Origin of the sequence: Chloroflexus sp., assembly GCF_034431535.1 — a bacterium.
Lineage (GTDB): Bacteria > Chloroflexota > Chloroflexia > Chloroflexales > Chloroflexaceae > Chloroflexus.
The window spans coordinates 1-53,844 of the sequence record NZ_DAOUDC010000025.1; the positions used below are offsets into that span (position 1 = coordinate 1).

Sequence of the window (53,844 nt, forward strand, 5' to 3'; positions counted from 1 at the left end):
GGATGCTCTGGTTTCGACAGGGAGTGAACGCCGTAGACTGCAGGTCGTGCCGCCCAGTCACGTAAAAGGGGCAAGGCAACAACTGCCAACAACAACGCTCGGGTTCAGCCTCGGCTGGCCCTCGCTGCTTAAGCAATTGGCAGCGCGCTCCCCGCAGCTCCCCCGATGGCTGCGGATCGAGCGTCGTGAGTCGGGTGCTCCGGTAGCGCTTGCCTAGGCGCGACCGGCTAAGACAATAGGCTGGCCCCCCTGGTCGCTCTGCCACTCGCGTGACCACGGGCGAGATGAAGCGAGGGGCTAAACCTGTAGATGTCTGCGGTCTAGCTTTCTGGACGGGGGTTCGACTCCCCCCATCTCCACCAAACAGGGGTTGTGAGGCTGAAATCCTTTCTCCCACTCCGTACCCCTCCCCCGCTGGGGGAGGGATTTTCATTCCTCTCCGCAACGGAGGGAGGCTAGGGGAGGCTCATCCCAAGCCGCAAAGCGAGCAAAGCCGCAGAGGGGGTAAAACGCAAAGCCGCCGTAGAGCCGGACGGCTGTCCGGCTCCGCAGAGGGCGCAAAGAGGTTTTGGATTGGGATCATCCTCCGCGCCCTCGGCGGTAAACAACTTGCCCCCATCCACATGGAGCGAGAAAGCGCAACAAAACTTACTTCTTTTCGTGCCTTTTGCGTCTCTTTGTGGCTATGCCTCTGCGACCTCCGCGGTGTCTAAATTTCTGGAAATTGAGGGCCAAAAACCCAATTTCCTCCATCCATGTGACTGTACATGTCACAACCCCCTGCTATCCTATTCGTAGCAGCATCGCACGACGGCATATCGTAATTTTAGAACTAGGCGGCAACCCTGCGGTCAGGTACGCTGACTACAACAGCGTTGCGCTGCCTGTGACCATAAGTATCTCGTAAAGGAGCTTGTATGGCCACCCAACCATTCGGCTCTCACCCTATCCCTCGCCATCGTTTCGCAGCGCACCGGCTCGGACGTGTCCTCTTGCAAACGCCGGAACTGGTCGCCTTGCTGGTCAGTATGGTGTGGATGGACCTCACCGGCTGGTCACCGCTCGCAGTGACACTAGGCGCAATGAGCGGCCTTTGGTTTCTGGCTCGCTATCTGCTGCTGTGGCACGCCCGGCGGTACTTTCAGCGCGGACGCTACCACAAGGCCACTGCATTGGCCGGCGCCGCGCGCCGTATGAACCCCTATTCCGCCGATGTGTATTGGCTGTTGGGCATCAGCGCGTTACAACGCAATCGTCCCACATTAGCTGTTGCGTATCTCCAGCAGGCTTGCCGGCTTGATCCGGATAACCCCAAGCTCTACGCTGCGCTCGCCGCTGCGCACGTTTTAGCCGAAGAACCGGACGCCGCCATCCGCTATGCCCAGTATGCCCGCTATTTGCAACCAAACACGTTTGAGGCAACTATGGTGATGAGTGATTGCGCTGCCGGGGATCAGCAGATCGAGCACTATTTGCGCGCTGCGCTCCCCTGTGCCCGCCGCCCATCTGATCGCGCCGTCATCTACTGCGCGTTAGCCGATCACTTGCTCAAGACCGGACGACGCACCGAAGCAGTCTCCTACCTTGCACAGGCAATACGGTTGGCCCCAGTATGCCCGCCTGCCACGCGCGGCTCGTTGCACTACCAGCTTGGTGAACTGCTCTGGCATTGCGGCGAACCCGAAATGGCCTACGAACAATTCTGCGCCAGCCTGAAGGTTGACCCGCACGGCCCGTATCCTGCCAAAGCATGGCGCGCAGCGGCGCTTGGCCTTGCCAATCAGTCAGAGACGCAGGCTGGCGAGCAACCAACAGCAGCCGGCGAAGTGATTGAGTTAGTACCGGAACAGGAGAAGGTTTCACACTCGGCGTAGCGCGGGCGATAGGCTCAGTCAACTGATAACGGTAAGGCAGCAGGGCCGATTGCTGTACCGGCAATCACGCGCTCATTCGCCGAATCGCAGGGGGCGATCGCACCCGTCCGCGAACCCTGATCCGTACCATCAATCACGCCCTCATACGCCGAATCGTAGAGCCAACGATGAGCGAATTGCATTCGCTTCCTCGTTGGCTCCTCACTCACTATTCGTTTATTCATTCCCTCATTCGTTCATTCGTTGCACGTAATCGAGCGGGTTTTGGTTCACCCACTGACCATCGCGCCACACCCATACCTGATAATCAAGGTGCGGCCCGCTTGACATGCCGGTTGAGCCGATATAGCCAATCAGATCGCCGGGGTTCACCCACTGCCCATCGCTGACGGCAAAGCCGGCAAGGTGGGCATAGCCAGTGCGATACTGATCATTTGTCACCCAAATGTGATTGCCTCCCGGCCAGCTATCGCGCGTCAACGTCACTCGCCCAGCATGAGTTGCATATACCGGCTGGTTCCACGTCCCTTCGGGATCAGCCTTACCATCACCATCACCATCGAGGGCGAGGTCAATCGCTCCCCACACGCTCGCCGGCGCGTGCGTTCCTACTCCATACCCTTGCGTGATCACCGTATTAGCCGCCCGCAACGGATTGCCACTTGGCACGAGCGCCGCATCAAGGCCACGTCCTTGCGGCTGGGCCACACCGACCAGCGCATTGGCCGGCGCCGCCGCCGCATTGGTCACCAACGCCTCGCCAGCACCTGCCGGGCCGCGCCAGCCACTCAGCACGCGCCGGTCGCTGTTGGCCATGCCGAATAAGACAAAAGCAGCCAGCGCAATGCCACCGATGATGACAATGGTTGAGGGTTGCCGCATAGAATTTCTGGGTGTAAGGTTGCGAATATTATTACGGAGTGCGGCAGTACAACTGCCGCATCAAACCGTTACAGCACCACCAGCGCACTGCACCACCGCAGCCGCGTAACCTCACGGCACTTGCCCGGCACGCCACCGGTCAACAAGGCTCGTGACGACATTGATATAGCCTTGCACATCATTCTCAAACGCCGGCGCGTAGATCGGGATCACCTCGGCCACCGTCTGTAACCCGCGCCCGCGGATGTATTCCACATCGATCAGGCGATACCAATCGGCAATGCCAGTCTCCCAATTAGGATAGTCGCGGAACCGGCCATAGCAGGTTGGATAGCCGGCGCAGATAATGTTGCCGACATTGTGGGTTGTGCTACCATCAGATTTGCGCCCGGCCCAATTGGGGTTGGTGCCGGCGCTGCTCTCGTGGATGAAGAATGCGACGGCGTAAGCCGGATCGATGTTATATTCAACGCCGAGCCGATACCAGATTTCGCCGGTGCCAGCCGCTGGCGAGCCGTAGCTGCGCAGGATTTGGTCGATCTGCGCCGGCGAGAGACTCGGCGCAACGCGCAACCGGTGATCACCCGGCACGGGAACGGCAGCCAGCGCTAGGGCGATATTAGCGGTTGTATCACGGCTGCCGGCGCCAGCGTTAGCGTATTGAAAACTCAAGATCGGCGATGAGGGCGACACCATCCACGCAAGGGCGATCACCACCACACTTATCACCCCGATCACGGCCACGACCAGCGGGTGGCTGAACCAACCGGCAACCGGTGGCGGATCAAAGCGCCGTTCCGGTGGCGGTAATTCCAACTCATAAACCAACACCTCATCTGGCAACGGTTCGGCGAACGTGACAGGAGCGGATCGCGCGGATCGCGCAGGCCGCTCGGCCACGGCTACCTCCGCTGTGATGCGGGTAGGGGATGGTGCAGGTTGGGCTGGCGTGAATGGCTCACGCGCCACGGGAGCCTGCGCTGCCCTGTATCCGCTAGCGCCACCCTTCATCGGCACGTGAGAGACGCTGGCCGTGTCCGCTGGGGATGCACGTCCGCCCAGCGTGGATGTTGGCCGGGTATTGCCAGTTGGCACACTTGACCCAACCGATCGCTCGGTGCCGCCACGTGCCGGTGCGCGCTCCGGTATGGTGGTGCGGCGCGGTTGGGATGGGCTAGCCACCCGCGCTAGCCGCTGGACCCGCTCGTAGACTGCCCGTACATCGTCTGGCACGCGCAGACCGGGCAGCGCCTCAGGTGCGCGCTCGTACTGAAGGCGATCAGCCAGCGTAGCATCGAGATCGGCAGTCAGATCGGCCAGCGGTTGCGACGGCACGCGCTCAGGGGCTGGGTCTTCGATTGGGAAGAGCGGTTGACCCAATTGCCGGGGCCGCTTACGGTGAGGAAAGGCGCTCACTTGCTCCGCTCCTGCGCCAGTCGGTGCCACTCTTCCGGGGTGGGCAACCGAAACGTGCCATCACGGTTGAGATAGACCAATTGCTCGTGGTGAATGGTGACCAACAGATCTGCGAGACCGTCACCATCAGTATCCTCTAATGATAATACCACAGGCGTCAGATCTTCGTGTAACCCAAACAGATAGGGGCCTTGCCACGTCTGCGCTTGGGCCGGATCACCGCCGGGTAAGACAACGATCACCACCTGCCGGTCGAGATTCATCGCAATAAAACGCGATGGCTGGCCAGCCCGCTCTGCCGGTAAACCCGCGTAGCCGGTGAGATACGTGGTGCGCGGACGCCCATAGCGCCAATCGTCAATCATGATACGGCTAAACTCGGCGACAGTTCCCACAATGACAACGAGCGCTGCCACCACCAACACCGTCACTATCCCCCTGACGATACGACCAGCCGCGTACACACGCCGCGCCGGTTGCAATTCCCGACTAGTGGTCGCCATGCCAGCCCTCCTTTCGTGATAGTCACGTTGCGGCCTGTCCTGCCGCGCTGCTCTTCCCGTGGCACCGATCGGTGAGAAACGGTCTTATAAACTCTTTTTTCTCGAACATGTCGAACAATTGTTCTAATTGTAGCAAGAAACATGCCGTTCGTCAAGCGTTTTTTTTGCGTTGTGATCGAGCAAATCCGCTATAGAGCCTGATCGCTGGTAGTACGATGGTTCGCTGAGCACGTACAATATGAACAATTAGTAATACGTGCTCACGCCGGCGTTGGCGCTCGTTCCCACGTGCGCAACGGATGTTTCCCTTGTCTTAATCTATCACTCGGTAAGGAGATCTATGCGGTATCTGCTTGATCAACGCTCATACGAGGAAATGTTGGCTCGCAAGAGCCATCCCCGTGATTGTTACGTGCGCAATCAAGAGTATTGCCACCATCTGTACATCGATGGCGTCAAATACACCGTCGCCCGCGCGGTCTATGCCTGCCTGAAAGAGGCGCAGGCCAAAAATGACGTTGATGCGCTGCTGCATCTGCAGATGCACGTGACCGATCTCGAGCGCTTGATTAGCGAGGCGCGCGCCCGCGGTGAGAATGTGGCTACGCTGCGTATGCTCGGCGACCCGCCGCCTTCCGATGATGAAGCGCGCCCCCAATTGAGCAATTCGTTTCTGCCGCCGCAGCCGGCCACGATTGATGAGACCGGTCTGAACCGCACCTTTCTGACCGAGCAGTTTTTGCGCATTCTCTACAACAAAGGCCGCGCTACCGGCATGGAAATGGCCGAGTCAATGGGGCTGTTTTACCGCGCGATCGAGCAGATTATCATCGACCTGCGCAATGTCGAACAGATTGATATTGTCGGCCAGCGCGGCTTCGGCGACATTAACTACGAGTATATCTTGACGCCGCGCGGCCAAACCGCAGCTCAAGCGGCAATGGAAAAAGTGCAATATGTCGGCGTTTGCCCGGTACCGCTCGACAAATGGATTGAATCCGTCAAGGCGCAGACGGTAAAGAATGTCAAAGTCACCCGCCGCAATATCCGTGACGCCTTCGAGGGTTTGGTCATCGATGAGTCGATCTTGAACATGGTCGGCCCTGCCGTCAATTCCGGTTCGTCGGTGATGCTCTTTGGCTATCCCGGCAACGGCAAGACCACCATCGCCGAGCGGATCACCTATCTGATGGGTGATGATATCTTCATTCCCTACGCCGTCTACGCCGATGGCGCGGTAATCAAGATGTATGACTCCGTTATCCACGAACCACCCCGCCGCCCGCTACCCGAAGAGACCGAGTACGACCGGCGCTGGATCCGGATTAGCCGGCCGGTAGTTATCGTCGGCGGCGAGTTGACGCTCGAACAGCTCAATCTGGTCTACAACTCGACCTCAAAGGTCTATGAAGCGCCGTTCCAGATGAAGGCCAATTGCGGCATCTTCTTGATCGACGACTTTGGCCGCCAGCAGGTGCGCGTGTTCGACCTGCTCAACCGCTGGATCGTACCGCTCGAAAAGCGGTATGACTTCCTCAATACGGTCTCTGGGCAAAAGATCCAGATCCCGTTTGACCAGTTAATTATGTTCAGCACCAACCTTGACCCCAAGGATTTGGGTGATGATGCCCTCTTGCGCCGGATTAAGTTTAAGATTGAGGTGATTGACCCCACCGAAGAGCAGTGGCGTGAGATTTGGAAGATTATGTGCAAGGTGCGGAAGGTGCCGTATGATGATCGCAGTATCGATTATCTGATCGCGAAGTGGTTTAAGCCCGATCAACGGCCATTCCGGATGTGCCAGCCGCGCGATATTCTCGATCAGCTCATTGCGATCGCCCGCTACAATATGGAAACGCCGACCCTCAGCCCCGATCTGCTCGATGCGGCGTGCCTGTCGTATTTCCCCAGCAAGGAAAAGAAGAACTTCGGTGCCAAGGTGCGGCTGGATTTATAATCCTCCCGCACCAACCCAATGCTATGGCAGCGGCGCACTGTAGTGTGCCGCTCTTGGTTTCTCGGTACCGCCAATCACCTCGCCCTCTGCCCAACACCTCTAGCCACCCGCTAGCCATTGCGCCATAATACGCTGCCAGGAACAGACCTTTTTGCTATTGATTCAAGATCAATAGGTTCTCTTCACGCATGATCACCCATGCCCTAATCAGGGCGGATGGCTTTCTAATGCCTCGCGTCTTTATTCACAAAGAATAAGCGCACAGTTGCAATCGGTAGACAATTGATCGTAATTCCGTTATAATTCTGAAGCGGTACAATACTTTGTGGGGCAAGTCACGGATAACTCACTGCTGCCGGCGCAGGCTGGCAGTTGGTTGTCATCTCTTGTGTTGCGCAGAGGTAGGTTTGGGGAAGGATGGAACGATGACAGGAGTGCTCACCCTCACCCGTACGTCGGTCGGCAAGAAGGTGATTATGGCGCTGACCGGCTTTGTTTTGGTCGGCTTCGTCGTATTTCACATGTACGGCAATCTCAAGATGTATCAAGGACCTGAGGTCTACAATGCGTATGCTGCTGGGTTGCGCTCACTCGGCTACCCAGTCTTCGGCCACGAACACCTGCTCTGGATCGCGCGCTTTGTCTTGATCGCGTCGGTCTTTCTGCACATCTGGGCGGCAACCAGCCTGACCTTGCAAAGCCAGCGCAGCCTGCGCGCCAGCAGTATTTCCACCGTGCGCCGCTATGGCCAGCACAAGCGCCAATCTGGCTATGCCGATTATACGATGCGGTTTGGCGGCGTGTTGATCTTCCTCTTCATCGTGTACCATATTTTGCACCTGACCTTCGGCGTCGTCGGCTACGAGCCGGGTCAATTTATCCATCCCCACGGCGACACCTACGAGACCTACAGCAATGTTGTGTACGGGTTCCAGAACCCCTTTGTCATCGGGTTCTACCTGCTGACGATGGTCTTCCTTGGCTTGCACCTCTACCACGGCGTCTGGAGCATGTTCCAAACGCTGGGTTGGAACAACCGTACCTATGATCGGCTGTTGCGCGGCTTGGCCATCCTAGTGGCAGCAGCCGTCTTTATCGGTAACGTCTCCTTCCCGTTGGCGGTCTATTTCGGCTTCGTCGCCTAACGGGCCGCCCCAACGCTAGAAGAGCGAGGAACTTCGCATGAGCGAGATCAAGAATGAGACGACGGTTCGCACCGGGACGCGGCAGGTCGAGTTCGTGAGCGCGCTCGATGCCAAAGCGCCAAGCGGGCCGATCGAGCAGCGCTGGGATAAGCATCGCTTCGAGATGAAGCTGGTCAATCCAGCCAATCGCCGCAAGTACACAATTATTGTCGTCGGTTCCGGCCTTGCCGGTGCGTCAGCCGCCGCAACCCTCGGCGAAGCTGGCTATAATGTGCTCTGCTTCTGCTACCAAGATAGCCCGCGCCGCGCCCACAGCATCGCCGCACAAGGCGGCATCAACGCGGCCAAGAATTATCGCAACGACGGTGATAGCATCTATCGCCTCTTCTACGATACCGTCAAGGGTGGCGACTTCCGCGCCCGCGAGAGCAATGTCTATCGCCTCGCGCAGGTCTCGGTCAATATTATCGACCAGTGTGTCGCTCAAGGCGTGCCGTTCGCCCGCGAGTACGGCGGCCTGCTTGATAACCGTTCGTTCGGCGGCGCGCAAGTGGCCCGCACCTTCTACGCCCGCGGCCAGACCGGGCAACAATTGCTACTCGGCGCCTATCAGGCCCTCAGCCGCCAGATTGCCGCCGGCACGGTCAAGATGTTCCCGCGCACCGAGATGCTCGATCTCGTCGTGGTTGATGGCCGCGCCCGCGGGATTATCACCCGCGATATGGTGACCGGCAAGGTGTCGCGCTATGTCGCTGATGCGGTGGTGCTGGCCACCGGCGGTTACGGCAACGTTTTCTACCTCAGCACTAATGCCAAGGGCTGCAACACGACCGCGATCTGGCGCGCCCATCGCCGCGGCGCGTTCTTCGGCAACCCCTGTTTTACCCAGATCCACCCGACCTGCATTCCGGTCAGCGGCGATTATCAGAGCAAGCTGACCCTAATGTCTGAGTCGTTGCGCAATGATGGCCGGATTTGGGTGCCCAAGAAGAAGGGTGATCCGCGCCGCCCGCAAGATATTCCCGAATCTGAGCGCGATTATTACCTCGAAGAGCGCTACCCCAGCTTCGGCAATCTGGTGCCGCGCGACATTGCCTCGCGCGCAGCCAAGCAGGTCTGCGACGAGGGCCGCGGCGTCGGCACCAGCGGGTTGGGGGTCTACCTCGACTTTTCCGACGCGATTAAGCGCCTTGGCCGCCAGAAGATCGCCGAACGCTACGGCAATCTGTTTGATATGTACAAGCAGATTACCGGCGAAGATCCGTATGAAACGCCGATGCGCATCTATCCCGCCGTTCACTATACGATGGGTGGCTTGTGGGTTGACTACAACTTGCAGAGCACCATCCCCGGCTTGTTTGTGATCGGCGAGGCCAATTTCTCGGATCACGGCGCGAACCGCCTCGGCGCGTCGGCTTTGATGCAGGGGCTGGCCGATGGCTACTTCATCTTGCCCTACACCATCGCCAACTTCCTCGCCCAAGTCAAACCCGGCGGTCTGAGCATTGACCGGCCTGAGTTTACCGAAGCCGAAGCCGAGATTAACCAGCGTATCAACCGCCTGCTCAGCATTCGCGGCAAGCGTACGGTCGATTCGTTCCACCGCGAATTGGGCAAGCTGATGTGGGATAAGTGCGGCATGGCCCGCAACGCTGCCGGTCTGCGCGAAGCTTTGGTCCGCATCCCTGAGATCCGCGCCGAGTTCTGGGAAGATGTCAATGTGCCCGGCGAGGCCGGCGATCTCAATCAGGCGCTCGAGAAGGCTGGCCGCGTGGCCGATTTCCTCGAGTTGGCCGAGCTGATGTGCCTCGATGCCCTCCACCGCGAGGAGTCGTGCGGCGGCCACTTCCGCGAGGAGTACCAGACGCCCGATGGCGAGGCGCTGCGCAACGACGAGCAGTTCTCGTATGTGGCGGCTTGGGAGTTCACCGGCGATTTGGCCAAGCCGCGCTTGCACAAAGAGCCGTTGGTCTTTGAGTACGTCAAGCCGACCCAGCGCAGCTATAAGTAAGCCTAACTGCCGCCGGTTGGGAAGTCGGCCGGCGGCTGGAGATACGCTATGAAGACGATGAAGATCACGCTCAAGATCTGGCGGCAGAAGAACCGCTCGACCCCCGGCGAGTTTAAGACGTATGTGATGGATAATGTCAACCCCGATATGTCGTTCCTCGAGATGCTTGACGTGCTCAACGAGGAGCTGATGTCGCGGGGGGAAGAGCCGGTGGCGTTTGATCACGATTGCCGCGAAGGCATCTGCGGTATGTGTTCGCTGATGATTAATGGCATTGCCCACGGCCCCAAGAATGCCATTACTACCTGCCAGTTGCACATGCGCAGTTTCAACGACGGCGATACGATTACGGTTGAACCGTGGCGCGCAGCGGCGTTCCCGATCCTCAAGGATTTGGTGGTCGACCGCAGCGCCTTCGATCGCATTATTCAAGCCGGTGGTTATATCAGCGTCAGCACCGGCTCGGCGCCGGATGCCAATACCATTCCGGTGCCCAAGACCGCTGCCGATCGGGCGATGGACGCAGCGGCCTGCATTGGGTGCGGCGCATGCGTGGCCGCCTGCCCCAACGGCTCGGCGATGCTCTTCACCGCCGCTAAGGTGGCGCACCTTGCCCTCTTGCCACAAGGCCAACCCGAACGCTACCAGCGCGTGGTGAATATGGTGGCGCAAGCCGATTTCGAGGGTTTCGGCAACTGCACTAATATCGGTGAATGCGCCGCTGTCTGCCCCAAGGAGATCAGCCTCGAAACGATTGCCCAGCTCAACCGTGATTTGGTCGGGGCGGCGTTGCGCGGGATCGAACCGAATACGCCGATCGCGCCGGCCACCGCGCGGTGAAATTCATTATCGTTAATTATTGTAGAGACGCACGGTCGTGCATCTCTACATGATGAATTACCCCAACTGTTCGGCCCGATACCGTTCCCGCAATTCGTCGATGCTGGCCAACCGGCCAGCATCGTCTTCAACATACCAATATTCCCACCCGTTATATACCGGTTTCCCCTGCGCTCTGGCCGCGATGGCATGGATCGACCCACTGACCCCGTTCCATACCACATGGCCATCGGCTTTGACCACCGCTATCACTGCCCGATCCCGCGAATAGAGCCGCTCGCCAACCTGCACATAACCGGCGGCCACCAGCTCGCCAAACGCTACCCGCGGCGCCTCCCGGCGCGAGGGTGTCATCAGCAGCACCGGGTTCTCTGGGGCGGGAATGGCATTGATCCGCTCGCGCGCAATCGCAACATACGCCGGGTCTTGCTCAATGCCGATAAAGTGCCGGCCCAGCTTTTTCGCCACTGCCCCGGTCGTGCCAGAGCCGAAAAATGGATCGAGCACCACGTCACCCGGCTGCGATGAAGCCAAGATCACCCGGTAGAGCAACGCTTCCGGTTTTTGGGTTGAATGCGCTTTCTGGCCGTTGACCTTGATCCGATCGGCGCCAGTGCAGATCGGAATGCGCCAGACGTTTTGCATCTGTTTGTCGTCGTTCAGATGCTTCATGGCGTGATAATTGAAGGTGTAGGTCTTCTGATCGGCTGAGGTTTTGGCCCAGATTAACGTCTCGGTGGCGTTCTGAAAGCGGGCGCCGCGAAAGTTGGGCATCGGGTTGGTCTTGTGCCAAATCACGTCATTCAAGATCCAAAAGCCGAGATCCATCATCATTGCCCCAACCCGAAAGATGTTGTGGTACGAGCCGATGACCCAGATCGTACCGCTCGCTTTTAAGACCCGCCGGCATTCACTAAGCCATGCCCGCGTAAAAGCGTCGTATGCCTGAACATCGCTAAACTTATCCCATGCATCATTCACCCCATCAACCAGCGTTTGATCAGGCCGGCGCAATTCGTTGCGTAATTGCAGATTGTAGGGTGGATCGGCAAAAATAAGATCGACGGATTGCGTCGGAAGTTGCGCCAAAATAGTCAGGCAACTACCCAAGAGGATTTGATCAATTGGCAATGATGATGAAACCATAGAAATAGCCTGCTTTATTACAGAGACGGCCCGGCGGGCCGTCTCTACCCAAACCGCGCGAGGGCTGGCGTGCTGCTTATCGCACCGCCTTCCGTGAATGCGCACGCTCGCCTGCCACTTGCTCAAGCACAGCCAATGTTGTCTCCGCCGTGCGTTGGTATGAAAAACTGGCCGCCCGCGCCAACCCGCGTGCACTAAGATCGTCTCGTAACGCTTCATCTTCCAACAACCGGTTGATCGCCGTCGCCCAACCGGCGATATCGTCTGGCGCGATCCGGATCGCCGCTGCCCCGGTGACTTCCGGCAGCGAACTCGCATCGCTGACGATCACCGGCGCACCGCACGCCATCGCTTCCAGTGGCGGCAAGCCAAACCCTTCGTAGCGCGACGGATAGACAAAGATAGTGCATGCCTGATACAACAATGGCCCATCTGCCACCGGCACATCAATCCGGCGCACTGCTGCGCTCAGATCAAGATCGGCAATCAGAGCGTCAATGTCGGGGAAGAGGCGCGAATCGCGCCCTAGCGCCTGCCCCGCGATCGCCAACGTAACCCGCTGATGGCGATTCCGCACCAGCGCGAATGCCCGCAGCAGCGTGGGCACATTTTTACGCTCATCAAGCCCGCCGACGTAATAGACAAAGGGCGGTTGGACGCCGTACCGGGCGGCAACTAAGGCCTGCGCCGCCGCCCGATCCGCCGCTTGACGGTACTGCTCGCCGGCAGCGAGATACGCAACGGTGACTCGTTCCGACGGCAGGCCAAGGTAGTTGAGAATGGCGCTGCGGCTAAAGTTCGAGAAGGTCAGGACATGCGTACTGCGCAGAGCCGCGCGGCGGGCCAGCGCCATATAGGCGCGCACCAGCCAATTGCCGCGATAGGACGGTAACAGGAGCGGGATCAGATCGCCAATCGTTGTCACCACCGGCAACCGCGATCGCAACGGCGGCGCAAAGTACGGCACAAAGATCACGGTTGGCTGGCCGTTGCGCGCGAGCCGCGCGGCAATGGCCGGCACGGCAATCTGCTCGAAGATCACTTTCGCGATTTGGCGGGGGCCGCTAATCTTGACCGTGATGGCCTCAATCCCAATCGGCGTCGCCGGCACCGCCGCACCAGCCGGCAGCAGCATGGCGTAGCGGTGCTGCGGGGCAAGGCGGTGCAACCATGGCAACAAATTATGCAGGTATTGGCCAATACCTACTGACGGCTGGGGCCAAAAGCTACCATTAATGACGATCTGCACACCGGACTCCTCAACCATACGCGAGGACGGGGTGATGGTAATGGCGGTGTCTTCCTGTAATAATAGCCGATTTTGCCGGAGTTGCAGCAACTGCTCCGCGCACAACATTTGACACAGCCGATCACCGGTGTGATAATCGCCGGCACGCCAAAGCACTTGCTGGCAGAAAGGCAGATATCCCATGCAGAAACATCCTTCCGGCCTCAAACTCGAATCGTGGCTCGTCGCTGCCGGACGTTCCGCCGAACCCGGCGCACCGCTCAATGTACCACCGATCCCGACCTCCAACTTCATTCTTGGGCAAGGACGTTCGTATTCGCGCACCGACTCGACGCCAACGTGGGAAGCGCTTGAAGAGATCGTGGGTGGGCTTGAAGAGGGGCGAGCAGTCGCCTTCGCTTCCGGGATGGCCGCCGTAGCTGCGATCTTCGACCAGCTTGCCGCCGGCGCGCTAGTTGCCATCCCCGACGATTGTTACCAAGGCGTGGCCGGTTTAGCCATGGCCGGCGCCGCCCGCGGACGCTGGTCAGTGCGGCGGATCGCGCTGACCGACACCGCCGGTTGGCAGCAGGCGTGCGCCGAAGCCGATCTGATCTGGCTGGAGTCGCCGTCGAATCCGCTGCTGACGGTCGCCGATCTGGCGGCGATCTGCGCTGCGCCGCGCACACCCGGCGCGATCGTGGCGGTTGACAACACGTTTGCGACCCCGCTCAATCAGCAACCGCTCGCCTTCGGAGCCACTGTGTCGGTGCATTCGGCCACCAAGTTTATTGGCGGCCACTCCGATCTACTGGCGGGAATCGTCACCACCCGCGACGAGACGCTCTGGCGGCAACTGCACCACACCCGCGCCTTGGCTGGCGCTACTCCCGGTACGCTAGAGGCTTTTTTGGCAGTGCGCGGCGCGCGCACGCTGGCCCTCCGGCTCGAACGAGCGCAGCGCAATGCGATGGAATTGGCCCAACGGCTCACACAGCACCCGCTCGTGACCCGCGTGCGCTATCCCGGCCTGCCCTCACACCCAACCCACGAGGTTGCCAAGCGCGTGCTCAAAGGGTTCGGCACGATCATCTCGTTCGATGTGCGTGGCGACGCCGCTGTCGCTGATGCGGTCTGCTGCAACGTTCGCCTCATCCGGCACGCCACCAGCCTCGGTGCAGTCGAGTCAACGATGGAGCGCAGGGCAGCCATTGCCGGCCAAGAACACCTGCCGCCGACCTTATTGCGTTTGAGCGTGGGAATTGAGGATGTTGATGATTTGTGGGCAGACCTAGACAGTGCCATTCGAGCGGCGAATTAACTCAACCGCGCTCGTTCGGCTCGCAGATGGGCAGCGAGCGCTTCAACCGGCGGAAACTCGGCTGCCCAATCGTCGTTGGCCGGCCAGAACGAATCGAGCCCCCGCGCGCCGGCCCGCTCGTAGGCGAGCGCCTGCGCCATCAGCTCAAGACGATCAAGCGCTTTGACCAGCCGCGCCTCGCGCGAGGCGCCATCAGCGTATTCATCCCACAGAGCGAGATATTCGGCAGCGCGGGGCAAATGCCCGATCAGGCTCTCTAGCCCATCCCGCTCGGCCCGGCGCTTGGCTTCTTTCCCCAACAATCGGGTCGCCGAAGCGGGCAGATCGCCGAGCAGCGATTCGGCCAGATCATGCAACAGCGCGATGGCTAAGACCTTCCCCCGCTCAATACCCTCTATCTGATCGCCGATCAGCAGGCAGAGCACCGCCACGCCATACGAATGCTCGGCAATGCTCTCAACATCGCGCACGCCTCGTTGCAACCAACCGGTGCGCGGCAAGAGCTTCAACGATAGCAGACGCGGAATCAAGGCGCTCAGATCGGGCTGATCCATGCTTCTCCCTTCGGGTATCAGACCACAAACCGCTTGCGCAGCGCCGCAACCGCGCGTTACTTACGCCGTCTCTGCCGGCGGCTCGACGCCGCTCTCACGCGGCGCAAAGAGACGCACGGCGCGCAAGGTGGCAATCATCTGCGCCGCCTCTTCCGTCGTCCGTACAATCCGATCCAGACTGGCACGCAACGACATGTCATTCACTTCTTCACGCACGAGTTGCGCCTCGCCCATCATAACGGTCAACGCCTGACTGATATGATGAGCCACCGCGCGCACCGCCATCCGTGCCTCGTCTACTTCGGTTTTGAGCCGTTCATATTCACGCACCTACAGCCGGAGCTGGTCATAGCTCACGGCCCGCCGTAAGGTGTGGCGCAAGGCATCGTGATTGATTGGTTTCGTGAGATAATCAAATGCTCCCAGCGATAACGCCTCAAGGGCAGCCTTGGGCGAATCATTGGCGGTAGTGACAATAATCAATGGTCGATCTGGCTCTATCGCCATCCAATTCAAAATATCGAAGCCGCTGCCGTCAGGCAAACCGAGATCGAGCAAAATAATCCGCGGGCGGCGGACCAAAATCGCCAGTCGCGCCTCGGTCACATTGCGCGCAGTATCAACTGCATAGCCATCACGCCGCAACATCGTGGTGAGCGATAGTTGCAGAATGTGGTCGTCTTCGACAAGCAGAATGGGTTCTTGCACCGGAGGTTCCTCTTTAACAATGCGTTGAATAGCAAGATAACCGAGCCAATTCTAAAGAAAGAGCATTAATTTCCTACTCTCACTTGGCATTGCGGACAAACATAGGTGCTGCGCTGCGCTACAACCATCCGCTCAACCGGCGTTTGGCAACGCGGGCACGGTTCGCCTTCGCGATCGTAGACGTTAAAGTGTTCTTGCTGGCTGCCGCGACGACCGTAACCATCCCGATAGTTGCGCAATGAGCTGCCTTGATTGGCAATCGCTTCGGCCAATACCGTCCGAATTGCGTGGTGCAAGGCCGCGATCTGTTCCGCCGCCAACGACCCTCCCGGCGTGAGTGGATGGATACGGGCCAGCCAGAGTGCTTCGTTAGCATAGATGTTGCCAATGCCGGCAATCAAGCGCTGATCGAGCAAAAGCGCCTTGATCGGCGCGCGCCGGTCGCGGAGCCGCTCGGCCAACACCTCAGGCGTAAACCGATCTGCCAGCGGTTCGGGGCCATGGGCCGCGTCAAGCATCGCCACCCCCTGCCGATCGAGCAGATGCACCCGTCCAAACTTGCGCTGGTCGTCAAAGATCAAGCGCCGGCCATTGTCGAGGTCGAGGGCAAAATGGACATGCGGCGCATCGGCGGCGGTTGGTTCGGCTACTAGCAGATGGCCCGACATGCGCAGATGGATTGCCAGCGTCCACCCGCCATCGAGCATCAACAACAGCCACTTGGCCCGCCTCCCGATCGCTTCGATCCTGCGTCCGGCCACCAAGGCGGCAAAATCCGGCGCCGGCGGGGTCAGCATACGCGGCCAATCCAGCTTCGCCAACCCGATAATGGTGCGGCCCAGCAACTGAGCTTCCAACGAACGGGCCACCGTCTCAACTTCAGGTAACTCTGGCATCGCCGTCTCGCCTATTCGCGCCATTCAGCCACGCCGTCGGCCCAATGTTCCTGCTTCCAAATCGGCGCAATCTCTTTGATCCGATCCATGATGTAGGCGGCGGCAGCAAAGGCCGCATCACGGTGCGGAGCCGCTACCACCACCAGCACCGCCGTCTCGCCAATTTCCAGCCGGCCCACCCGGTGATGGACGCACACCTTCCCGATCGGCCAGCGCGCCCGCGCCTCATCGGCGATCTGGCGCAACACCGGTGCCGCCATCTCGGTATAGGCTTCGTAGACCAAAAACGCCGTCGGACGTCCGCCAAAGTGATTGCGCACGACGCCGCTAAACGTCACCACTGCGCCATCGTCCGGCGTTTGCACCGCCGCAACCAGCGGCGTCGGATCGAGCGGTTCAGTGGTGATTACAAATGGTTCGACCATCCTTAGACCTCCTCGTGTTACCGCAGAGGTGCAGCGAACACAGATTGATGCGCACGTCGTTGCTTCCGCGGTAAACCTCACCCGCCGCTGACCGGCGGGATGAAGGCGACTTCATCACCATCGGCCAGCACCGTGGTTGGCTGACCAAACTGCTGATTAACGGCAAACAGCAACCGTCCAGTATACCCGGCCAGCCGCGGATACTCGGCCATCAACTGCTCCCACAACTGGCCGAGAGTAGCGCCCTCAGCCAGCGTGTATTGCGCGGTCGCCTTCCCGACAATATCGCGATGCCCGGCAAAAAACCGTACGGTGACGGTGATCATTGGCTACCTCCTCGCTACAACCGCGCTTCCATGCCGCCATCGGCAGTAATCACCGCCCCGGTCAGATAGCCAGCGGTCGGGCTGAGCAGGCATAAAATAACCCCGGCCACCTCTTCGGGAGTACCGAGCCGGCCTAGCGGCGCGCGGCGGGCAAAGGCCCGCAAGGCCTCGTCAGGCCGTTGGGCATTGACTAGTGCTGCGTTGGCTCGCAACAGGGAGGTATCGATCAAACCGGGGCAGACACAGTTGACTCGAATCCCGTCGGGCGCGCCATCGAGCGCCATCGCCCGCGTCAGCGCAATTACGCCGCCTTTGGAAGCCGCATACGCGGCCCAACCCGCTTCGGCGCGCAGGCCGTACACCGACGCCACATTGACAATCGCACCGCCACCGCGCCGGCGCAGTTCCGGCATGACAAAGCGCGACACTAAAAAGACGCCGGTCAGATTGACGTTGATAAGCTCTTGCCACAGTTGCAGGGTAGTGCTTTCGATCGTGCCCGGCTGCTGAATACCGGCATTATTCACGAGCAGGTCAATTCCGCCAAACGTCAGTACCGTCTCATTGGCAATACGCGCCGCATCGGCCTCATCGCTGACATCGGCGATCACGGCGAGTGCGCGGCCTCCCCACGCATTGATCCCCGCGACCAGCGCGGTCGTCGCCGCTTCGTCGCGGTCGGCGATGGCAACCGCTGCACCTTCGCGGGCCAACGCCAACGCCGTTGACCGCCCGATCCCCTGCGCACCGCCGGTAACAATAGCGACTTTGCCTTGAAATTCCATACGACCTACTCCACCTCGTGCTCGGCAGGCAAGACCGGCCCAGTGCCGGTTGGACGCAGCGCCTCGGCGGCGACTCGTCGCCAAAAGGCGCTAAACCGGCGCGGCGGCTCGCCACGCCACGTCACAAACGCCGGTGGTTCATGCACCACCACCTGCAACCCGGCGGAGCGCAACTCGGCCACATACTGCCGGAAACGCGGCGCCACGCTCGCTGTCACATGCACCGTCATCGCCTGCTGTTCAGCGGCAAACGCCCGTACTTCCTCTACCACCACCCCGCGCCGGATACTGCCAGTTCGCCCGGCGATCGCCTCTAGCGCGCATTCGTACAAAAAGAAGAGCCGCTTAAAGCTGAGCTGGGCCGCCGCCAAGAACGGCTCGTCAAACACGAAGATCGCCGGCGCAGCCGGGTTGGCCAGCAGCGCCGGATCGATCGGGCTAAGAGTATCGCCGTGGAGCCACACAATCGCGCCGCTCATTGCCGCCCCTCAAGTTCTGCCAGTGACACGCCAAATAGGCGTTGCGCCAGACTCTCGTAGCTATCGTCGAATGGGCAACCGTCGGCGGCGAGAGGACAACGCGCGCAAAACCCGCCGTCACTGAACCGTTCGACATTTTGGCGGTTGAAGATATACGGTTTGTGACTGAACGTGCTGCCGACCCACTGCCACGACAAGCTGTTCGAGGCCGGATCGCCATCGAGCAGGTGGCGGTAGAAGAGGTCAGCCCCCTCGCGCCAATCTACGCCGAGCCAGTGTTGCAGGTAGGCGGCCACCCACATACGGGCATGGTTGTGCATATAGCCGGTCGTGTACAGCTCGCGCAATGACTCGTCGATACACACGAGACCGGTGCTGGCCGCTGCCACCTCTGGCGGCAACTGGCGGCGCGGTACGTGGGAACGATGCTTGGCCGACTCAAGATCGTGCTGGATCCGGTCGCCGAGCTGGGCATAGACCAATTGCCAGAATGCGCGCCATGCCAGTTCATTGACGAATTTTTCGGTATCGGGCGTATGGCCAAACCGGCTCAGGATCGAATCGCGCACCTCGGCTAGCGTGAGCACCCCGTGGCGGATGTATGGCGAGAGAGCGGAAACGCCGCGTTTCGCGACATCGTTCCGGGTTCGGGCATAGCCGCGCGCATCGAACGCGCGCAGCCGGCGCAACGCTGCCTGCCTCCCGCCCCGAATCGGCGACGGAGTCGCCGGGCCAGGGTACAAGCCGTCTAGCGCGCTAGCGAGATACGCCACCTGCTCAGCGCGAGTTGTCATATCGGTACGAAGCTGCATTGTAGGTTCGTCGTTAAGCATCTCTTTCGAGTATACCACGAGTTAGGGGAGAACCGGCCAAGCGGCTGTCGCAACCCTACCTTCTCGTCATGAAGAACGTCTCCTGCGCACGCACATCAATGCTGTTGAGCGGGCGCAACGACTCTATGATCGCGCGCACCTCATCGAGGGTGAAACCGGTGGCTTCGAGTGAAAGCCGCACGTTACTCCCCCGCCGGTTGGTATTCATCTCGATCGCAACCCGATACCGCTGCCCGCGCACTGGCTCGATCCGTACCCGCCATGGCCCGATCACTTCGGTTGGAATGGCGCTATCAATACCCGGCAGCCGGTCAAAGGTGAGCATCAATTGCTTGCCGGCACCAGTATAGATTGCGCCATTGATACGTGGGCCACGCCATCTCAGCAAGACCGCCCGTTCGATTCCATCAGGAATAGTCGCCGGCAATATGAGCGAGTCAGCGACTCGCCCGATCGCGCTTGGTTCGATCACGTTGCCCAACCGCACCAACGGCCATTCCGGATTAACCAGCGGCTGCCCCACCACTCCTGACGCTTCCGCCCGCCCGTTCCATGCTCGCTCGAAGATGAAGGCATCGCGGATCTGCTCGCCGGTAACGAGCCAAGTAAATTCGACCAGCCGCCACACCACCCGGCTGGTTTGGGTACCGCCGGGAGGCCCGATTAACTCGGTGATATTCAGCACGTGACCATCGGTCTCGCCAATCGCCATGAGCACGGTCACTGGCTCCGCCGCATCTGCGGGAACATCAAGCGGGCTGATCCCGCGAAAGCTGACAATATACGCCAACCGATCGCCAATCCGTTGCCGGCCTAGCAAGCGCAGATCGGTCGCTTCAGCAGCTTGGTGCAAGTAGTTTGGCGGGATATGCCACGGCCCGCTAGCGCGGCGGGCCGTAAATGCGGCTTGCTGTTGGCTAGGATCAGCCGCACTCGCCACCAGCGCCGGTTCGTTTGGCAACGCCGGCACCGGCAAATCACCGTACAGCACTGGTGCATACGCACCGTCAAGCGCATAGTACAAGCGGCGCTCACCATCGCCGAGCTGAAACTCGTACGGCGCGCCGCCGTCAACGTGACGCAATTGCAAGCGGTGGCGGGCCGGATTGTCGCGGTCGTGCCAGATTTCGGCATACAATGGGGCAACAGTGCGGTTGTTGAAATACCAGAGGGTCTGGTAGCGCGCCTGCCACACCGGCGGGCCTTCCGGTTCGGGGATGCCGCCATGGGCCAAGGCCCGCGCCACTAAGTCGTCAGCCTGTACGACCGGTTCGTTGGCGCCAGTTGCCACGACTGTAACCGGATTTCTGAACATACCGGGCAATATGAGAATCGCCACCAGCACCACCAGCGCCGCCGCCGGCGCCGCCAACGCGAACGTAGCGAGGCGCTGGCGCGGCGTCGCCGCTGCGCGCAGCAATCGATCGGCCAGCTTCGCAGGCATGGGAAAGGTCTGCGCATAGCGACGCAATATCAGCGCCAGCTCGCGCGTCGCCGCTTGCCATTCGCGCTCGAACATCCGGCAATGCGCGCACCCGGCCAAATGCCGCCGCACCTGTTCAAATGCGCGGAGATGCTGAGCCGGATCAATCAACGCTTGCCGCACCGGCACGCACTCATCGCTGCTTACCTGCGCCGGCAATGAATGGCGCGACGCGGGAGCTAACGCTTGCACAGCTTGCTCGAGCGTACGAATCGCATCCGCCGGCTCTTGGCCGATCATCTTAGCCAAGCGGACGCTATCCATTCCCAATACGCTATACGCTAACACGGCCATCCGCTGCGGCAACGGCATGGCCCGCAACGGCCCCAGCACCGGCGCGGCTGCCGGCGCCGGTCGCCGTTCTAGCGGACGATGGGGATCGTTGGCGACCGCCACTCGATAGAGACGGGCCACCAGTTCATCAGATTGCCAGCTCGCAGGCGGATGCTGGCTGAGATCGGCCACCCATTGCCGCAACAACCGCTGCGCTACCCGTTCGTCCGGCGCAAACGCCAAGGCGATGCTGTACAGCGTATCACCGGTTTGCGCCAACCAATGCGCCAGATTAGCTTCGATCATGGGTTTGCTCAGAGTGCTTCGACGCAGCGGCATCATCGGCCAGTTGTTGCTGCAACCGCCACATCGTTTTTACCCGCGCGCGATGCCACGCCGCGCTCTTGGGGCCAGTCTCGCGCAACAGGACGATCCGTTGCAAGGCGGTACGTAACAGAACGCGTCGTTGCGCTATCATTTCATCAGTATCATCGGTCGCCATAGCGATACCATTACATCAATTGGCTACCATCCGCTCAAACCGCCGTCCGGCCCGCGCCCCCGGCACTGGCGTCGATGCCAGCACTTCATCAATTACCGCGTTCGCGGTCACATTGCGCACCCGCGCCGCCGGGTTAACGATCAGGCGATGGCCGAGCACCGGCTGTGCCAGCGCCTTCACATCATCAGGCGTCACATAATCGCGCCCGTTTAACGCCGCCCACGCTTGCGCCGACCGGTATAGCGCCAACGCGCCACGGGTGCTCGCGCCAAGGTAGATATCGGCATGGGTGCGGGTAGCCGTCGTCAACGCCACAATATACTCGACGATCAGATCATCGACGTGAACCTGCTTAATCTCTGCTTGGAGGGCCAGCAACTCGTCGATGTCAACCACCTTGGGCAGCGTTTCCAGCGGATGACCTTCGCGCTGCCGTTTGAGGATTGCAATCTCGTCGAGCCGATCGGCGTAGCCGAGATGCACCCGCAACAAAAAGCGATCGAGTTGCGCTTCCGGCAACGGAAAGGTGCCTTCGTATTCGATCGGGTTTTGCGTCGCCAGCACCACAAACGGTTGCGGCAACGGATGGGTGATGCCATCAACCGTGATTTGCCGCTCCTCCATCGCCTCCAACAACGCCGACTGCGTTTTGGGAGTCGCGCGGTTGATCTCGTCGGCCAGCACAATTTGGGCCATAATCGGGCCGGGCCGGAATTCAAACTCGCGAGTTTGTTGGTTGAAGATCGAAACACCAGTGACATCGCCGGGCAACAGATCGGGCGTACACTGAATCCGTTTGAAACTCGAACCGATCGAACGCGCAATACTCTTGGCCAACATCGTCTTACCAGTGCCGGGCACGTCTTCGATCAAGACATGGCCGCGGCACAAGAGCGCCACCAGCACGAGCTCGACGATCCGGCGCTTGCCGATAATCACTTGTTCGACATTCGCCACAATGCGCGTAGCTACTTGCTGAACATGTTCCACATGCACCTCAGTTCGAATTATTGTCATCTTGATGCAAAAGCAGTATACCACGATCACTGAGCGCAAGCCGGGCGCACTCGGTGAACCTGCTCACCCGCCTGCCTGATCTCCACCGGTAAACAAGTCACCGTGCAGCGCGATGCTAAAGGAACTCGGTGAACCTGCTCACCCGCCTGCCTGATCTCCACTCCCTACTCTCCATTCCTATGGTATTCTGATGCAAACAGCATGACACGGAGGTCTGGCAATGCTTGAGCGGGTGGCGGTTCTCTACAATCCATTAAGTGATGCCTCGATCCAGTTATCGCGCGAAGTGGTGGACTGGTTTCACGCTCGCGGCATCAACGCAACGCGAGGTGTCTCGCAAGAGTTTCGCGATCAGCCGCAACTGGTCGCCGATTGCGACTTGATGATCGCCCTCGGTGGCGACGGCACCGTCTTGCGCGCCGCCCGGCTCTGCTTTCCGCATAACATTCCCGTCTTGCCGGTTGCGCTCGGCCATCTCAGTTTTATGGCCGAAATCGGCCCCGACGAGATTTATAGCGGCTGCGAACAGATCATGAATGGCGGCGGCTGGTTCGACGAGCGGGCGCTGGTGCGCGCGCAACATTGGCGAAACGGGCAAAAACTCGGCCAGCATACCGCGCTAAACGAGGTGGTCATCTCACGCAGCGATCTGAGCCGGATCGTCAATGTGCATGTGACGATCGATGATAGCCCGCTGACCACTTACCATGCCGATGGGGTGATTGTCGCGACAGCCACCGGCTCGACGGCGTATGCGCTCGCTGCCGGCGGCCCGATTGTTGACCCGCGTTCGCAGACGCTGGTACTGGTGCCGATCGCAGCCCACCTCACAAATATCCCTTCGATGGTGTTGCACGAAGACGCCGTGGTGACGATGCAGCTCCGTTCGCGCCATCATGCGTTGCTGGCGGTCGATGGCCGCGAGAATATCGATCTGATCGAAGGAGACGAAGTCGTAGTGCGCCGTAGTCCGCAGGTCTGCACCTTTGTCCGCCTGCGCCCGAGCAATCAGTTTTACACTCAATTAGTCGCCCGCTTGCGCCGCTCATAAGGTGCGCCGATTGCGCTCAACGGCACGAGATGCGTTACACTACAAGCATAGTGGAGAGGGCACAAGGAGAAGACGAGGTATGATTCGTTACACAGGCGCTTCGGTAAGTGGGCGGATTAACGCTCCGGTCGAGGCCATTTGGGAACTGGTCAGCGATGTCGAGCGCCATCCGCAGATCGCCGGCAGCGGCGAAGTGCAGGCCGTGACCATCCGCGACGGGCGACCGCTCGATGTTGGCGCAGTGTTTGAGTCACAACAGTTGATGCGTGGCATCCATTATGTCACCGCGAACCGGATCGTGATCTGGGATCCGCCGTATCGCTTTGCGTGGCGTGTTGGCCTGCCGAGCGCGCCCGGCATTGCCCAAATCTGGATGTTTGCGCTCCAACCGGAAGCCAACGGCACCCGCGTCACCAATGGCGTTGCCCTGATTTACGCGCTGCCGACCTTCTTCCCATTCTCGTTGCTGCGCAAGAAGCTGGCTAAAGGCTACGCCAATTCGATGCTCCCGACGCTCGATAATCTGTCCCGTATGGTCAACGCGCCGCCGCCTGACGATGTGCGCGTGATCACCGAGCCGCCAGCCGAGCTGACCGCGATGTTGCCGCCGCTCATCGTTCCCGGTATGACGATGGTGGCGACAGTGGTCGCCGCCGTCGCCGGGATCCTCGCCCTCCGCCGCTGCAACCCGCGCTAACGTCGAGGCGCAGAGATTTGTACATGGGAACAGATGCAACCCCTCAACCCCAGCGGGGGAGTGGCAAGGGGTAGGGACCAACCCAAAGGCGCGAAGGGCGCAAAGCCCGCAAAGGCTTTGGAGATGGTCTCCCGAGTGTGCTGGGAGACTATCTCATGGTGTATAACATGACCGCAAAGACGCCGAAAAGATATGCCACGCGCACACTTGTGAAATAACCAAAAAAAACTTCGCGCTCTTGGCGTGCTTTGCGTCTTTGCGTTTTCCATCTTTGCGACTCTGCCCCCTTTGCGCCGTTTCGATCACGGCAACGGTATGCCAAGGGTTGTGCTACCGCCGCGCGCCCCCCCGCCGGGGAAGATCGACCGCTCGGCCACAATCGGTTGGTTGCTGCGCACAATCGCCGCTACCGCGGTTTCGTTCGGGAAGGCTTCGTGCATCGCTAGCGTGTACCGCGCCCCTGCCGGAATCCGCACGCTTAGCTCGGTCTTGGTGCCGTCACCGAATATCGCTTCAACCGTCACAATTGCCGACAGCGGACTCACATTGCTGAGGCAGAGGTAATACGCGGCATCGCTGGTGCGGCCATCGATAAAGGCCCAGCGATAGACCGGCACATGCGCTCCGACGCCAATCGTTCCCACCGCGCCGCCGGCAAACCGCATCGCTCGTTCAACCGCGACCGGACGGTCGGCAACCACTTCCGTAGCGAAGCCGAGATCAGGCACGACTTCGTTAGCGTCAATCGCCAGTTGCGCCCGCGGCGGGATGGCGTAGCGCCGCGTCGCCGCCACCCCTTGCGGGCCGCGGAAGATGGCCTCGACATTGGCCGGTTGGTTATTGGGATTCAACACCAATAACTGGGTGCGAAACCCGCCTTCAGTCGTTCCCTCGGCGAACAACCAGCGCCGCGAGAGCGTATCAATGCCTCGCCCCGTATGCAACCCACTCCCGCCGGGGCCAAACCGCATCGTGCGCTCGACCGCCACCGGTTGGCTGGCGATCACCCGGATGCCAAAGCTGGCATCGGCCAACGGGCGTATACCGTCGGGCAGGGTAATATCATGCACCGCAACCACCAAGCGGTTGCGCGCCCCAATCTGCACCTCTTGCTCAAAGACCGTCCCGTCGCGCTGCATGTAGGTGATTTGGGCGCGGGTGTCGCTCGGCTGGGGGTTAAAGATGATCACGTAGGTCTGCGTCTGCTCGGTGGTACTACCCTCGGCAAAATACCACACCCGCGAGAGCCGGTCGATGCCCGGCCCGCTGTCAATATCGCTGACCAGCGCCATCGAGCGCTCGGCCAAGATTGGCTCGTTCGCTTCAACAATGGCTGGCAACGCATTCGCGCCCGGCACAACCTCGTTAGCATTCAGATCGGCTCTGCCGCCGCCGGGAACTTGCACGTCACGCACTACCGGCTGGCCGGCAGGCGGGAAGAAGGTGATGCGAGCGGTAGCTGGCCGTGACGCGGGATTGTTCAGACTGAGGCGTTGGCTATAACCGGCAGTATTACCCTCGGCGAAATACCAGCGCGCGCGTACTGTGGAGCTATCGGCTTGCGCGCGCAGCGCCGGCAAAAGCGCGCGGAAAGCGGGATAGGGATCAGGCGCAGCGGCATACACCTCATAGTGGCCGGCAATCGTTGGGCGCAACCCGCCGCTCGCCGCCGGTTGCTGCCCGTTTGGCGCAAGGTTGTAGGTCTGGGTGAGCCAAGCCAGTAACGCCACAAGACGCGCTTGGGCCGCTGGCGTTGGCGGTTGATCAGCCGGGGAGAGCAAGGCAATCTGCACATCCGCCGCGCTGCCGGCTACCCGCCGCACCAGCGAGGTCGGCCCGCCCAAGCGGCCCTCAAACAGATTGCCTTCGCTATCAATAATGTAATGGTAAATCAGATCGCCCCAATCGAGCACCTTGGTTTGGTAGACTAGCAAGGCGCGCAGATAGGCGAGCGTCGCCGCCGGCGACGCATCAACTGGCAATTGGTGAATCACAACCCCCTGCGGATCGCGCCGGTCAGGCCGGGCCGCCGCCGGTTCCGCCCAATCGGCGCGCGCAATCTGCAACGGGCGCGGCGTCAGTACCGGCTGGCCAAACATGATCGGGCGTTGCGGTAGGCCGGCGGCAAAGATTGGTGGTGTGATCTGCGTGGCAAGGTACGAGACGGTCACATCATTCAGTACTGCCGAAGCGCGCGGGATTTGGCTGGTAAACGTTGCCCGCAGTTGCAAATAGCGGGTATCTTCCGGCAAAGCCAGCGGCACGGCTGTGGTGAGAGCATCGGGATCGGCGGCAGGCGGTTCATCGGCCACCACCAGCGGCTGCCACGGCCCCCACCCCTCGTCACCGCTGGCTGGCGGCGTTGCCCGCGCCCGTAGCTCTAACCGGAGATCGGTGCCTTCAATCAGTTCGCCGCGCCAGACAGCGCCGGCAGCATTTGTGGCAAAGACCGTTTCAAACGGCGCCGAGATGAAACTGCCTTCAACCGCTTCGGCATCAAGTCGCAATTCACCGCCGGCATTATTCGTCACCAGCAAACCAGTGATAGCGCCGGCTTGCCAATCGCGCACACTGCTCAGCCGCCAACTCGATACTTGCGCCGCCAGATTGCTTGGTCGCGCCGCCACCGGATACGTCGCCGCTACCATCGCTGCCAGCGCGATCAGCAGACCAATCCTCAGCGCTACTTGTCGGATCATAACCTTGTGCCCCGCTGCCAGAGCGACCACTGCCACTCGGCCCAGATCAGGCTGTTGTCACCCATACGTATCATTTGTGCAAATAATTATACTGGCAGCGACGCGATTTCGTCCACTTTTTTTCGCTAAAATGAATGACAATCACACTAAAGAGACGGCCCGCGAGACCGTCTCTTCATAGCGGAACCGTCGGAGCGGCTGGTTTACGGCGCAGGCCGCGCCGCGCCATTAAACGCACCTTTGTAGATATTGGCCGAATCGTACAACAACCATCCTGCTGCCGCTTCCGGCTGCTCTTCGGTGGCATCAATCTGCGCCCGCACCTCAGCCGGGCCATACTCAACCACCACCAGCGCCCACGGGTCGGTATGGTCTTGCAGCCATGGCCGTTGCTTGGCATAGCTGGCGATCATCTGGCGGCCACCGTTACGCACCGCGATCTGTAGCGTCTCGTAGGGAAATTTCACCGGCACTGCGATATTTTCCAACCCGCCCCACCACAACGACGGGTAAGGCATTGGGCACACATAGTCGGTAAACTCACCCATACGAGTCATGTCTTGGGCGATCGTCAGCGAGGGGCCATTGACCACGCGCCCAAAGACATCGACCGACATGAACGCGCCGGCAGCATTGACCGCATAGTGCGCACGCTGCATAAATTCGAGGATGACCTCGAACATGCGGCCCGGATTATCGACCGGATCGATTGGCTCGCTGAACAGCAGCTTATCGCGGAATTCGGCCCGGGTGCCAAACCAATCCGGGAAGCGAATGTAGTCGAAGTTGATTTCGTCAAATCCCATCTGGGCCGCTTCCACCGCCAACGCAATGTTATAATCCCAGACATTCTGGTTGGTCGGGTCGAGGTAGGCGTAGCGAATGCCCGGCCCCGGATAGTCGGCATAAACTTCGCCGGTCGAACGCAGCCGGATCGACCATTCGGGCCGCGCATCCGACAACGCATTGTCGTGCGAGAAGAGCTGTACGCGGGCGATTGTGTAGATGCCACGCTCTTTAGCTTTCGCCAAAATCGAGGCCAAATCAACCTTCGGCGTGCTCAGGCCCAACTCGCGCGCGAGCGGCACCTGCGAGTCGTAGTAGACCATGCCGAGATCGTCGCGTAGGTCACTCTTGATATCAATCACGATCGCGTTCAGCTCGGTGCGATCGATCAGATCGAGGAATCGATCAACCAAGCGCGGCACCGACGCTACCGCCGCCGTGATATAGATGCCACGCACATAGAAGGGTTCTAGCGCAATTTGTTCCGGCATGTTGCCCGGCTCAATCGGAATGACCTTCTTGGCATAACCCGGCGCCAGCACCTGCACAAAGCCGCGTTCGGGCAGATTGGGCAGGCGGAAGCGCCCTTCGACGCTGTCGTTGATCCGCACAAAGCCAACCGCCGTCGAGGTCAGCGTTTCCGTCGCGATGATCGCCGCGTTCAACACCGGCTGGCCGGTCGTGGCGTCAATCAACTGGCCAAAGAGGGTATCAGGTCGGATCGCCACATCCAGCACGGTGGTGCGGGTAAACGGCCGCGTGACTGCGGCAAAGCCTTCCGCCTCAACAGTAAGTTCACCCCGTTCAGGTATCTCACGCAACCGATACGTTCCATCAACGCCGGTCGTTGCGCTCAGTTCACCCACCGTCACCTTTGCCCCGGCCACCGGCTGGCCAGTGTAAACGTTCGTCACTACCCCGCTCAGCGTATTCGGGCGCAAGCTGACATCCAGCGCCGTGGCCCGCGCTATGGTCTCCGTCGCCGGCGCATAATCGGGCGCGCTCACCGTGACCGTAAACGACTCTGGCACACCGGTGAGGGTATAGGCGCCGGAATTGTTAGTCACCGCTTGCGCCGTCTCGTTGCCCTCCGACCGCACTTGCGCGCCGCTGATCGGTTGGCCGGTATAGAGATCGGTCACCACGCCGCTGAGCACATTCGGGCGCAGCGCGGTAGTAATGGTCACGGTAAAGACCCCGCTCTGGCCCACGCCGGGTTGATCAGCGAGCGACAGGTTGAGCGGCTCGTAAGCGGGGGCCTGCAACGCCAAGGTATCTTCAGACCGCCAGCGTTCAGTCTGAAAGCGGCCTTGCTCATCGGTGGTCAGCGTCTGGTCACCAATCGCCACCGTTACGCCAGACAGGGGCGCGCCGGTGTACGCATCGGTTACAACGCCGATCAAGATAACAGGCTGGGAAGCACATCCAGCCAACACTGCAACAATCAGCGCGCAGAGAATCCAGAAGCGCACAATGCGCCGGGTAAACAACGCCATGGTTGCCAGACTCCTCTAGGTGGAATGGGCCGGGTGCCGGTTTTCACCAGTTGGGGGTATCTTAAAAGGTTGATGAGCGAATGTCAAGCATTGGAACATTTGAACTATGCAGCGCATTGCGACGCTACACCTGTTGCGCGACCGGCGCCGGCTGCTCGATCACCACCTCATAAATGAGGTGTTCTTCCTGTTTGCCTTTGAGGCGGGTCGCCCCCAGCTCACGCAGTGGGTACGGCGACTGGCCGCCGAGTGCGTTGACCAAATGCGACGAGACGATAATCTGGCCGGCTTGTGCAATCCCGCACAAGCGCGAGGCGGTGTTGACCACATCACCGATCAACGTATAGTCTTGGCGTTGTTCAGAACCGATATTGCCAACCACTGCCGAACCATAGCTAATCCCGATCCCCATCCCGATCCGCAGATTCAGCTCCTCTTGCCAGATCTTGGCGAGCCGGGCAAAGGCTTGTTGCATTGCCACGGCAGCCAGCACCACCCGCTGCGGATCGTCAGGATGAGTAATTGGCGAGCCAAAGACCCCGATCAGGCCATCGCCGAGAAACTTATCAATCGTGCCGTCATAGGCATAGAGTGCATCGGTCATCGCGGTGAAATAACGGTTGAGAATACGCTCGACCAGCACCCGCGCATCGATCTGCTCGGTCAAGGTGGTAAAGCCGCGCATATCGGCAAAGAGCACCGCCACCGTGCGCTCGGTCGGTGCGCCAAAATCACTGCCGGCACTGAGCAGCCGTTCAGCCACTTGCGGCGAAACGTAGCGGCGAAAGACGCTGCGCACCCGCTCGCGCTCTTGCCGTTCGAGCTGTTTGATCGCGCTGATGTCACGGAACACGACCACCCGCCCAAGCTCTTTCGCGTCACTGCTGCACACCGGCGCAATGCTGACGCTATAGTGCAGATTGGGTTGCGGTTCGATCTCTACTGTCGTCGGCGCATTGCGATCGAGGAGCGGCACAATCGAGCGCAACGCTGGACAGACATTGACCCCTTGCCCATGGTGCAATACTGGATCGATCTGCAAGCGCTCGCGCGCCGCCGGGTTCGCCAGCAGCAAGCGCTCATTAGGGTCGATCAGCACGATTGGATCGGTCGCGCTGCGCAACACGGCATCGAGGGTTGAGCGCTCGTCATTCACCACCCGATACAAACGGGCATTCTCAAGAATCTGCACGATCAGGCTCGCGACAGTCGAGGCCATCTCCAATTCGGTCTTTTCAAACGGCCCACGCTTGGTCGTGTCAAGGCAGAGCACACCCTGCGTTTGGCCATTGACCACGAGCGGCACCAGCAACACATCGCGCACACCGCGCCCCGCCAAAAATGCCTGTAATGGCGCTACATCGGCTCGTTCGGGCAGATTCTCAACGTGCTGAGGCTGCTGTAACGTGGCTACTTGCGCTGCCAGAAATGGATGTTGTTGGACAAACTTGGTCAAATCAGCATCGTACAGCGCTGTCATCCCGCTCAACGCAACCACCGTATCACCCGGTTGCAAGCCAAAGAGCAGGATGGCAGCCTGCTCGACCCGAAAGATGTGCGCCACCGTCTCGATCGTATGGTGCAGATTCTCTGGCGCGGCAAATTGGGCCGTCAAGGCCAATGAGAGGCGATTGATCTCGCTCAATTGATCAATCCGGCGCTGTTCACTCTCGAACAGGCGAGCATTGCCGATCGCAATCGCAAGTTGGTTGGCAATCGCCAGCAAGATCGCTTCATCGTTGGCGCTAAAGGCGGCTGGATGCGGACTGCGCACCTCAATCGCGCCTAACACTTCACGCGGCAACAGCACCGGCACACTGAGCGCCGAGCGCATGCGATCTTCGTCGGGCAGTACCGGTACAAACCGCACGTCTTGGGCCACATCATCAATGCGCAACGGCTCGCGGTGGCGGCATACCCAGCCGCTCACCCCTTGATCGATCCCCAACGAGATGTGGTTTGGCTCTGACCGGTACGCGCCGGCAACCGCTTGCACAACCAGTCGATCGTGTTGTCGAATCACCAATGCGACCAGCGGGTAGCCAAACTGGTAGTGGATCATTTGCACCAACAGCCGGCCCAGTTGATCCATCTGCATCAATTCTGACAGCAGCCGGTTAATATCGTTGATCCGGCGTAATTCCTCTGCGCGCCGCGCCAGCAACTCTTTCCGTTGTTCGCTGAGCCGGTAGAGACGGGCGCTTTCCAGCGCCACCGCGCTTTGGGCTGCGACTGAGGCCAGCAATTCGAGGTGCTCAGCCGTGAAATACCCCGGCGTGTGATGCACCAGCGTGATCACACCCCACGCGCGGTTATCGCGGATGATCGGCATCGCCGCTACCGAGCGCACGTCGTTGTGGATGTCAGAGGTCACCAACCAGCGTGAATCGAGCCGGGTATCGGTGATCAAGACCGGTCCGCGCTCGCGCAGCGCCAACCCGGCCACCCCGTACCGCAAGATATCGTTCAATTCGGCAGTAGCAGGATGGCGGCTGCTGGAATAGAGCAACAACTTCTCTTCGTCAAAGCCGGTCAAAATGATGCTGGCCCGAATCGCACCCACCGCATCGGCGAGATGGTTGAGAAAGCCGGTCAACAGCACATCGAGATCAATGCTCGAGCCAAGATCACGCGAGAGGTGCAACAGCAGCTCGGTTTTGCGCTGCTCTTGTTGTAGGCTGCGCTGCGCCCGTTGCAATCGCAAGAGCGCCCGCACCCGCGCTAACAAGAGATTGAAATCGACCGGCTTGACCAGCACATCATCAGCGCCAGCGTCGAGGTTGCTGACGCTCGTGTTGAGATCCGCATGGGCCGAAACGATGATGATTGGGATGAAGGGTTTAGAACGATCCGCTTTGATCCGCCGGGTCACTTCGGCGCCATCAACACCCGGCAGCGCTAGATCGAGCAGAATGAGATCGGGAGTAATTAATTGCAGAAAGCTTAATGCCTCTTCACCCGAAACCGTCGCCGAAACGCGAAAACCATCACGGCTCAGCACCGCCTGAAAGATGCGACGGATATCAGGATCGTCTTCCACTACTAAGATGTGAGCTGGCTCGGGCATACCTACTCCCGGACACGCACCCATTGCGTATAGTATAGCATGCTGCTGCGCTGAACTACCACATCTAAGAGGGTTGATGGCCTGCTCACCCCAGTTCCACCGCCAATGCGACCGTTTGCGCGTGAATATCAACGGTATCGCTCATCTGGCGCGCATAGCCGCCGGCCATCGTCACCACCACTGGCACACCCGCCGATCGGCAAGCGGCAAAGATCATCCGGTCGCGCTCGGCTAGCCCGGCCTTGGTCAAACTAAGCCGGCCCAACCGGTCATCGTAGTAGGGATCAGCGCCGGCTAGATAAATCACTAGATCGGGCTTAGCAGCGGCGAAGGTTTGCCTCAATCCCCATTCCAGCGCATCGAGATAGGCAGCATCGCCGGTAGCGTCGGGCAAAGCGATGTCGAGATCACTCTGCTGTTTACGGAAGGGGAAATTATGCGCACCGTGGATCGAAAAGGTAAAGATGGTTGGATCACCGGCCAGAATCGCGGCAGTGCCATCACCCTGATGGACATCGCAATCGACAATTGCGATCCGGTGGGCGCGGCCTTCAGCCTGCATCGCGCGCGCCGCTACCGCCGCATCGTTAAACACGCAGTATCCAGCGCCGGTATCAGCAAAAGCGTGATGGGTGCCACCAGCTAAATTGACGCCAACCCCCTCGCTGAGCGCCACCCGGCAGGCCGCGATCGTCGCTCCCGACGACCGGCGCGAACGCTCGACCATCTGCGGCGACCACGGAAAGCCGATCCGGCGCTGCTCGGCGCTGCTCAGTTCTCCCTGCAAGACCCGCTCGATGTAGGCTGGCGTATGGGCCCGCGCCAGCTCGGCGACACTCGCCGGTTCAGGCACGTGCAACCGTTCAGGCGATACGATCCCCTCTGCCAACACCCGCTCGCGCAACAGCGCGTACTTCTCCATCGGAAAGCGGTGGCCTGGCGGCAACGGCAAGACGAAAGTGTCCGAATAAAAGACGCGCATCTATTCACCCGCACGTACAATCGTTTGTTGCCGACGCTCTTCACCCAACCAGCGCAATGCCCGCACTACCAGCAACACGACCGTCAATGGCACCAACAACAACCCGACCACCGTGGTGTAGACGGGTAATTCATCACTGCCGTTCGCGCTCAAGATCAGGTAGAGCGTATAGCTGAGGTAATAGACCAGCAACAAGCTACCCTCGCGCTGCGAGACGATCCGCCGGCTAATAAAAATGGGCACGCAGATGAGAGCCGCCCCAACCATCACCGGCAGATCGAGCCGGATCGTCTCGGCGGGCACTTCGATCGGCTGGGGCGAGAGCACCATGGTCAGCGCCAGCACAAACAGCAGGTTGAGCACATTGCTGCCAATCACATTCCCCACCGCAATATCGCGCTCGCCGCGCAAGCCGGCAATCACCGAGGTGGCAATTTCGGGCAACGAGGTGCCGACAGCCACGATCGTCAGGCCGATGATCAGCTCACTGACACCAAACCACGTCGCAAAGGTCACTGCGCCATCTACCAGCCAATTCGCCCCTAGCACCAGTAAGGCCAAACCACCCACCATCATCGCCGCCTGCAACACCCGCACCCGCCAGTGATGGTGATGGGAGCGTTGGGGATGGGGCTGCTCAGGATGGACGCCACGCGGCCAGATCACCCACAGATACGCGATTAAGCCGAGCAGCATAATCGCGCCGTCAACCCGCGACAGCGAACGATCAAGCGCCAACAGCAAGGTCAAGATCGACGCACCAATCATGACCGGCAAATCGCGGCGAAAGATCTGGCGATCGACCGGCAGCGGGCCAAACATCGCCGCTACACCTAAAATCAACATGATATTGGCGATATTGCTGCCAACAATATTGCCTAATGTAATCGCGCCTTGCCCATTAAATGCCGCTTGCAGACTCACGGCAATTTCGGGCGAACTCGTACCAACTGCCACCACCGTCAAGCCAATAATCAAGGGCGAGACACCAAGGCCGGCGGCAAAGCTAGCGGCGCCGCGCACGAGCAGATCGGCGCCAAACACCAACAACACAATCCCGACTACAAACAGGGCGATGACCATGCGTCCTTCCTGACACAACGCGCCCCCTGTCAATGACAGGGGGCGGAGGAATCCCGCGCACGAGCCAGTTGAGGCGCGACCGGCTCGAAGGGAAGCGTTAATAACGCCGACCGCCGAAGCCGCCGCGATCACCGCTGGAACGAGGGCCGCGCGAACCCTTATCCTCGGCTTCATTGACCCGAATCTCACGACCGTTGATCGGCTGGCCATTGGTTTGGCTAATCACCTTCGCCACATCGGCGACTTCCATCTCGACAAAGCCAAAACCACGCGACCGGCCCGTCTCACGATCATTGATCACCCGCGCGCTGCGCACATCGCCATAAGCCTGAAAGAAGGACTCGAGCGTTGCATCATCAACGCTCCACGCCAAATTGCCAACAAAGAGCTTCACGTACATCCAGTCCCACTCCCTCCGCGTTGCTTGCCCAACGCAGTCACTCACGGGGCTTGCGCCCACAAACCACGCCTCCGAAACTGCACGCTACTCACTTCGCCTCACAGCGGGTAGCGGTCCACAGCGCCGCGTGCTGATCCTCGGGCGTGGAGGTCATGCGGACAAGGGAGTCGATCGGGCCCCAGACGGACGAACAGACTCTCGCGGCGACGTGACGCTGTGTAACGGCTATAGTGTAGCACATCCGCCGTGAGATGAAAAGACCTTTGAAGTTTCAGTTAATAGATAGTTACGGAAATTCTTGTCTGTCTCTTATTGGCATTGCACGGGCGCAACGCGCTCAACGCCAGCTCCCGCTTTCGCGCCCACCATCCCTGAACCGCTATACTGTCATTGCGAGGGGGCGCAACCCCCGCAGCAATCTCCCGCTCGAGGGGAAGAGCTGCCTGAGGGGTGCAATCCGCTGGCGCGAGGGATTACTTCGCCGTGCGAGGCATCGCGGCACGATGCCCTAGAAACACGCCAAGCACTCGGCGAGCACACCCGTTGATCGCTGTGCGATGCCGTAAAGCCCGGCGCTGCGCTCCCCGCTTCCGCTGGCATGGGTTGAGGGACGGACAGAACATTCGGTCGATCACAACCGTATGATCGCAGTGAGAGGCCTCAACGCTCGGTTCTACGCTCCCCTCTCCCACGTCAGTGAGAGAGGGGCTGGGGGTGAGGGTACACCAGCGCATCTCAAAGCCATCAACTCTATCTCGCACAGGGCTTCAGTCCGCCCTTGAACTGGAGTAGGAGAGGGGCTGGAGGTGAGGGCCAGCAGCCCGCGCAGCGGGCTTCGTACCCCTTTCAGGGCCGGGTGCCAGATCGGCGGTTCTGTCCGCCCTTGAACATTGCGAGGGGCGGTAGGGCATCGCGCCGCTACGCCCTAGTGACATGCCACGCCTCCGACGAGCCACCCTCGCGCCAGCCCTTTAATACTGCCGCCCGATCAAGCTTTGGGTGAGCGCGTGCAAGCGGTCACGCGCGGCAGCCGCGGTTGCTGTCGGCGGTTGCATGGCTGCGAGGGCAGCGAACGCAGCCTGATGGTGATCGTTCGCAATCGCCGCGCAATAGGCGCGTGAACCAGCAGCGTCGAGGATCGCCAACACCTCGGTAACGGCGGCGTCATCGAGCGCCGGTTGGCGATAGAGTTCGGCCAGCCGCGCTCGATCCGGGCTATGGGTGAGGGCATGCACCACCGGCAAGCTCACCTTACGCCGGTAGAGATCGGCGGCAAACGGCTTGCCTGTCTGTTCCGGCGCGCCCCAAATCCCCAGAATATCATCTTCGATTTGGAACCCTAACCCCAACGCACGGCCAAAATCGGCCAGCGCCGCCACTGTCGCGTCAGGCGCGCCCGCAGCCCGCGCCCCCAATTCGGCGGCCCCGGCAATTAGCGCCGCCGTCTTCCCGCCGATCATGGCGAGGTAATCCTCTGGCGTGATGCTCAGATCACCCTCAAAGCTCAGATCGAGGTACTGACCTTCGCAGATGCGCAGAATAACCTCATCAAACCGGCGCAAAATGGCCAACACGCGCTCAGCCGGCATGCCGGCCTCGGCTAGACGGTGAATGGCAAGGTGCGCCAGCACAAACATTGCATCACCGGCATTGATGCCATGGGCCAGCCCCCAGATATTCCAGAGCGTGCGCCGGCCCCGTCGCACCGCGCTGTCGTCTTCGATGTCGTCGTGGATCAGCGAGAAGTCATGCAGGAGCTGGATGCCGGCGGCCAAGGGCAAGGCTTGCTGTGGATCGCCGCCGGCAGCCACGCACGCCAATAACACCAACTGCGGCCGGATCAGCTTGCCCGGATCGGCCTCCGCCGGGGTCAGATCCTCGTTCCGCCAGCCGAGGTGGTACTCCTGCATCGCGTAAAACCGCTGCAACCGCCCTTCGACCACCGGAAACACTGCCCGCATTTCCGCTTGAATGTGCGATCGAACGTCGTGTTCTAGCGTCATAAGCATTACAATTCTATTAAAATTTGCGATAACCTCGCCAATTAGGTATTCCAAAAACAACAAAAATGATATTATTCAGAATTTTTTACTCTTTTACGACAGGGTATCGTACAGATGCTCGGACAATAGTACTACATGTCATCATCGTGTAATGTTAATCTCTTCTCTAATCATGCTACGCATCGTACACTCGCTATGTAAGAACTAAACGATTACCACGTTTCATCGACGCAAACGAACGAGGTGTTGTTATGGCATTCAACCTGCGCTTTCGCTTCAGCCCTACGAAAGATGGTCTCGTCAAGGTATTGGGCCCACTCGAGACGGAGATCATGCAGATCCTCTGGCAAGAAGGGTCAAGCACTGTCAAGAAAGTACATCGCAAATTGGCTCAGCAGCGCGATATTGCCTACACCACCGTCATGACAACGATGAGCCGGCTGGCCGATAAAGGTGTGCTTAACCGCGAGCGTGATGGGCTAGCCTACGTCTATACCCCAGTCATCAGTGAAGACGAGTTTGTCAATCTAGTGGTGCGGCAAGTGCTCGACGGGTTACTCGATGATTATAGCGACACCGCCATCTCGTACATGGTCGATTATCTCGCGCACAACAATCCCTCGGAACTGCGCCGTCTGCAACGCGAAATTGCCCAGCGCCTGAATGCCTAAACCGCCTCGCTTGGCCAACCTGCGGGCAACCAGTAATCCGCAGGTTGGCGCTTCTCTACCCGGCTGCCTCTCCCCACAGATCATAGGCGGTCGCCTGCGTCACCCGCACCGGTACCATGCTTCCGACCGGATACGATCCCCACACAAAGACTTGACCATCAATTTCGGGTGCGTCGCGGAACGAACGGCCCACGCTGAGCGGGCTGCCATCATCGGTCGCCCCATTGCCCTCGATCAAAACCGTTAACGTGCGTCCGATCCAGCGCTGGTTCCGCGCATGCGAAATCGTTTGCTGCAAGCGCATCACTTCATGCCAGCGCCGCTCGATTATCTGAGGGCGGACTTGATCGGGCAATTCGGCAGCCGGCGTGCCCGGCTCACGTGAGTAGCGGAAGACTCCTACCCGATCGAGCTGTGCAGTCTGCAAAAACTCGAGCAGCGCGTTGAACTCGGCAGTGGTTTCACCGGGATAGCCAACAATGAACGTCGAGCGGATGGCAATATCAGGCATTGCAGCGCGCAATTCGGCGATGAGGCGCAACGTGCGATCGGTGTCCGGCGGGCGTCGCATACGGCGGAGCGTGGCCGGATGGGCGTGTTGCAAGGGCATATCAAGATAATGGCAGATCTGCGGATGCGCGGCCATCGTTGCGATCAGGCGCTCACTGATGCCGTGCGGATAAGCGTACATTAGCCGGATCCAGATATCCGGCGGCGTGACTTGGCATAGCTCTTCGAGCAGAATCGCCAACCCGTCTTGCAAGCCAAGATCACGACCGTAGTCAGTCAGATGCTGCGCGACCAGCACTATTTCGCGCGCGCCTTGAGCCACTAACTCTTGCGCCTCAGCCAGCACCGCCCCAACCGGCTTCGAGCGCATATCACCCTTGAAGCTGGGAATAGTGCAGAAGGCGCAGCGCAAGTTGCAGCCATCCGAAATCTTGAGATAGGCGGAAGGGGTATGGCGCGTGCGCCGGATTTGGGTCGTGCGCCAATCGGCATACGAGACCGGCTGCTCAGCCGCAGAGGTCGGGATCAGGGGAATCGTGGTCGCTGCCGGCGCAGACGCCAACGGGATCACCGGCTGCGCCAGTTGGTCAACCACTGCGCCAATCTGCGTCCACTGCTGGGTGCCGAGCGTCGTATCAACACCTTGCACCGTCGCCACTTCACCCGGATGGCTCTGGGCCATGCAGCCGGCGGCGATCAGGCGCTGGTCGGGCCGTTTGCGCTCACCCAATTCCTTCAGCACGCCGAGCGTCTCGGCCCGCGCTGCGGCAATAAAACTGCACGTATTGACGATAATCACATCAGCATCCTCAGCGGCAGCCACGGCTTGGTGCCCCTGCGCGCTGAGCAGACCGTCCATTCCTTCGCTGTCAACCGCATTTTTCGGACAGCCTAGCGTTACAATATGGTATTTCATTGGCGATGTACTCGTGATTCCTTTGTTTTGCCTATCGCGCCGATCCGCGATCTCTCTGCATTATAGATCGAGTTGGGCGTCACCACAGCGAAGCGGGTTGGTTTGCGCGTCTCGTTGCGGTGATGCCAACAAGAAAGGACAGCGCTCATCGCGAGCGCCGTCCTCACCTGAACCCAAACAATATTACTCAGCGATAATTGGTCATTTGCAACGGCACCGGAATCTCACCCTCGCGTTCGCGCAGAAACGCGATCACCGCCTGCAACTCATCGCGGCTCTTGCCCACCACGCGCAGCGTATCACCTTGAATCCGCGGCTGCACTTTGAGAAAGCGATCGCGGATCATCTTGCTCAGCTTCTTCGCCAGTTCGCTATCGATCCCGCGGCGCAACGTCACCACCTGCCGCGCCCGTCCGCCACTCGCATCCGCCGGTTTGCCGTAATCAAAAATCTTCAACGACAGTTTACGGCGCAAAGCTTTCGTTTCCAGCACATCGCGCACACTGCGCAATGACAGCTCGCTATCAGCTTCGATCACCAATTCGGTCTTGCTCAGAGTAATGGTCACACCCGCATCTTTCAGATCGTAGCGCGTCTGCACTTCGCGCAACGTCTGATCAACCGCATTCACCAACTCTTGCTGATCAAAATCTGAAACAATATCAAAGCTGTTTTCGCTCGGCATTATTACCTCCCATGACCAGAGCAACACCGGTTTGACCGATCAATTCGGCGGCCACGACCAATTTACCGGCTGGCCGGGCACGGTGCCAAGTGGCCCTTGCTGCAATCCATTCACCGTAACCTCGACATCAGTCGGATTGCCAGCGCGAATAAAGACCCGGCGCTGCGCGGTGAAGACCCGTTGTTCGCCGGCGCGCATAATCGCCTCAAAGACAGTCGTGCCGTCAACCTGCACCCGCACCCAAGAATTTTCGGTGCCACGCACATTAGGCACGCGCACCTCAATGACGATCGGCGCTGCCGGAGTTGGGCTTGGCTCTGGCGTCACCAGCACGAATGGCGTGAGCACCGCCGGCAACGGGGAAGCCGTTACGACAAGACTGATCTCAGTCGGCGGCGGGCTTGGCGTCGGCAAGGGCGAGGGCGGCACAATCGTGGGCGAAGCGGCGACTCCAGCCGACGGCGTCGCGCGTTCGCCAATGCGGCCAAGGGCGCTGAGCCCCACATACGCGAGCCCGATCAACGTTAAGGTGATGAAGAAGATAGCAAAAAAACCGGGGAGGACATACATGCGAGTGCGGGGCGGATTGGTGGCCGGCACAATGCGGATCTTATCGGTGGCGCCGCGCTCGCGCCGGTAGAGTTCGATCATCTCATCAACCGGCAAGCCGAGGTATTGCGCATAATTTCGCACAAAGCCGCGGGCAACCACATCACTCGGCAATCGCTCAAACGCGCCTTCTTCCAATGCCTGCAACGATTGCAACAAAATGCGGGTATCTGCCGCCGCTTGCGCCAATGAAATACCATTCGCTTCCCGCGCTCGCCGGAGACGCGCGCCCAACTCGCTCATAACGCTACCCTTCCGCCGCACCAGTGGCGTGCCACCACCCTCCCTATGGTATCGCCTATTAGATGCTTTTCGTCTTGCCGGCAGTATACCATACCCACAACCCTTCAGTGACAACCATTTGACAGAGCAATCATAGCCGGCGTAGGCGAAACGTCAGGCGGCAATCGTTCGTATCATGGAACGTAGCATACGATCACGCGATCCGGCTGCCGCCTTGCCCGGTGCGTGCAGGCGCAGTCATAGCCATAAGACGGAGGGAACGCTTATGATGAGTATAATGTTGATGATTGTGATGATCATCGTGGGCCTCATTGTGGTAGCACTGATCGGATCGGGCATCTTCTGGTTTTTGGTGCAGATCGGCGTGATCGTACAGAAAGCGGCTGAACCGCCAACCCAAGACTACGGCAGCTATTCGCTTGATCAAGGGCGTGATGCCGGCGAACGCGAGCGTTAAGAGGAAGGCTATGCTCAGCCAGCGCGAACGAGAAGCGATCATCATTGGCAGTGCGATTGGTTTAACGGCCACCATCATTGACGTTACCCTCGCCAACGGGCCGCTGTGGATGCACGCACTCACCATTGGTGTGGCTGGAAGCCTCTTGTGTGGATTGGCAATCCTGTTCAAATAGGGCATCGTCAAAGCCAAGGATTGACAATGCCCTATTCGCCAGCCGCCAGCTCAGGATAGACGGCCATCCGTTGCTCGGTTTGGCGTTGGGTCAAGCGTTCGATCCGAGCCGCTACCTCGCGCAATACTCGTGGCTTATCAATCGTCAACAATACCCGATCGCGCATCACGACCCGGCCATCAATGATCACCGTGCTGACATCGGCGGGTTGGGAGCTATAGAGCAAGGCCGCCGCTGGATCGTGAAGCGGCTGGGTATGCGCCGTGGCGCACTGCACCAGCGCCAGATCAGCGCGCGCACCCACCTGCAACACGCCAATATCATCCCAACGCAAGGCGCGAGCGCCGGCGGTGGTGGCCAACTCGAGCGTCGCGCCAATCGGCAAGACGCGCGCATCACTGGTGCGCAGCTTTTCGAGTAGGGCCAGCAGACGCGCCGACTCGAGCACATCATACGTATTGTTGCTGGCCGCGCCATCGCTGCCGATTGCCACCGTAACCCCAGCGGCCCGCATAGCCGTCACCGGCGCCACCCCAATCCCCAGCTTCATCTCGGTCTTTGGCGTGACCGCCACTGCCGCCCCATGGGCAGCCAGCGTCGCAATATCTTCCGGCACGACATGGGCAGCGTGGGCAGCAATCGCCGGCACCTCAAACAGGCCGGTGTCGTGCGCGAGCTGCACCGGCGATTGGCCGTGCGCCGCCATACTTTGGGCGACTTGCGCCGCCGTTTCGGCAAGGTGAATGTGGATGCCTACACCAAGCTCACGCGCCGTCTTCCCCACCCGGCGCAAGAACGACGGCGTGCAGGTATACGACGCGTGCGGCCCCATCCAGACCCGGATCCGATCGCCGGCGGCGCCGTGCCACTGCTCGGTAAACTGGCGGGCGCGGGTCAATTGATCGTGCTCATCAGCGCCAGAGAAGAGCGTCCACGCGAGCAGCGCGCGCATACCCGATTCTTGCACCGCTTGCGCAATTGCGTCGGCGGCAAAATAGTGATCGGCCACACAGGTTACGCCGGCTTCGATCATCTCGGCGATACCCAGCAAGGCTCCCCAATAGACATCTTCCGGCGTCAGATTGGTTTCCAGCGGCCAGATAAAGCTGTTAAACCACTCTTCGATCGGCACATCTTCGGCCACACCGCGAAACAGGCTCATCGCAATGTGGGCATGGCTATTGATCAGGCCGGGAATAGCCAACTGGCCCGCGCCATCAAGCGCCTCACGGGCCAGACCGGCGCTAATCGCCGGGGCCATCGCGACGATACGCTGCCCGGCAATGGCAATATCATGCTGCGGTAAGATGACATGAGCACCATTGGCGATCTGGAGCACATCAACGCGCTGGATGAGGAGATCGTACATAGCGATTTACTATTGATGCGATGACATAGCGGATCTATTTCATTGTAACCGGAATGTTGCGTTCTGACAACCGCTTGCCAACATTGAACATTTGTACTATAATACGTATAGCGCCGGCGCTGTAGAAACGACAGGAATCGGGCGCGATGGGAAGAATGCAGTACGGAGAGTCGGAGGAGGAATACCATGCCGGCCAAACCCCAGAGCGAGCGGAGCGTCACCCGCACGTATCGCACCGCAATCAAACTTGGCGACGACTTTATCACTATCGAAGAGACCATCACCCTACCGATTGATGCCGACGATCAGACGGTACAGCAAGCGGTTGATCTTGGCTGGCGCATTTTCCGCAGCCAGCGTGAGGCGGTTGAGCAGCAGATTGCGCACATTCGCGAGCAGCATACCGCAACCACCGCCATTACCGTGCGCGACCCCGACGCGCCAGCCAGCGAACGGCAACGAAACTTTATTGCCTCGCTCCAACAAGTGCTGGGTTGGTCAGGCGAAAAGTTAGCCGCCTTCGCCCAAGATCATGGCTACGATCTGGTTGCCCTCACCAAAGGCCAAGCCTCGGCATTTATTGACGAGCTACGGCGCGTGCAAGAAGAACAACAGCGATTGGCAGTCGCCGAAGAGCGCGCTCGCTACGCGAATCAACCGGTGTCCGACAAACAGCGCAATGCGATCCAATCATTAGCACGCGAACTCGCACTCGACGCCGAAGCCGAAGCCCAACGCCGGTTCAACGCCGCGGTTGATCAGCTTACCAACGAGCAGGCAGCAACCTTAATTAACGACTGGCAAGCGCGCCAACGCACCGGCGCCGCGAATAAACGCAGCGGCTAGGGGCGCAGTACGTGGACAGCGCTGCTGCGCCCTCCTTGACACCGGTACGGGCACAATACTGCTGTGCCCGTGACGCCGCCCACCGCTAGAGCCGCGCATGGCTAGGTTCGTACCATATCAGCCGCGTCCTGCTGAGGTTGAGGGATAAACAGCATATGTGATAGAGCACAACAATTGATCGCTATGTGACGCCTCAACGCTTAGTTCTACGCTCCCCGCTCCCGCACCAGTGGGAGCGGGGCCGGGCGTGAGGGCCACCCCTCCCCCGCTGGGGGAGGGGTTGGGGGTGGGGTATTGCAGTCATCAGCAGCGTACATTTCCTCTTTTCGCGCAGATAAGCCCCCACCCCCACCCGGTAGAACATGTGGCTGATCACAACCGTTGATCGCGGTGCCATCACTGTCCGGCGTTGCGCTCCCCACTCCCGCGCCAGTGGGAGCACGCAACAATGCCCCCCGTGTACAGTTGCGCTCCCCGCTCCCGCGCCAGTGGGAGCGGGGCCGGGTGTGAGGGCGAACCTGCTTCCGCTCCCCGTCTGTCATTGCAAGGGCGCGTAGCGCCCGAAGCAATCTCCCGCTTCAGCGTGAACGAACGCTGTGGGAACAACATCCGCTCCTGAATGGTGGGTTGAGGAACGGACAGAACATATGGACAAACACAACCGTATGATCGCTGTGCAATACCTCAAAGCCCGGCACTACCCTCCCCGCTCCCGCGCCAATGGGAGCGGGGCCGGGCATGAGGGCACACCAGCCCATCGCAACGCCATCAACCACATCTGCGCGCATGGGTTCTGTCCGCCCTTGAACCTGCCGGGGCAAGGCATGGCCGGGCCGCGCATGGCTAGGTTCGTACCGCTCAGCCGCTTCCTGCCGGGGCAAGGCATGGCCGGGCCGCGCACCCCGTGCGCGACTACTTGACACCGCTACCACGGCGCGTTAGACTGAAGGCGTCATCGCTGTTTTGCGCATTGGAATGCCGTTGCGAGACCATTATGGATCGTCCGCTGCCAGCCCGGATGCCCCGTGCCCACCGCTCATGGCTATGGCGCTTGATCGAATGGTTGCTCGTGCTCACCGCGCTGGCCGGGCTGGCAGTGCTGCTTGGCTATGGCGCGATCTTGCTTGGCGAACGGCTGCTGGCCGAACGGATCTATCCTAACATTAGCGTGCGTGGCTTGCCGATCGGCGGTCTGACCCGCGCCGAAGCCCGCGCTATACTCCTCCGTCGCTACGCCGATTTTCTGGCCGCACCGGTAACGTTGAGCTTCGAGGGCCAGCTCTGGCGACCGGCGGCTGAAGACCTTGGCCTCAGTTTGGCGATTGACGAGGCGCTCGACGCGGCGTTTGCCCTCGGTCACGATCTCAATTGGCAAGCCAATGCCCGCATCGCCGCCGCTACATGGCAATACGGCGTTGATCTACCGCTGCGCCTGCGCTTCGATCAGCGCATCGCGCAGCAAACGCTGCGCGCCATCGCCGCCGAGATCGACCGCACGCCGGTTGAGGCGAGCGTTGACCTGCACAATGGGATCATCATCGTTGGTGAAGAGCAGTGGGGCCGCCAAACACTGATCGATGACACGATCGCCGATATTGCTGCCGCCGTGCAGAGTCTGCAACCGCAAGAGGTAACGATCCGCACTCGCCTGCTCGAACCGCGGGTGCGCGATGCCGACCTCGCCCCCACTGTCGCCGAGCTGCAATTACTGCTGCACGGCCCGATCCGGCTCGAAGGCCGGGGCGGCCAGTGTCCCGCCGGTTGCCGCTGGGAATGGCCGGCACCCCAAATCGCCACGTGGATCAAGCTCCGCAGTCTCACCGCGATCGATGGCCGCCCGGCAATGGTAGTGACGATCGATCAGGCCGCTATCCGCGCTGCGCTGACACCGATCGCCGCTGCGCTGCGCGAAGAGGGCGGCTTGCCGCGGGTTGATTGGAATAACGGCAACCTGCGTATCCGCACCCCCGGCACGCCCGGTCGCGGCCTTGCGGTCGAAGAGGCGCTGGCCCGCATTAATGGCGCGCTCTATAGCTACGAGCGCACCGTAAGCATGCCCTTGCGCGAATTGCCCCCGCCGGTCACTGCCGATAACCTCGCCGCATTGGGCATTACCGAACCGGTTGGCGTGGGGGTCAGCTCGTTCCGCAACTCGGCTGAGTATCGCATTACCAATATTCAAGCCGGCGCACGCCAACTGGACGGCGTGCTCATTCCGCCCGGCGCTGTGTTCTCGTTTAACACGACCCTCGGCCCTGTCATCCCGGAACGCGGATTCGTCGAGGGGCTGGCTATCGTCGCCAACCGCACCCAAAAGGAATGGGGCGGCGGCCTCTGCCAAGTCAGCACCACTGTCTTCCGCGCCGCCTTCTTCGCCGGCTTGCCGATCACTGAACGCCACGAGCACTCGTTTCGCATCGGCTGGTACGAAGAGCTTGGCGAACCTCCCGGCCTCGATGCCGCCATCTTTACCGGCGTCCACGATCTGCGATTTGTCAACGATACCGGCGGCTGGCTCCTCTTGACCAGCAAAGTTGATCTGCAACGCCAACAATTGACGATGATCCTCTACGGCCCGCCAAGCAACCGCCGGGTTGAATACGCTTACCGCATTCTCGAACGCACCCCGGCCCCGACCCAACCGGTCTACGTTGATGATCCCACCCTGCCGGCTGGCGTGATCCGGCAGACCGATACCGCACGTGGCGGGTTACGGGTCGAAATCTATCGCACCGTCTATACCAATGGCGAAATCAGCCGGCGCGATACGATCCCCACCACCTTCCAACCATGGCCCGACACCTTCGTGCGCGGCACCGGTCGCTAACCGCACCGCTGCCCCTCACATTCCTGCCACGCCGCCAGCTTGCCAATCTCTGCTATACTAAGGAAGAGTTGTTTGTGCAACTACTCTCGTGAAGAATATCACGAATTCAACATAGCGAAACGAAAGGTGTAGCGGAATGAAAGCGCGCGAGATCATGACCCGTGATGTGATTTGCATCACCGATGACGCCTCGATCGAAGATGCCGCCCGCCTGATGGCGCGCAACCGGATTAGCGGCTTGCCGGTGATTAACGGTCACGGTATCTTGGTTGGTCTCGTCACCGAGCACGATCTGATCGCCAAAGAGGGGCGCACGGTCAAAGAGATTATGACCCGCAGCGTGATCAGCGTCAGCGCCGACACCGAAGTCGAGCAGATCCAGCATCTGCTTACCAACCAGCGCATCCGGCGGGTGCCGGTGGTGGAAAACGGCAAAGTGGTCGGCATTGTCAGCCGGTCAGATCTCGTGCGCCAGATCGCGATGCGTTGGGTGTGTGGCGTCTGCGGTGAGATCGTGCGCTCGCTCGAATCACCCAAACATTGCCCGCGATGCGGCGCTGACGCCAGCGCTTTCACCCACGAAGTGGTGCCGCCGGGCATGTAATCGTGATGTGGCATTGGGGCAGCACTAACCGTTTGCCTTAACGCTATGCTTGCCACCGGTTGATCGATCGCCAAGCTGCTGCTGTGCCATTACGCAGCAAACTGTCGATCTGCCGTTCACCAAACAATTGCGTGCTGCCAGATCAGTTGTGGGTCTGGCCCATCCCAAGCGCGTCACCCGCCCGCGGGGGCGTGGCGAACATACCAGATGGTGCGTCGCTTCAACACATGGGAACACCAACTCCTGCCGGAGCGAAACACCCAGCATACGAGAGGAGTCTCAACTATGGCCGAAGTAGCCGAAGCGGCTCAGCCCCTCCTTGAGCGCGCTACCGCCGATGAATTGAAGCATTACTACTATCAGATGCTCCTGTTGCGGCGATTTGAAGAGCGCGCCGGCGAAATGTACGTGAAAGCAAAAATTGGCGGATACTGCCACCTCAATCTCGGCGAAGAGGCCACCATCGTCGGCCTCATGGCCGCCCTCACTCTCGACGACTTCATCTTCACCAATTATCGCGAGCACGGTTACATTATTGCGCGCGGCGTGCCACCCGGCCCGGTGATGGCCGAACTGTTCGGCAAAGAGACCGGCGTTTCCGGCGGGCGCGGCGGTTCGATGCACCTGTTCGACCGCAAAACCAACTTTATGGGTGGCTATGCGATCGTCGGCGGGCAGGTGCCGCTTGCCGTCGGCGCGGCGTATGCGCTGCGCTATCAGGGCAAGCCGGGGGTGGTCATTGCCCAGATGGGTGATGGCACCACCAACATTGGCGCGTTCTACGAGTCGTTGAATTTGGCCAAAATTTGGAAGTGCCCAGTGCTCTTCTTTATCGTCAATAATGGCTACGGGATGGGCACTTCGGTAGAGGCCGGTTCATCCGAGCCGGATCTTTGGAAGAAGGGCGCTTCGTTCCGCGTCTATGGCGAACGGGTCGATGGCACCGATGTGCTGGCGGTGCGCGATGTGGTGCGCCGCTTGCGCGCCCGCGCCGAAGCCGAAGGCGAACCGGCGATCATCGATGCGGTCAGCTTCCGCTTCCGCGGCCACTCCGTGATCGACTCTGACCGCTACCGCGATGCCGAAGTGGTGCGTCGCGGTCGCGAGCTGTACGATCCGATCCGGAAGTTTGCCACGCTTTTGCTCGATCACGGCGTTGTTGACGACGCATGGCTGAAGAGTGTGGCCGATCGGGTCGAGCGCGAAGTGCAAGAGGCGATTGACTTCGCCAACAATAGCCCCGATCCCAAGTTTGAAGATCTCTATCAGTATATGTATGCAACGCCGGTGCCGAATACACCGACCGCTGAGGATGCCATCCGCGCTGTGAAAATGAATCACGGTGAGTTTTAGCGGTGAGGTGCAGCGCAGCAACGCCTGCAATACAGCGTGTCTGAACAAGTAAGAGGTTGTTATGCCTGTGATTACATACCGCCAAGCGTTGAACGATACGCTGGGCGAGGAGTTGGCCCGCGATCCGAATGTGCTCTTGATGGGCGAGGAGATCGGGGTCTTTCAAGGTTCGTACCGCGTGACCGAGGGCCTGTTGGCCGAGTTCGGCCCCAAGCGGGTTGTTGACACCCCAATCGCTGAAGAAGGGTTCGTCGGCGTGGCCATCGGCGCAGCGATGCTCGGTCTGCGCCCGGTGGTCGAGATTATGACCATCAACTTTATTCTGGTTGCGATTGACCAGATCGTGAACCATGCCTCGAAAATTCACTATATGTTCGGCGGGCAGGTGAGCGTGCCGCTGGTAATCCGCACGCCGTCGGGAGGCACCGGCCAACTAGCGGCTACTCACTCGCAGTCGTTCGAGAATTGGTTTGCCTATTGCCCCGGTCTCAAGGTTGTCGCCCCCGCAACTCCCTACGATGCCAAAGGCTTGCTCCGCGCCGCCATCCGCGACGACGACCCGGTGATCTTTGTCGAGTCGCTGGCCCTCTACGATACCAAAGGCGAGGTACCCGAAGACGATGATTACGTCGTGCCAATCGGCATCGCCGAAGTGAAGCGGAAGGGTACTGATGTCACGGTTGTGTCATACTCTCGTATGACCGCCATCGCTCTGCAAGTCGCCCAGCGGATGGAGCAAGAGGGGATTAGCGTCGAGGTGGTGGACTTGCGCTCGCTGCGCCCGCTCGACCGCCCCACCATCATCGAGTCGGTCAAGAAGACGAATCGCGCCGTGGTCATCGCCGAGGATTGGTATTCGTATGGCGTGACCGCCGAGATTGCAGCCACCATTCAGGAAGAGGCGTTTGATTATCTCGATGCACCGGTGCAGCGCGTCGCCGGGCTTGAGGTGCCGCTACCCTATGCCAAAGAGCTGTCAGCGGCCTCGAAACCGAATGCCAATAGCTTGATCTATGCCATCCGGCAGGTTATGCGCGGCACGAAACGTATGCGCTGAACGCAGCGATGTGAGGTAACACGAAACACCCCTCTCCCCGCCTGCGGGGAGAGGGGCTGGGGTGAGGGGACACACCCCCGCCATCTTAACGATACACACTCATAGTATGAATCATGGGAGGCTCCATGGGTGAAGTAACCATGCCTCGTCTCTCCGACACGATGTCGGAAGGTACGGTGGGCCGTTGGTTGAAGAAGATCGGCGATTCGATCGCCGTGGGCGATATTATCGCTGAGATCGAGACCGATAAGGCCACAATGGAATTGGAAGCGTTTGAGGCTGGGGTGCTCCAGCAGATTTTGGTGCCCGAAGGGCAGACCGTGCCAATCGGGCAGCCGATTGCGATTATCGGCGATGGCTCAGCGCCGGTGGCGGCTGCTCCGGCTGCGCCAACACCCGCTGCGGCTGCGCCCGCCCGTGCCCCGGCTGCACCCACCCCTGATCCGGCTGCGCCGTCTGCGCCAGTCACTGTCGCTACCAGTGACGAGAACGGGCGGATTAAGGCCTCGCCGGTAGCCCGCCGTCTTGCCGAAGAGTTGGGGATCGATCTGCGCCAAGTCGCCGGCACGGGCCCCGGTGGCCGGATTATCAAGGAGAATGTCGAGGAATTCGCGGCCCGCCGTGGTACGACAGCTCTGGCGCCAGTCGCTGCGCCAGCACCGGCCCCCACACCGGCCCCCGCACCGGCGCCGGCCCCCGCCCCAACCCGCGCACCAGTCCCCGCTCCCACGCTGGCTGGCGCTGAGCCGCTCAGCCGCATGCGCAAGGCGATCGCGCGCGCGATGAACGAGAGCAAGCCCGGCGTGCCCCATATCTACCTCACCATCGAGGTTGATGCCGATGCACTCATGGCACTGCGCGAGCAGATTGTCGCCAGTGGAACTCGCATCTCGGTCAATGATCTGATCGTGAAGGCGGCAGCCAAGGCGCTCGCCAAGGTACCCGCCGTCAATACCAGCTTTAGCCAGACTGCCGACGGCCAGCCGGGGATCGTGCGTCATAGCCAGATCAATATCGGCGTGGCCGTCGCCCTCGATGATGGACTGGTGGCGCCAGTCGTGCGCGACGCCGACAAGAAGAGTATTAGCGTGATCAGCGCCGAAATCCGCGATATGGCTCTGCGCGCCCGTGAGGGCAAGATCAAGCAGAACGAACTGGAAGGCGCGACCTTCCAAGTTACCAACCTCGGCATGTTCGGCATTGTCGAGTTCGGCTCGATTATTTCGGTGCCGCAGGCCGCTTCATTGGCTGTCGGCGCAGTGCGCAAAGTGCCGGTGGTGCGCGATGATCAGATCGTGATCGGGCAGGTGATGAATCTGACCCTCAGCGCCGATCACCGCATCGTCGATGGCGCAGTGGCTGCGCAGTATCTGCAAGAGCTGCGTAAGCTGCTGGAAGCGCCAATGACCATCATCGTCTGATCAGAAAAACGCAAAGGCGCAAAGGACGCAGTGTTCGCAAAGGTTTTTGGATGAACATCTCTGCTATCGAGTCCCTATTCAAAACCCTCTGCGATCTTTGCGCACTCTGCGTCTTTGCGTTACGATCCCTCTGCGCCTTGGCCTGCTTTGCGCCTTCATCTCCACAGGAGTATTGCTATGACGCTCGAACTGCCACCCGGCCCGTTGGTGGAAACCGACTGGCTGGCCACTCACCTCGGCCATCCTAGCCTGCGCATTGTCGATATGCGCGGCACCGTCTTGCCGCCGACTGCTCCCAAACCCCACTACTTTGCCCGCCACGAAGACTACGCCGCCGGTCACATCCCCGGCGCAGTCTATATTGACTGGACGCGCGACATTGTCGATCTCGACGATCCGATACTGGTGCAAGTCGCGCCACCCGCCAAAATCGCTCGCGAGCTTGGTCAACGCGGAATTGGCGATGATACGGTGGTGGTAGCCTACGATGACTGGTATTCGATGTTCGCTGGCCGCCTGATGTGGGTGCTGCGCTACTACGGCTTCGAGCAGGTGCGGATTTTAAATGGAGGCTTGGTCAAGTGGCTGGCCGAAGGCCGCCCGCTCACTACTGAAGTGCCCAACTATCTGCCGGCGACCTTCACCCCGCGCCCGCAACCGCATCTGCGCAAGACCGCCGATCAGGTATTGCAGGCGCTGGGCAGCGACTTGCTCTTGATCGATGCTCGCAACGAACAGGAGTATCGCGGCTTGGAGTCACGCGCTGCCCGCGGCGGTCACATCCCCGGTGCGCGCAACGTCTTCTACCAGAGTCTGGTCAGCGGGCCGCACCAGACCTATCTCTCACCCGATCAACTCCGCGAACGCTTCCTTGCCGCCAGGATTGATCCTGATGCCGTCGCCGATCGAGAAGTGGTCGCCTACTGCAACGGCGGCGTCTCAGCCACCCCGACCGCTATCGCCTTCGAGATTGTCAGCGGTCGCCGCGTCGCGATCTACGATGGTTCGTGGAATGAATGGGGCAACGATCCCGCAAAACCGCTGGAGCGGTAATCATGCTCTATGGAGTGCGGCAGTGTAACTGCCGCATTCCCCATGACCAGCACGCCTTTACCCCCGGCGGGGCAAGCTATGTACCGCAGAGGGCGCAGAGGAAGGAAATAGCCACAAAAACACGCAAAAGTCACAAAAAAAGACACTAAACGCTTATGGCTCTTAGCGGCTCTTCCCACAAAATCCCTCTGCGTCCGTCTGGTTCTACTGCGCCTTTGCGTTCAAATCTCTGCGCCTTAACTCGCTTGGCGGCTTGGTATTGGCTCCCTCCCAACCTCCCCCCGCTAGGGGGAGGAGTTAGATTCCCCTGCCCCGCGGGGGATGGGCGAATGGTGGGGGCATCTCGCCCCAGGGGGGAGGGGCAAGGAGTGAGGGCATGTTGTTTACCGCAGAGGATGACAACCATCCCAACATCCCTCTGCGCTCTCCGCGTTCTTTGCGCCTTTGCGTTTTGTCTCTTTGCGTCTTTGCGGAGCCGGACAGCCGTCCGTCTCTACTGCACCTTGGCTCGCTTGGCGACTCGCTATCACGCCCGTTCCAACACACTCAAAATTACGTTCGGGAAAATGCCCAACGCCAGCACACCCAGCGCCGCAATCGTCAACGCTGCTGCGACTCCGCGCGACATCGGCAGCGGCGCCGTGTCAACCGCCGGTTCGATGAACATCACCTTCAGCAAGCGCAGGTAGTAGTAGAGACTGACAATCGTCATCACCACCGCGATGACGACCAGCCACGTTGCGCCGCTTTGCCAGCCGGCCATAAAGATGTAGAACTTGGCGAAGAAGCCGCCGAGCGGCGGGATGCCGGCTAGCGAGAGGATGCAGACAGTGAAGAGCAGCGCCAGCGGCAAATTGCGCCGCGCTAGACCGCGCAGATGCTCGAAATCGTCGCCTCCCACTTGCTGGCCGATCAGCGCCAGCGCACCGAACGCACCAATGTTCGTGAGGCTATAGATGATCAGATAGTAGAGCAGCGCAACCAAACCCTGTTCGCGGTCGAACTGCTGCGCCGCTGCCCACACCAGCAAGCCCAACACCACAAACCCGGCGTGGGCAATGCTCGAATAGGCCAGCAGACGCTTGGCATTATTTTGCGGCAGCGCCGCTAGATTGCCGAACACTACCGTCAGCAAGGCTAGCACCGCGAGCACCCCCGTCCAACCGCCCGCTGCCTCACCCAACACCGGCGCGCCAGCCATCGCCGGGAAGGTCTCGGTCAGCAGACGGAAGAGCAGGATGAACCCCGCCGCCTTCGAGGCAGTCGAGATAAAGCCCGTGATTGGCGTCGGCGCGCCTTCGTACACGTCCGGCGACCAAGCGTGGAACGGCACGACCGCCAGTTTGTAGCCCATCCCGGCGACAATAAACAACATTGCCAACGTGATCAGGCCGCCGCTCGACGGGGTGAGTGCGCCGATGCGGTCAAAGCGGGTAAGGTCGTTCAGGTTCGTCGCTCCACCCACCCCATTCAGCGCCGCGCCAAAGGCCATGCTCATCCCATAGAGCAAGATCGCCGACGAGATGGCCCCAAACAAGAAGTATTTCAATCCCGCTTCCGCCGAGCGAGCTTGATTGTGGAAATAACCGGCCAGCAGGTAGAGCGGGATCGAGGTCAGCTCGATTGCCAGATAAGCAATCAATAGCTCGTTGGCCCCTACCATCAGGCACATGCCGAGGGTAGCGAAAACAATCAGTGCGTAAAACTCGCCGGGGTGGGCATTGGGCTGCACATCGAGACAGAGCAGGCTGGTGAGCAAGGCTGTACCGATGATCAGCAGCCGCGCAATCATGGTCAGATGATCGACCACAAACACGCCGGACACCGGATCCCCCCCCGGCCCGCCGCTCTGCAAGTTGCGGATGATGTTGGTGAAGAAATTGACCGGCGCTGTCTCCGGTAACTGGTAGATGTAGCCGCTCTGCAAGAGCGCCACTGCCAGTACCATCCCCAACCCGATTGAGGTGAGCGACGCCGATGACTTGACCCGTTCAAGCTGCGCTTGCGACGTGCGCCCCCATTTTTCGAGAATATCCGACCCTAGCACCAACAGCGCCAGCACCAGCAGCAAAATTTCTGGCAAGAGGCGCGGGATGTCGGTTAGTTGAAACATACGTCCCTCGTTGTGATGCGCTCACATCCAGCCGTGTTGATGCTGAATTATTCAATCCAACATGCGT

48 protein-coding genes and 1 other RNA gene are annotated in these 53,844 nt (G+C 60.2%); 19 read left to right on the top strand and 30 right to left on the bottom strand.

Annotation, left to right across the window (positions count from 1 at the left end):
• Nucleotides 1-362: a transfer-messenger RNA gene (gene ssrA / locus U9R61_RS06430) on the top strand; the annotation flags it as partial.
• 555 nt (nucleotides 363-917) lie between these two features.
• Nucleotides 918-1,874, top strand: coding sequence for a tetratricopeptide repeat protein (locus U9R61_RS06435; RefSeq protein ID WP_322487991.1), 957 nt, complete (start codon nucleotides 918-920; stop codon nucleotides 1,872-1,874).
• 14 nt (nucleotides 1,875-1,888) lie between these two features.
• On the opposite strand, the gene U9R61_RS06440 is transcribed toward U9R61_RS06435, so the two are convergent.
• The 4 genes from U9R61_RS06440 to U9R61_RS06455 all read right to left on the bottom strand — a co-directional run bounded on the left by U9R61_RS06440 (nucleotide 1,889) and on the right by U9R61_RS06455 (nucleotide 4,675).
• Nucleotides 1,889-2,056: a hypothetical protein gene (locus U9R61_RS06440; RefSeq protein WP_322487992.1), complete on the bottom strand. Its 168-nt coding sequence runs from the start codon at nucleotides 2,054-2,056 to the stop codon at nucleotides 1,889-1,891.
• Between the two features lie 46 nt (nucleotides 2,057-2,102).
• A complete protein-coding gene (locus tag U9R61_RS06445) occupies nucleotides 2,103-2,756 on the bottom strand; it encodes a M23 family metallopeptidase (protein WP_322487993.1) in 654 nt (217 codons plus the stop codon).
• A gap of 111 nt (nucleotides 2,757-2,867) precedes the next feature.
• Nucleotides 2,868-4,172 carry a glucosaminidase domain-containing protein gene (locus U9R61_RS06450; protein ID WP_322487994.1) on the bottom strand — a complete coding sequence of 435 codons (1,305 nt, stop codon included), beginning with the start codon at nucleotides 4,170-4,172 and terminating at the stop codon, nucleotides 2,868-2,870.
• A complete protein-coding gene (locus tag U9R61_RS06455) occupies nucleotides 4,169-4,675 on the bottom strand; it encodes a hypothetical protein (RefSeq protein ID WP_322487995.1) in 507 nt (168 codons plus the stop codon). The genes U9R61_RS06450 and U9R61_RS06455 overlap by 4 nt, the downstream gene beginning before the upstream one ends.
• Nucleotides 4,676-5,015: 340 nt before the next feature.
• Here U9R61_RS06455 and U9R61_RS06460 point away from each other — a divergent pair, with 340 nt between their 5' ends.
• The 4 genes from U9R61_RS06460 (at nucleotide 5,016) to U9R61_RS06475 (ending at nucleotide 10,628) form a co-directional block, all read left to right on the top strand.
• Nucleotides 5,016-6,632 carry an ATP-binding protein gene (locus tag U9R61_RS06460; RefSeq protein WP_322487996.1) on the top strand — a complete coding sequence of 539 codons (1,617 nt, stop codon included), beginning with the start codon at nucleotides 5,016-5,018 and terminating at the stop codon, nucleotides 6,630-6,632.
• A gap of 425 nt (nucleotides 6,633-7,057) precedes the next feature.
• Entirely contained in the window at nucleotides 7,058-7,777 is a 720-nt protein-coding gene (locus U9R61_RS06465; RefSeq protein WP_322487997.1) for a succinate dehydrogenase cytochrome b subunit, read from the top strand.
• A gap of 37 nt (nucleotides 7,778-7,814) precedes the next feature.
• Entirely contained in the window at nucleotides 7,815-9,788 is a 1,974-nt protein-coding gene (locus U9R61_RS06470; protein ID WP_322487998.1) for a fumarate reductase/succinate dehydrogenase flavoprotein subunit, read from the top strand.
• A 57-nt stretch (nucleotides 9,789-9,845) separates the two neighbouring features.
• On the top strand, nucleotides 9,846-10,628 hold the full coding sequence (locus U9R61_RS06475) for a succinate dehydrogenase/fumarate reductase iron-sulfur subunit (protein ID WP_416208825.1): 783 nt from the start codon (nucleotides 9,846-9,848) through the stop codon (nucleotides 10,626-10,628).
• Nucleotides 10,629-10,685: 57 nt separating this feature from the next.
• Here U9R61_RS06475 and U9R61_RS06480 read toward each other — a convergent pair whose 3' ends face one another.
• Together U9R61_RS06480 and U9R61_RS06485 are read right to left on the bottom strand one after the other, a co-directional pair.
• Complete coding sequence (locus U9R61_RS06480) at nucleotides 10,686-11,774, bottom strand: site-specific DNA-methyltransferase (protein ID WP_322488000.1); 1,089 nt, start codon at nucleotides 11,772-11,774, stop codon at nucleotides 10,686-10,688.
• 76 nt (nucleotides 11,775-11,850) lie between these two features.
• Complete coding sequence (locus U9R61_RS06485) at nucleotides 11,851-13,206, bottom strand: glycosyltransferase family 1 protein (protein WP_322488001.1); 1,356 nt, start codon at nucleotides 13,204-13,206, stop codon at nucleotides 11,851-11,853.
• On the opposite strand from U9R61_RS06485, the gene U9R61_RS06490 reads away from it, so the two are divergent.
• Nucleotides 13,205-14,323 (top strand): trans-sulfuration enzyme family protein, encoded by a 1,119-nt coding sequence (locus U9R61_RS06490; RefSeq protein WP_322488002.1) that lies wholly within the window; start codon nucleotides 13,205-13,207, stop codon nucleotides 14,321-14,323. The two genes, U9R61_RS06485 and U9R61_RS06490, sit on opposite strands and share 2 nt — an antisense overlap.
• On the opposite strand, the gene U9R61_RS06495 is transcribed toward U9R61_RS06490, so the two are convergent.
• From U9R61_RS06495 to U9R61_RS06550, 12 genes are all read right to left on the bottom strand, one after another.
• A complete protein-coding gene (locus tag U9R61_RS06495) occupies nucleotides 14,320-14,877 on the bottom strand; it encodes an HD domain-containing protein (protein ID WP_322488003.1) in 558 nt (185 codons plus the stop codon). The genes U9R61_RS06490 and U9R61_RS06495 overlap by 4 nt on opposite strands.
• A 60-nt stretch (nucleotides 14,878-14,937) precedes the next feature.
• The gene (locus U9R61_RS06500; protein WP_322488004.1) at nucleotides 14,938-15,207 is read right to left on the bottom strand and encodes a histidine kinase dimerization/phospho-acceptor domain-containing protein; all 270 of its coding nucleotides are present in this window, start codon (nucleotides 15,205-15,207) and stop codon (nucleotides 14,938-14,940) included.
• A complete protein-coding gene (locus U9R61_RS06505) occupies nucleotides 15,208-15,585 on the bottom strand; it encodes a response regulator (RefSeq protein WP_322488005.1) in 378 nt (125 codons plus the stop codon). It abuts the gene before it with no gap.
• A gap of 65 nt (nucleotides 15,586-15,650) precedes the next feature.
• Complete coding sequence (gene mutM / locus U9R61_RS06510) at nucleotides 15,651-16,481, bottom strand: bifunctional DNA-formamidopyrimidine glycosylase/DNA-(apurinic or apyrimidinic site) lyase (protein WP_322488006.1); 831 nt, start codon at nucleotides 16,479-16,481, stop codon at nucleotides 15,651-15,653.
• A gap of 11 nt (nucleotides 16,482-16,492) precedes the next feature.
• On the bottom strand, nucleotides 16,493-16,906 hold the full coding sequence (locus tag U9R61_RS06515) for a molybdenum cofactor biosynthesis protein MoaE (protein ID WP_322488007.1): 414 nt from the start codon (nucleotides 16,904-16,906) through the stop codon (nucleotides 16,493-16,495).
• 77 nt (nucleotides 16,907-16,983) lie between these two features.
• A complete protein-coding gene (gene moaD / locus U9R61_RS06520) occupies nucleotides 16,984-17,232 on the bottom strand; it encodes a molybdopterin converting factor subunit 1 (RefSeq protein ID WP_322488008.1) in 249 nt (82 codons plus the stop codon).
• A 14-nt stretch (nucleotides 17,233-17,246) separates the two neighbouring features.
• Complete coding sequence (locus U9R61_RS06525; RefSeq protein ID WP_322488009.1) at nucleotides 17,247-18,017, bottom strand: glucose 1-dehydrogenase; 771 nt, start codon at nucleotides 18,015-18,017, stop codon at nucleotides 17,247-17,249.
• Nucleotides 18,018-18,022: 5 nt separating this feature from the next.
• Nucleotides 18,023-18,496 (bottom strand): hypothetical protein, encoded by a 474-nt coding sequence (locus U9R61_RS06530; protein ID WP_322488010.1) that lies wholly within the window; start codon nucleotides 18,494-18,496, stop codon nucleotides 18,023-18,025.
• A complete protein-coding gene (locus U9R61_RS06535) occupies nucleotides 18,493-19,308 on the bottom strand; it encodes an FAD-binding domain-containing protein (protein WP_322488011.1) in 816 nt (271 codons plus the stop codon). Before U9R61_RS06535 ends, U9R61_RS06530 begins: the two co-directional genes overlap by 4 nt.
• Nucleotides 19,309-19,384: 76 nt before the next feature.
• The gene (locus U9R61_RS06540) at nucleotides 19,385-21,391 is read right to left on the bottom strand and encodes an anti-sigma factor (protein ID WP_322488012.1); all 2,007 of its coding nucleotides are present in this window, start codon (nucleotides 21,389-21,391) and stop codon (nucleotides 19,385-19,387) included.
• On the bottom strand, nucleotides 21,378-21,587 hold the full coding sequence (locus U9R61_RS06545; RefSeq protein ID WP_322488013.1) for a hypothetical protein: 210 nt from the start codon (nucleotides 21,585-21,587) through the stop codon (nucleotides 21,378-21,380). Before U9R61_RS06545 ends, U9R61_RS06540 begins: the two co-directional genes overlap by 14 nt.
• A gap of 15 nt (nucleotides 21,588-21,602) precedes the next feature.
• Nucleotides 21,603-22,577, bottom strand: a complete 975-nt coding sequence (locus U9R61_RS06550; RefSeq protein ID WP_322488014.1) for a MoxR family ATPase — start codon at nucleotides 22,575-22,577, stop codon at nucleotides 21,603-21,605.
• A 247-nt stretch (nucleotides 22,578-22,824) separates the two neighbouring features.
• On the opposite strand from U9R61_RS06550, the gene U9R61_RS06555 reads away from it, so the two are divergent.
• On the top strand, nucleotides 22,825-23,655 hold the full coding sequence (locus tag U9R61_RS06555) for an NAD(+)/NADH kinase (RefSeq protein WP_322488015.1): 831 nt from the start codon (nucleotides 22,825-22,827) through the stop codon (nucleotides 23,653-23,655).
• Between the two features lie 79 nt (nucleotides 23,656-23,734).
• A complete protein-coding gene (locus U9R61_RS06560) occupies nucleotides 23,735-24,352 on the top strand; it encodes an SRPBCC family protein (RefSeq protein WP_322488016.1) in 618 nt (205 codons plus the stop codon).
• A gap of 302 nt (nucleotides 24,353-24,654) precedes the next feature.
• Here U9R61_RS06560 and U9R61_RS06565 read toward each other — a convergent pair whose 3' ends face one another.
• The 7 genes from U9R61_RS06565 to U9R61_RS06595 all read right to left on the bottom strand — a co-directional run bounded on the left by U9R61_RS06565 (nucleotide 24,655) and on the right by U9R61_RS06595 (nucleotide 36,868).
• Complete coding sequence (locus U9R61_RS06565) at nucleotides 24,655-27,051, bottom strand: peptidoglycan recognition family protein (protein ID WP_322488017.1); 2,397 nt, start codon at nucleotides 27,049-27,051, stop codon at nucleotides 24,655-24,657.
• 203 nt (nucleotides 27,052-27,254) lie between these two features.
• Nucleotides 27,255-29,333, bottom strand: a complete 2,079-nt coding sequence (locus U9R61_RS06570; protein ID WP_322488018.1) for a putative glycoside hydrolase — start codon at nucleotides 29,331-29,333, stop codon at nucleotides 27,255-27,257.
• A 124-nt stretch (nucleotides 29,334-29,457) separates the two neighbouring features.
• Nucleotides 29,458-32,400 (bottom strand): GAF domain-containing protein, encoded by a 2,943-nt coding sequence (locus U9R61_RS06575; protein WP_322488019.1) that lies wholly within the window; start codon nucleotides 32,398-32,400, stop codon nucleotides 29,458-29,460.
• An 85-nt stretch (nucleotides 32,401-32,485) separates the two neighbouring features.
• Nucleotides 32,486-33,382: a histone deacetylase gene (locus U9R61_RS06580; protein ID WP_322488020.1), complete on the bottom strand. Its 897-nt coding sequence runs from the start codon at nucleotides 33,380-33,382 to the stop codon at nucleotides 32,486-32,488.
• On the bottom strand, nucleotides 33,383-34,465 hold the full coding sequence (locus U9R61_RS06585; RefSeq protein WP_322488021.1) for a calcium/sodium antiporter: 1,083 nt from the start codon (nucleotides 34,463-34,465) through the stop codon (nucleotides 33,383-33,385). It abuts the gene before it with no gap.
• Nucleotides 34,466-34,562: 97 nt separating this feature from the next.
• Nucleotides 34,563-34,865: an RNA-binding protein gene (locus tag U9R61_RS06590; RefSeq protein ID WP_322488022.1), complete on the bottom strand. Its 303-nt coding sequence runs from the start codon at nucleotides 34,863-34,865 to the stop codon at nucleotides 34,563-34,565.
• Between the two features lie 971 nt (nucleotides 34,866-35,836).
• Nucleotides 35,837-36,868 carry a polyprenyl synthetase family protein gene (locus U9R61_RS06595; RefSeq protein ID WP_322488023.1) on the bottom strand — a complete coding sequence of 344 codons (1,032 nt, stop codon included), beginning with the start codon at nucleotides 36,866-36,868 and terminating at the stop codon, nucleotides 35,837-35,839.
• A 251-nt stretch (nucleotides 36,869-37,119) separates the two neighbouring features.
• Here U9R61_RS06595 and U9R61_RS06600 point away from each other — a divergent pair, with 251 nt between their 5' ends.
• The gene (locus U9R61_RS06600) at nucleotides 37,120-37,539 is read left to right on the top strand and encodes a BlaI/MecI/CopY family transcriptional regulator (RefSeq protein WP_066790203.1); all 420 of its coding nucleotides are present in this window, start codon (nucleotides 37,120-37,122) and stop codon (nucleotides 37,537-37,539) included.
• Between the two features lie 55 nt (nucleotides 37,540-37,594).
• Here the strand turns inward: U9R61_RS06600 and rimO are convergent, their stop codons facing one another.
• The 3 genes from rimO to U9R61_RS06615 all read right to left on the bottom strand — a co-directional run bounded on the left by rimO (nucleotide 37,595) and on the right by U9R61_RS06615 (nucleotide 40,502).
• Nucleotides 37,595-38,965, bottom strand: coding sequence for a 30S ribosomal protein S12 methylthiotransferase RimO (gene rimO, locus U9R61_RS06605; RefSeq protein WP_322488024.1), 1,371 nt, complete (start codon nucleotides 38,963-38,965; stop codon nucleotides 37,595-37,597).
• Nucleotides 38,966-39,152: 187 nt separating this feature from the next.
• Nucleotides 39,153-39,650 carry a YajQ family cyclic di-GMP-binding protein gene (locus U9R61_RS06610; protein ID WP_322488025.1) on the bottom strand — a complete coding sequence of 166 codons (498 nt, stop codon included), beginning with the start codon at nucleotides 39,648-39,650 and terminating at the stop codon, nucleotides 39,153-39,155.
• Between the two features lie 39 nt (nucleotides 39,651-39,689).
• Nucleotides 39,690-40,502, bottom strand: a complete 813-nt coding sequence (locus U9R61_RS06615; RefSeq protein ID WP_322488026.1) for a helix-turn-helix domain-containing protein — start codon at nucleotides 40,500-40,502, stop codon at nucleotides 39,690-39,692.
• Between the two features lie 265 nt (nucleotides 40,503-40,767).
• Between U9R61_RS06615 and U9R61_RS06620 the strand changes: the two genes are divergently transcribed.
• Together U9R61_RS06620 and U9R61_RS06625 are read left to right on the top strand one after the other, a co-directional pair.
• Nucleotides 40,768-40,959 (top strand): hypothetical protein, encoded by a 192-nt coding sequence (locus tag U9R61_RS06620; protein WP_322488027.1) that lies wholly within the window; start codon nucleotides 40,768-40,770, stop codon nucleotides 40,957-40,959.
• A gap of 10 nt (nucleotides 40,960-40,969) precedes the next feature.
• Nucleotides 40,970-41,134 carry a hypothetical protein gene (locus U9R61_RS06625; protein WP_322488028.1) on the top strand — a complete coding sequence of 55 codons (165 nt, stop codon included), beginning with the start codon at nucleotides 40,970-40,972 and terminating at the stop codon, nucleotides 41,132-41,134.
• A gap of 31 nt (nucleotides 41,135-41,165) precedes the next feature.
• Here the strand turns inward: U9R61_RS06625 and U9R61_RS06630 are convergent, their stop codons facing one another.
• Nucleotides 41,166-42,503 carry an amidohydrolase gene (locus tag U9R61_RS06630; protein WP_322488029.1) on the bottom strand — a complete coding sequence of 446 codons (1,338 nt, stop codon included), beginning with the start codon at nucleotides 42,501-42,503 and terminating at the stop codon, nucleotides 41,166-41,168.
• Between the two features lie 186 nt (nucleotides 42,504-42,689).
• Between U9R61_RS06630 and U9R61_RS06635 the strand changes: the two genes are divergently transcribed.
• The 7 genes from U9R61_RS06635 to U9R61_RS06665 all read left to right on the top strand — a co-directional run bounded on the left by U9R61_RS06635 (nucleotide 42,690) and on the right by U9R61_RS06665 (nucleotide 51,664).
• Nucleotides 42,690-43,349: a hypothetical protein gene (locus tag U9R61_RS06635; protein WP_322488030.1), complete on the top strand. Its 660-nt coding sequence runs from the start codon at nucleotides 42,690-42,692 to the stop codon at nucleotides 43,347-43,349.
• A 994-nt stretch (nucleotides 43,350-44,343) separates the two neighbouring features.
• Nucleotides 44,344-46,176 carry a VanW family protein gene (locus U9R61_RS06640; RefSeq protein ID WP_322488031.1) on the top strand — a complete coding sequence of 611 codons (1,833 nt, stop codon included), beginning with the start codon at nucleotides 44,344-44,346 and terminating at the stop codon, nucleotides 46,174-46,176.
• Nucleotides 46,177-46,312: 136 nt separating this feature from the next.
• A complete protein-coding gene (locus U9R61_RS06645) occupies nucleotides 46,313-46,780 on the top strand; it encodes a CBS domain-containing protein (protein ID WP_322488032.1) in 468 nt (155 codons plus the stop codon).
• Between the two features lie 285 nt (nucleotides 46,781-47,065).
• Nucleotides 47,066-48,133, top strand: a complete 1,068-nt coding sequence (gene pdhA / locus U9R61_RS06650) for a pyruvate dehydrogenase (acetyl-transferring) E1 component subunit alpha (RefSeq protein ID WP_322488033.1) — start codon at nucleotides 47,066-47,068, stop codon at nucleotides 48,131-48,133.
• Between the two features lie 61 nt (nucleotides 48,134-48,194).
• Complete coding sequence (locus U9R61_RS06655) at nucleotides 48,195-49,190, top strand: pyruvate dehydrogenase complex E1 component subunit beta (protein ID WP_322488034.1); 996 nt, start codon at nucleotides 48,195-48,197, stop codon at nucleotides 49,188-49,190.
• Nucleotides 49,191-49,315: 125 nt separating this feature from the next.
• Complete coding sequence (locus U9R61_RS06660) at nucleotides 49,316-50,611, top strand: dihydrolipoamide acetyltransferase family protein (protein WP_322488035.1); 1,296 nt, start codon at nucleotides 49,316-49,318, stop codon at nucleotides 50,609-50,611.
• Between the two features lie 177 nt (nucleotides 50,612-50,788).
• Complete coding sequence (locus U9R61_RS06665; protein ID WP_322488036.1) at nucleotides 50,789-51,664, top strand: sulfurtransferase; 876 nt, start codon at nucleotides 50,789-50,791, stop codon at nucleotides 51,662-51,664.
• Between the two features lie 526 nt (nucleotides 51,665-52,190).
• Here the strand turns inward: U9R61_RS06665 and U9R61_RS06670 are convergent.
• Entirely contained in the window at nucleotides 52,191-53,777 is a 1,587-nt protein-coding gene (locus U9R61_RS06670) for an NADH-quinone oxidoreductase subunit N (RefSeq protein ID WP_322488037.1), read from the bottom strand.
• Between the last annotated feature and the right edge of the window lie 67 nt (nucleotides 53,778-53,844).

Excerpts from the sequence above, each read along its gene's own strand:
- U9R61_RS06575 (WP_322488019.1), bottom strand. The coding sequence starts at position 32,400 with ATGCCCGAGCCAGCTCACATCTTAGTAGTGGAAGACGATCCTGATATC.
- U9R61_RS06620 (WP_322488027.1), top strand. The coding sequence starts at position 40,768 with ATGATGAGTATAATGTTGATGATTGTGATGATCATCGTGGGCCTCATT.
- mutM (WP_322488006.1), bottom strand. The coding sequence starts at position 16,481 with ATGCCAGAGTTACCTGAAGTTGAGACGGTGGCCCGTTCGTTGGAAGCT.
- U9R61_RS06470 (WP_322487998.1), top strand. The coding sequence starts at position 7,815 with ATGAGCGAGATCAAGAATGAGACGACGGTTCGCACCGGGACGCGGCAG.
- U9R61_RS06540 (WP_322488012.1), bottom strand. The coding sequence starts at position 21,391 with ATGATCGAAGCTAATCTGGCGCATTGGTTGGCGCAAACCGGTGATACG.
- pdhA (WP_322488033.1), top strand. The coding sequence starts at position 47,066 with ATGGCCGAAGTAGCCGAAGCGGCTCAGCCCCTCCTTGAGCGCGCTACC.
- U9R61_RS06600 (WP_066790203.1), top strand. The coding sequence starts at position 37,120 with ATGGCATTCAACCTGCGCTTTCGCTTCAGCCCTACGAAAGATGGTCTC.
- U9R61_RS06590 (WP_322488022.1), bottom strand. The coding sequence starts at position 34,865 with ATGTACGTGAAGCTCTTTGTTGGCAATTTGGCGTGGAGCGTTGATGAT.
- U9R61_RS06525 (WP_322488009.1), bottom strand. The coding sequence starts at position 18,017 with ATGGAATTTCAAGGCAAAGTCGCTATTGTTACCGGCGGTGCGCAGGGG.
- U9R61_RS06495 (WP_322488003.1), bottom strand. The coding sequence starts at position 14,877 with ATGGATCAGCCCGATCTGAGCGCCTTGATTCCGCGTCTGCTATCGTTG.
- U9R61_RS06480 (WP_322488000.1), bottom strand. The coding sequence starts at position 11,774 with ATGGTTTCATCATCATTGCCAATTGATCAAATCCTCTTGGGTAGTTGC.
- U9R61_RS06635 (WP_322488030.1), top strand. The coding sequence starts at position 42,690 with ATGCCGGCCAAACCCCAGAGCGAGCGGAGCGTCACCCGCACGTATCGC.
- U9R61_RS06560 (WP_322488016.1), top strand. The coding sequence starts at position 23,735 with ATGATTCGTTACACAGGCGCTTCGGTAAGTGGGCGGATTAACGCTCCG.
- U9R61_RS06515 (WP_322488007.1), bottom strand. The coding sequence starts at position 16,906 with ATGGTCGAACCATTTGTAATCACCACTGAACCGCTCGATCCGACGCCG.
- U9R61_RS06595 (WP_322488023.1), bottom strand. The coding sequence starts at position 36,868 with ATGACGCTAGAACACGACGTTCGATCGCACATTCAAGCGGAAATGCGG.
- U9R61_RS06670 (WP_322488037.1), bottom strand. The coding sequence starts at position 53,777 with ATGTTTCAACTAACCGACATCCCGCGCCTCTTGCCAGAAATTTTGCTG.
- moaD (WP_322488008.1), bottom strand. The coding sequence starts at position 17,232 with ATGATCACCGTCACCGTACGGTTTTTTGCCGGGCATCGCGATATTGTC.
- U9R61_RS06455 (WP_322487995.1), bottom strand. The coding sequence starts at position 4,675 with ATGGCGACCACTAGTCGGGAATTGCAACCGGCGCGGCGTGTGTACGCG.
- U9R61_RS06565 (WP_322488017.1), bottom strand. The coding sequence starts at position 27,051 with ATGATCCGACAAGTAGCGCTGAGGATTGGTCTGCTGATCGCGCTGGCA.
- U9R61_RS06580 (WP_322488020.1), bottom strand. The coding sequence starts at position 33,382 with ATGCGCGTCTTTTATTCGGACACTTTCGTCTTGCCGTTGCCGCCAGGC.
- U9R61_RS06615 (WP_322488026.1), bottom strand. The coding sequence starts at position 40,502 with ATGAGCGAGTTGGGCGCGCGTCTCCGGCGAGCGCGGGAAGCGAATGGT.
- U9R61_RS06535 (WP_322488011.1), bottom strand. The coding sequence starts at position 19,308 with ATGCAGCTTCGTACCGATATGACAACTCGCGCTGAGCAGGTGGCGTAT.
- U9R61_RS06460 (WP_322487996.1), top strand. The coding sequence starts at position 5,016 with ATGCGGTATCTGCTTGATCAACGCTCATACGAGGAAATGTTGGCTCGC.
- U9R61_RS06490 (WP_322488002.1), top strand. The coding sequence starts at position 13,205 with ATGCAGAAACATCCTTCCGGCCTCAAACTCGAATCGTGGCTCGTCGCT.
- U9R61_RS06435 (WP_322487991.1), top strand. The coding sequence starts at position 918 with ATGGCCACCCAACCATTCGGCTCTCACCCTATCCCTCGCCATCGTTTC.
- U9R61_RS06465 (WP_322487997.1), top strand. The coding sequence starts at position 7,058 with ATGACAGGAGTGCTCACCCTCACCCGTACGTCGGTCGGCAAGAAGGTG.
- rimO (WP_322488024.1), bottom strand. The coding sequence starts at position 38,965 with ATGAAATACCATATTGTAACGCTAGGCTGTCCGAAAAATGCGGTTGAC.
- U9R61_RS06530 (WP_322488010.1), bottom strand. The coding sequence starts at position 18,496 with ATGAGCGGCGCGATTGTGTGGCTCCACGGCGATACTCTTAGCCCGATC.
- U9R61_RS06645 (WP_322488032.1), top strand. The coding sequence starts at position 46,313 with ATGAAAGCGCGCGAGATCATGACCCGTGATGTGATTTGCATCACCGAT.
- U9R61_RS06545 (WP_322488013.1), bottom strand. The coding sequence starts at position 21,587 with ATGGCGACCGATGATACTGATGAAATGATAGCGCAACGACGCGTTCTG.
- U9R61_RS06610 (WP_322488025.1), bottom strand. The coding sequence starts at position 39,650 with ATGCCGAGCGAAAACAGCTTTGATATTGTTTCAGATTTTGATCAGCAA.
- U9R61_RS06485 (WP_322488001.1), bottom strand. The coding sequence starts at position 13,206 with ATGGGATATCTGCCTTTCTGCCAGCAAGTGCTTTGGCGTGCCGGCGAT.
- U9R61_RS06665 (WP_322488036.1), top strand. The coding sequence starts at position 50,789 with ATGACGCTCGAACTGCCACCCGGCCCGTTGGTGGAAACCGACTGGCTG.
- U9R61_RS06440 (WP_322487992.1), bottom strand. The coding sequence starts at position 2,056 with ATGCAATTCGCTCATCGTTGGCTCTACGATTCGGCGTATGAGGGCGTG.
- U9R61_RS06630 (WP_322488029.1), bottom strand. The coding sequence starts at position 42,503 with ATGTACGATCTCCTCATCCAGCGCGTTGATGTGCTCCAGATCGCCAAT.
- U9R61_RS06555 (WP_322488015.1), top strand. The coding sequence starts at position 22,825 with ATGCTTGAGCGGGTGGCGGTTCTCTACAATCCATTAAGTGATGCCTCG.
- U9R61_RS06475 (WP_416208825.1), top strand. The coding sequence starts at position 9,846 with ATGAAGATCACGCTCAAGATCTGGCGGCAGAAGAACCGCTCGACCCCC.
- U9R61_RS06570 (WP_322488018.1), bottom strand. The coding sequence starts at position 29,333 with ATGGCGTTGTTTACCCGGCGCATTGTGCGCTTCTGGATTCTCTGCGCG.
- U9R61_RS06625 (WP_322488028.1), top strand. The coding sequence starts at position 40,970 with ATGCTCAGCCAGCGCGAACGAGAAGCGATCATCATTGGCAGTGCGATT.
- U9R61_RS06655 (WP_322488034.1), top strand. The coding sequence starts at position 48,195 with ATGCCTGTGATTACATACCGCCAAGCGTTGAACGATACGCTGGGCGAG.
- U9R61_RS06660 (WP_322488035.1), top strand. The coding sequence starts at position 49,316 with ATGGGTGAAGTAACCATGCCTCGTCTCTCCGACACGATGTCGGAAGGT.
- U9R61_RS06585 (WP_322488021.1), bottom strand. The coding sequence starts at position 34,465 with ATGGTCATCGCCCTGTTTGTAGTCGGGATTGTGTTGTTGGTGTTTGGC.
- U9R61_RS06445 (WP_322487993.1), bottom strand. The coding sequence starts at position 2,756 with ATGCGGCAACCCTCAACCATTGTCATCATCGGTGGCATTGCGCTGGCT.
- U9R61_RS06640 (WP_322488031.1), top strand. The coding sequence starts at position 44,344 with ATGGATCGTCCGCTGCCAGCCCGGATGCCCCGTGCCCACCGCTCATGG.